This is a genomic window from Chryseobacterium manosquense, from assembly GCF_014623485.1.
Lineage (GTDB): Bacteria > Bacteroidota > Bacteroidia > Flavobacteriales > Weeksellaceae > Kaistella > Kaistella haifensis.
Map to the genome: position 1 here is coordinate 902,487 of NZ_CP060203.1, position 57,671 is coordinate 960,157.

Sequence of the window (57,671 nt, forward strand, 5' to 3'; positions counted from 1 at the left end):
GAAAAAAGTTCAAAAGAAACTACCGAAGAAACTTTAAAATGGGTTCATATTGCCATTAGCAACGCCAAAAGAAATTTGTTGGGCAATTACCACAAAATAAAAAGAAAGTATCTTCAACTCTATCTCAACGAATTCATCTACAAGCTAAATCGAAGATATTTTGGAGATAGACTCTTTGAAAGGCTTATTATTGCTAACATTACAGGATTATGATTAAAAACGGATAATCAATAAATTTTTGATCATTTGTATGTTGTAAATAAAAACATAAAAACCACGCCCAAAAGCGTGGTTAAATTTTTGTCCCTCTTGTTGTATTTTCAAACGAAATTCGGTGAGGTTAAATATTCGGTGAGGTCCTAAAAATTTTGATAAATTAATATTAATCCTCCAATTATCATCATTAAAATAATTCCCCAAAAACCCCTTACTTCTGGAGGAATATAGAAGTCCTCTCTATGTTCATTTTTATAAAAGATTTTGTTTTTAACCTGTAAATAGATTAATAAAATAGCGGTCGATATTAAGACAAAACCAACAATCATAATGTTAATATTGATATTTTGATGTTTGTTCTAGCAAGAGTATCTTTTTAATTCTTTCCCATTAATAAGAAAATGCCTGCTATAACAAGAAGTATCGCCCCAATCCAACCTCTGACTGCTAATGCCGACTCATAAGCATTTTTATTTTCATCGAAAATCCACTTTTTAGTTAATTTAAGTATAATAATAACTAAACCCGTGAAAATCATTAATACTCCATATAAAAAATTATTTTCCACCTTTTTCACTATTTAAATTAACAACTTCTTCAACAATAGAAACCTTTATTCCTAAATTTTGTTTAATAATTTCTTCTCCATAAGGCCCAACATATTTACCTAATGGCCTTGCTATACTTTCAGGAATAATCTCTCCTGCCACAGCCCAAGCGGCTGTTTTTCCGATTTCTGCAAGGGTTTTGATGTTTTCGCTATCGGCAATTGACGGGAAAATCTTGAAATTCGGACTTACCAAAAAACCTGCAATAATGTATCCTAAGACCAGCGGTTGCTTTATTTTCCGAAAAATAAGAACGACAAATGCGGCAACAATTAATATCAATGCTAAATCTTCAATAAGCTTTGGTAAATGTCCCATCCTGCGTATTTCTTAGTTTTCCCTCAAAAATAATGTTTTGGCTCAATTTATCAAAGTCTTTCTTCATTAATTTAATGTCGTTTTTTATTCACAAAACGTAATGGAGCAAAAAATATATCCTTAAAGAATATATATATATGTATAAGACAAAAAAATTTAAATTTAAGAGTGAAAATATTGAGTCTTAAGCTTAAAGATTATAGTCTTAAGCTTAAAATATATAGTCTTAAACTAAAAATTTGTAGTTTTAAACTAATAATTTATAGTCTAAGACTAAATAAGATTATTCTTAAGCATATATTTTGTTATGTGAAACTAAAATTTATTAATTTTAATCCTCATAAAACCAATGAATTATGTTTCCAACACACACTTATTTGAAACCCGGAGCCCATCCTTATCCGCATGTTGGGAAGTTTATTCGCCGAAAACTTATGGAACTGCATGTTTCACCGCCCGAAGCGGCAAGGCGAATTGGGGTAAATACAAGTACTGTTCACGCTTATTTTCGGCAGCCATCGCTGCAGTTTGGGATCATCTGGAAATTGTCGATGGCGTTAAATTATGATTTGCTGTCGGATTTAATCAGCAGTTATCCCCCGAATTTCCCTATAAAACCCAATGAAAAACTGCTTGAACTGGAAAAAGAAGTGGAGATTTTGAGGGGATTGTTGAAGAGGTAAGTTTTTGATAGGATTCCACGGGAAAGGATTCGAGAGGGAGCGGGGTTGAATGATGTTGCAACCTCTCGGTTCGGTTATGTTTTTGGAATTTTTGTACGGAGATTAGGCGATTTCTAACTGCATCAATTCTTTTCCTAAATCTTTGATACCGGTTAGGATTTTTTGGATTTGCTTTTCGGAGGGCTCCTTTTTGCCGTTCACATATTGAGACAGTAGCGTTTCATTCATATTGATGCGTTTGCTCAAAGCTTTAGCATTAATGACCGAATAAAACTCAAAGAAACTCGGCAAGTCTAGTTTTGTGATAATATTTTCGGCAGTTGCAGCTTTTTTTCCGGCATGTTCCAGGTATAAATTAAGCGCTTCGAGGATATTTGTTTTTATTTCTTCAAAGTCTTTGCCTGTGGTAAATACAGGTAAATTTTCATCTTCGGCAAATGCGGAAAAACCAGTTTGAGTTCTTTCTACTACGAATTTATAATTTTTCATTTTTTTAAGATTTAAGTGTGTTACAGCATTTTCTGAATTTAAATTCCTGCTGTTCTTTTAATTTTTATTTCAAGTCCTTTTCCAATTTCTTGTGAACCGTGATTTGGGACAACGAATTCTTTTCCGGTAATCGGGCTGAACCAAATTTCATGGCTGCCTTTTCCTTGTCTTACCATGTAACAGCCAGCTTTTGAGAGTTTTCGTAACAATTCACTCGTTTTCATCTCTTGAATTTGTTATACAAAAGTATATAATTGTTTACTCTATTCCAAATAAAAAGTAATTTATTATTTACTTTTTAGCCATCAAAAAAACGCCCCAGTTTCCCGAGGCGTTTTACTATTATTCAAAATTAAATTTAGTAATGACCTTTCTCTACGAAATGTGCAGCTACTTTTTCGGTAAGTGCAATTACGTTTGGTTGGTTTGCGTATTTGGTGAACCTTCTTAGTCCGGAAAGCATCATTCGTTGCTCGTCGCCTTCCGCGAAAGAAATGATTCCTTCTTTAGCCGCTACGATGATTTTTTCAGTGGCTTTGTAAAGGTTCAGTTGTGCCATTGCAGCTTCTACAGAATCTGCTGCGAAATGTTTTTCAGCTCTTAAAACTGCAGATTCCGCCATATAAATTTGGTTCAAGATTTCGGAAGCGTTCAACAATAAATGCTGTTGCTTCTCGATTTCCATCATGTATTTCTGTAGTGCAGCTCCGGAAACCATTAAGAAAACTTTTTTCAAATTGGCAATTACCGCTTTTTCTTCGCTCATGAATTCAGAATAATCTGGCACGTCGAAAGAAGGAATTCCCATCAATTCTTTTCCAACTGCCATCGCAGGTTTCAAAAGATCGATTTCGCCTTTCATTGTTTTTTTGATGAGCATTCCCACTGCTAATAGTCGGTTGATTTCGTTGGTTCCTTCGTAGATTCTTGCAATTCGGGAATCTCTCCAAGCTGCTTCCATAGGAGCATCTTCGGAGAAGCCCATTCCGCCATAGATTTGGATTCCTTCGTCTGCGGTATTTTGGGTTAAATCGGATACGAAAACTTTTAGGATAGAACATTCTACTGCGAATTCTTCCACACCTTTCAATTCCGCTTCTTGATGATTCATTCCGCCAGCAATTAATTCATCAATTTTATCTTGAATATCTTTGGCAGCTCTGTAAGATCCAGCTTCGGAAACAAAAATTCCGGTCGCCATTTCAGCAAGTTTCTTTCTGATTGCTCCGAAAGTTGAAATTGCAACGCCAAATTGTTTTCTTTCGTTGGCATATTGGGTAGCGTAAGCTAAAATTCTTCTTTGTCCATCGAGGTTTGCGGCAGCTAATTTAATTCTACCAACGTTCAATGCGTTCAAAGCGATTTTGAAACCGTTGTTTCTTTCTCCTAAAAGATTTTCTACAGGAACTTTCATATCGTTGAAGAAAACCTGTCGGGTAGAAGAGGAGCGGATTCCCAGTTTGTGTTCTTCCTCACCGAAAGTCATACTTTCAGGATTTTCCAATTCCGAACGGTTAATGACGAAACCTGTAATGTTTTTATCATCATCAATTTTCGCAAAAAAAGTAAAAGTATCAGCAAAACCGGCATTGGAAATCCACATTTTCTGTCCGTTGATGATGTAATGTTTCCCATCTTCGGAAAGTCTTGCTTTTGTTTTTCCGGAGTTTGCATCGGAACCTGCATCTGGTTCAGTAAGACAGTAAGCGCCAAATTTGGTTCCGGTAGCTAAATCTGGAAGGTATTTTTTCTTTTGTTCTTCGTTACCGTAAAGCAAAATCGGCAAAGTTCCGATTCCGGTATGTGCGCCATAAGCCGTTGCTACCGAACCATTGGCTCCGGAAGCCATATCGCAGGCAAGCATTGTGGTGATGAATCCCATTCCCAAACCGCCATATTCCTCTGGAACAGCAACGCCAAGAACACCCATTTCACCTAATTTGCGCATTACTTCTTCAGTTAATGCATAATCTTTGTGTTCGAAACGTTCGCGGTGAGGAACGACTTCTTTATCGATAAATTCTTTGATGGATTCGCGAAGCATTTTTTGCTCCTCGCTGATTTCTTCCAAAGTGAAGATTTCTTTTGCAGGAATATCTTTGATGATGAATTCGCCGCCTTTAAGTGTATTGGCCATTATTTTTAGAGTTTAAATTATAAATTATAGATTTTAAAGAAGTTCAAATATCGAAGCAGCGCCTTGTCCTGTTCCTACGCACATAGTAACCATTCCATATTTGTTGCCACGTTTTCTCATTTCATCAAGAAGTTGAACGGTTAATTTCGTTCCGGTACAACCCAGTGGATGTCCGAGTGCGATTGCGCCACCGTTTACATTTAAGATATCAGGATTCAATCCTAATTCTTTTTTAATGGCAACAGATTGAGAGGCAAAAGCTTCGTTAAGTTCGATCAAGTCGATGTCTTTCAGTTCTAAACCAGCTTGTTTTAGGGCTTTAGGAATTGCATAAACCGGTCCCATTCCCATAATTCTTGGTTCCAAACCAGCAGCTGCATAAGCAACCAATCTTGCTTCAGGTTCCAAACCTAATTCTTTCACCATATCTTCGCTCATCACGATTACGAAAGCGGCTCCATCACTCATTTGCGAGGAATTTCCGGCGGTAACGCTTCCACCGTTTGCGAAAACCGGACGAAGTTTTGCTAAACCTTCCAAAGAAGTGTCTGCTCTTGGACCTTCATCTACTGAGAAATCGAATTTTTTGGTTTGGATTTTTTGATTCTCATCAAGGAAATTATACTCAACCGGAATGGATACAATTTGGTTTTTGAAAGCGCCGGTTTCATTAGCTTTTAAAGCTTTCAAATGAGATTCTAAAGCAAATTGATCTTGCTCTTCTCTGGAAATATTGTATTGTTTTGCAACTTCTTCCGCTGTATAACCCATTCCCCAATAATAATCGGGATTGGTTTTTGCGACTTCGGTTTCCGGAACCGGTTTGTAGCCACCCATCGGGATGTATGACATGGATTCTGTACCTCCTGCGATGATGCAATCTGCCATTCCTGCTTGGATTTTTGCAGAGGCAATCGCAATCGCTTCACTTCCTGATGCGCAATATCTGTTCACAGTAACACCAGGAACTTTGTCGGTATTTAAACCCATTAATGAAATTAAACGGGCAACATTTAGACCTTGTTCCGCTTCTGGCATAGCGTTTCCTACGATCAAATCGTCGATTCTGTCTTTATCGAGTTGTGGAACTGCAGCCATTAGTTTTTCGATCACGGTTGCCGCCATCACATCTGGACGGGTGAAACGGAGCGATCCTTTCGGGGCTTTTCCCACGGCAGTTCTGAATCCTTTTATAATATATGCTTGTCTTGACATTTGTTGTAAATTTTAATGATTAGTTTCGAAGTGGTTTTCCGTTTTGTAGCATGTACTGAATTCTTTCTAATGTTTTTCTCTCACCACACAATTGAAGGAAAGTTTCTCTTTCGAGGTTCAAAAGATATTGTTCGGTAACTACGGTTGGTTCCGAAAGATTTCCACCTACTAAAACATTTGCAAGTTTATCAGCGATTAATTTATCGTGTTCCGATATGAAATTCCCAGCTACCATTTGGTCCGTTCCTACATAGAACATCCCAAGTGCATCTTTACCCAAAACTTTTACTTTTTGCTGAATTGGTTGCGTGTAACCTTTTTCTGCCATTAGTTTTGCTACTTTTTTTGCTTCAAGAATCTGGGTGTTTTTGTTTACCACAACGATGTCTTTGTGATTTTCCAAAATTCCCATATCATAAGCTTCGTAAGCGGAAGTTGCCACTTTACCCATCGCGATATTCATGAAAGCATCACGAAGACGGTTGTTTTTAACATCATCACTGTGGAATTCTTTTGAAGTTCTGATCGCAAATTCTTTAGTTCCACCACCTCCAGGAATTACACCCACTCCGGTTTCTACTAAACCGATGTAAGTTTCAGCAGCAGCCACTACTTTATCAGCGTGCATGGTCATTTCGCAACCACCACCTAAAGTCATTCCGTGAGGAGCAACAACTACAGGAATAGAGGAGTAGCGAACTCTCATCATCGATTTTTGGAAGTACGCAATTGCCATATTCAAATCGTCCCAATCTTGCTCGATGGCCATCATCAAAATCATTGCTAAATTAGCTCCGACAGAGAAATTAGCGCCTTGATTTCCGATTACTAAACCATCGTATTCTTTTTCTGCCAAGTCGATGGCTCTGTTTAAACCATCCAGAACTTCACCACCTAGAGAATTCATTTTTGAACGAATCTCGAAATTGATGATTCCGTCTCCTAAATCCTGGATTGCAGAACCAGAATTGCTCCACAAGGTTTTATTTTTTCTAATATTATCAAGGATAATGAAGGCTTCTTGACCAGGAATGTTGTTATAATTTCCAGAATTTTGATCGAAGAAAATACTTTGACCTTCATCATTAACTTTATAGAAACTTGTTACCGATTTCACCCAATCAGATACTTCATATCCGGCTTCTTTAGCGAGTTCGATACCTTTTTGAACACCAACAGCGTCCCAAATTTCGAAAGGACCGTTTTCCCAACCGAAACCAGCTTTCATGGCATCATCAACTTTGTACAACTCGTCTGAAATTTCAGGGATTTTATGTGAAACATAAGCGAAAAGAGCACCCAGAGATTTTCTGTACAATTCGCCAGCTTTGTCTTTGCCACCAATTAAAACTTTGAATCTGTCTATCGGCTTATCGATGTTTTTGGTTAGCTCAAGAGTAGGGAAGCTGGATTTACCCTGAAGTTCATATTCCATCGTGTCTAGATTCAGACCATGGATTTCAGATTTTCCATCAGCAGATTTTACTTTTTTGTAGAAGCCACCGTCGGTTTTAGAACCTAGCCATTTGTTTTCCATCATAAAATTGATGTAATCTGGCAAAACAAAAGTTCCTTTAAATTGCTCATCTTCTACGCCAGAACCGTGAACTCCATTAGCAACGTGAACCAAGGTATCCAATCCAACTACATCAGCAGTTCTGAAAGTTGCCGATTTCGGACGTCCAATTACAGGACCAGTTAATTTATCAACTTCCGTAACATTTAGTCCGATAGATTTCACATTGTGAAGCAAATTCATTATGGAGAAAACTCCAATTCTATTGGCAATGAAAGCAGGTGTATCTTTAGCTAAAACCGTGGTTTTTCCTAAGAATTTAGCTCCATATTCCATGTAGAATTTCACGATTTCAGCATCGGTATCACTGGTAGGAATAATTTCTAAAAGCGGTAAATATCTTACCGGGTTAAAGAAGTGTGTTCCAGCAAAATAATGTTTAAAATCATCACTTCTTCCTTCTACCAACATATTAATTGGAATACCAGAAGTATTGGAAGAAACCAAGGTTCCGGGTTTGCGGAATTGTTCGATTTTTTCGTAGACCGATTTTTTAATGTCTAATCTTTCTACCACAACTTCGATGATCCAATCTGTGTTTTTTATTTTTTGCAAATCATCATCAAAGTTTCCTACAGAAATTCTGTCGGCAAATTCTTTTTTGTAAAGCAGCGCAGGGCTTGATTTTACCAATTTGGCCAAACTTTCGGTAGCGATTCTGTTTCTCACTATTTTGTCTTCTTTGGTAAGTCCCTTTTTTTGTTCAGCTTCCGTCAATTCAAAAGGAACGATATCAAGAAGGAGAACTTCAACGCCGATGTTGGCAAAGTGCGCTGCAATTCCACTTCCCATAATTCCTGAACCGAGAACGGTAACGTGTTTTATTCGTCTTTTCATATTGATTATTTTTTATTATTCAGTTCGTTTGCTATTTTTAAAATGTCATACATCACTTCTTTGAAAACTTCCATTTTTTCAGAAGAAATTTTTTCGACTACTTTTTTGTTAAAGTTTACCACAACTTCTTTAGATAAATTCCTACTGGTCAATCCTTTGTCGGTTAGTTTAATGATGACTTCGCGTTTATCATTGGTAGTTTTTTCTTTGTAGATATAACCATTGTCTTCCAGTAATTTGATAATTCTTGTTAAAGACGTTGGTTCAATCGCCATTTTCGGTCCCAAATTCGTACTTCTGGTTCCTTCTTTTGGATCGATTTTTAAAAGCGTAAGTGCTTGAACTGCAGTAGCATCATGATCTTGCGCTAGCTCCGAATACATTTTCGAAACAGCAAGCCAAGTCGACTTCAAAATGAGATCTACATTCTCAACTTTATCATTATTTTTAGAGTTCATAATTTTCTTACGATGTGATTTATACAAATATAAAAAAGAAATACTATGCATGCATAGTATTTTTAGGATTTTATGTAAATAATTGATTATCAGCTAAATAAAATATATGATTTGCATAATACTATGCATGCATAGTAAATAATTAACTGTATAAAAATGTAGAATTAATCATGGTTTGCAATGAATTCGGCAATCTCTTTAAAAGAATTGAATTTTCTTTGAATTTTATCATCTGGAATCTCCCAAAAATGATCCTTAAATTCAAATTTTAATAAAGAGAGGTTTTTTGTAAAGTTTTTTTGAAGAAAAGAATACAGCATTTCCTTTTCCAACTGTGGTGCGAAAATCTGTGGAGCAACAAAATTTTCGTTGAAACGAAAAACTTCTGGATTTAGCAATTCATTGTGTTTTAAGAGGATTTCTTCCGCAATTCCAGCTTCTAATTTTCCATCATCTACCAACCAAATATTGTCCGAAAATTCCTTTGCCAAACGCCAATCGTGAGAAGAAAAGAGAATCAATTTGTTGTGATTTTTAGCTAAATTTCTTAGCAATTTTAAAATGATGATTTTATTTTTTTCATCGAGATGCGTGGTAGGTTCATCAAGAATAATCATTGGAGAATTTTGCGCTAAAGCTCTTCCTATAAATGCCTTTTGAAGGTTTCCATCTGAAAGTTTTTGCAAAGGAAAGTCTTTGTATTGAGTTAAATTTAAACTTTCGATAATTTTTTCAACTTCCTGTAAATCAGAATTATTTAGATTGAAATAATATGGGTAATGAATATATTTTCCGAGAGCGACCAAATCGGTCAAAGTAAAATTCGCCGGAACCTGAGATTTTGAAAAAACCACTGCAATTTGTTCCGCGATTTTTTTCTGGGAAAGTCTTTTTAAAGGTTGATTTTGCAGGACAATTTCTCCGTTCAAAGTTGGAATCTGATTGAGAATCGATTTAATTAAAGTAGTTTTTCCAACGCCGTTGTTACCGATTAGTAAACAAATTTCGCCCAAATCCAACGATGTATCAACACCTTTTATTAAAGGAGTTTTGTAACCGATTGTTGTATTTTTTAATTGTAAAAACATTTTATTTACTAAAAAGCGAAATTTATTTTTTCTTCATAATCATCATCAAAATCACCGGAATTCCGAAAAGGGAGGTGATAACATTCAAAGGAAATTGCGTAAGTTCTGAAATAATACAGAAAAATTCCATGATGAAAATTCCTAAAATCATATTCAAAATCCATTGTTGCCAAAGTTTTGCCGGATTATAAATCATTCTGCAAAAATGAGGAACAACAATTCCAATAAATAAAATCGGTCCTAAAAACGCCGTAACAGAAGCTGAAAACAAGGATGAAGCAATGATGACCAAATATTTCAATTGATTCAAATTTACTCCTAAACTTTGTGCATAAGCGGTTCCCAAAGCATTTCCGATCAATGGTTTTATGGATTTGAAACTTAGGAAAATTCCGAAAATTACAATCACTGATAAAATCAAAATTTGATTGGTAGAAACCTGATTATTCGCTCCAAAACTCCATAAAATATAATTTTTAAGGCTTTGATTTTCCGCATAGAACTGCAAGATAGAAACGATAGCTCCTGCCAATGCAGAAACCAAAAATCCAAAAATAATCAAGAAAGATTTATCCTGAAATTTATTGGAAAAAGCCAGCAAAACCAGCATCAACAAAAAGCTTCCCGCAATTGCAGAAATACTGAGAAAACTATTTTGCAAAAACTCTGGAAGCACCAAATCTTGCGAGAAAAAAATGTAAAAAGCAACACTTAAGCTCGCCACGGAAGAAATTCCTAAAACGGAAGGTCCCGCCAAAGGATTTTGAAAATATTCCTGCAACAAAAACCCAGAAGTTGGAATCGTAATTCCAGCCAAAAGCATTGCTAAAACCCGATTAATACGAAGTTGTGCTATCTGTGAATTCTCTGAATTTGAAATGAAAAAATCGGAAAAATTAAGTTTTATAAAACCAATATTCAAGTTGATAATTACCGAAATAAAAATTCCGATAATAATGAGCAAACAAATAAACCTGAAACCGGTTTTCAATAGAATTTTCTTTATTTTTTACTTGGACACCATGAAAGAAGAAATTTTTTCATCCAGCATTTCTTTGCTCATCATTCCGACAGTTTCGTCGGTTTTATCGCCTTTTCGGAGCAAAGTAAACGGAATTGAACCGCCGTCCCATTGTTTAAAATTGGCGTGGAAATATTCAGGAATCAGTTGTTCACCATCCACCAAAACGATATTTTCTGACAAATGATTTTCTTCTGCAAAAGCTTTTACCTTCGTATCCCAATCTTCTTTTGCATCCAAACTGACAAATGTGAATTTCACGGGTTGACCTTTCAATTCCTTCATTTTCTCTTTGAAATGCGGGATTTCAACCATACAAGGTCCGCACCATGTAGCGAAAAAATTGGTTACATATAAAGTATCATTATTTTTTTTTGCAAGCATCTTTGACGTTTCATCCGGTGTTAATTCTATTTTTTTGAAAGGAATTGCCGTTTCTGAAACTTCATTCGATTCCGGAGTTTTTACCGAATCAGTGATGGAATTATCCGTAAGTTCGTCGGTTTTTGTTTCTTTTTTGCAACTCGAAACCATTGCCAAAATCAGAATGCTTAAAATTAATTTATTCATTTTATTTTTATATTTTTGAATCATAATTGATATGGAAAAACTTTCACCTAAGGTGCGGCAAGCCGAATTTCACAGGCTAAAATTAACGAAAAAGCGTCAGCTGACCAAAAACACTTTCTCATTGGAATTTGAAATTCCAGAGGTTTTGAAATCGAATTACCGCTTCGAAGCCGGGCAATATGTTACCATAAAATATCCGGCAAAAGGTAAGGTTTTTCAGAATGATTTTTCGATGACTTCTGCGCCTTACGAGGAAAAAATTTCTTTAGGTATAAAAATCAATAGTGAGGAAAGTTCTACGCAAGAACTTTTTGAAAATTATGAAATCGGTGACGAATTAGAAATTTCTGAACCAAAAGGCCGGTTTACGTTGATATCGAAACCGCATGAATTCCGCACCATCATTGGATTTGCCAGTGGAATTGGCATTACACCTTTAATTAGCCATTTCAAACAATTATTGCATACGGAACCCAGAACACGGTTGTTTTTGTTCTATGGAAACAGAAAATCGGAAGAAATCGCCTTTAAAGATGAACTCGATGATTTGGCCAAAAAATATGGCGACCGATTGCAGATTTTCTATTTCTTTTCGCAGGAAAAAACCTCGGACAACCTGTTTTATGGAAGATTAGATGAAAAAAAACTCAAGCTAATCATTAATCAAATTCTGCATTTAGACGATACCGACGAGGAAAGTACCATTTGGGATGCAGTTGACGAAGTGCTGATCTGCGGAAAAGGAGAGATGATTAAATCGTTGGCGAACGCGTGCTACAACAACGGAATTCCAAAGAAAAATATTCATTTTGAATTATTTGAAGAGTTTAATGATGATATTTATCCTGTCGAAAAAGAATTTCCTTTGGTAGAAGAAATTTCGGTGGATTTTAAACTTTTCGGGAAAAATTATTCAACAAAGCTGGAAAATAATAAAACCAAACTTTTGCAACAATTATTAATTCAACGTTTTCCGTTGCCATATTCTTGTAAATCAGGAATTTGTGGGAGTTGCGAATGTATTTTGGAAGAAGGTGAGGTAGAACTTTTAGAAAATGAATATTTGACGGAAAAAGAAGAAAAGTCGGGAAAGATTTTGGCGTGCATGTCTTTTGTTTTAAGCAAGAAAATAAAGGTTAATTTTGATCTAACATAAAAGCGAGCAACTTTTGCAAAGAATTTTAGAAATATTAAAATCTTTTTTTATCCTTGTTGAAATCACCGTTTTGCTGATGATTTTAGCGAATGTTTGGGTTGTGGCATTAACTAACGGACGAACTTTTACCAAAATTTCGAAAGTTCCGCCAAGAGAAACTGCGCTGGTTTTAGGAACCTCACCTAGAATGAAATCCGGAGTTTCGAATCCTTATTTTACCAAAAGAATGGATGCAACCGCACTGCTTTACCATCATGGAAAAATAAAAAAAATCATCGTCAGTGGCGAAAAAAGCCAAGGCTACGACGAACCTTTTGCAATGAAAAACTATCTCGTTTATCAGGAAGGTGTTCCGGAAAACATCATTACCGAAGATCCGAAAGGTTTCAAAACGCAAGCAAGCATTAATAATTGCAAAAATATTTACAAGAAAAACGACATTATAATTGTTTCCCAAGGTTTCCACAATTTGCGGGCACTTTTTTATGCAAGAAACAATAATATGAATGCGTTGGGATTCGATGCGCAGGACGTTTTAAGCAATCAAAGTTTTTACAGAAACCAATCCCGCGAATTTTTGGCTCGCGTAAGCGCAGTGGTTTATTATCTCCTTGGAATTGAGAAAAAAGGAGCTTAATTTTCAAATTTCACGTTAAATTCCTGCCACAAAACTCAGATTCATTCGTGCAAAATTCTATCTTTGCATAAACTATTATTTATGCTCGTTATCGGAATTGCAGGCGGCACAGGCTCCGGAAAAACTACTGTGGTAAACAAAATTCTACAGCAACTGAACACTGAAGGAGTTAATGTACTCTCACAAGATAATTATTACCACGATAATCAGCAGTTAACTCTTGCTGAAAGGGAAGTTCTCAACTATGACCACCCAAAATCCATCGATTTTGATCTCTTGCTAAAACATGTAAAAGCGCTGAAACATGGAGAAAACATCGAACAGCCAATCTACTCATTTGTTACCCATTCCCGAACCGGCGATCATGTTCTGGTAGAACCTAAAAACGTACTGATTGTGGAAGGGATTTTGGTACTGACCAATTCTGAATTATTGAAAGAATATGATTTAAAAGTCTTTGTTCATGCGGATTCAGATGAAAGATTAATACGAAGAATCCGAAGAGATACGCAGGAAAGAGGTCGCGATTTGCAGGAAGTTCTGCACCGTTACCAAACCACTTTGAAACCCATGCACCAGGAATTTATTGAGCCATCAAAAAATGAAGCAGATCTGATCGTTCCCAACATGAAGCAAAATACCGTGGCGATTGATTTTCTGTCAACGGTGATCAATAATACCTTGAAAAAATCACATTAATTTCTGTATCTTTATTTTTTAAATTTTAAAGGAAATGAAAGAGCTGATTAAAGAAATAAAACATAAATCACCGGCGTTTAAATTTATTCAAAAATATTTTCTGAATAAGTATTTCATCACGGTATTTTTATTTTTAGTTTGGATGATTTTCTTTGATAATACTTCATTTTTGGTCGTTAATGAACTCAACGGAGAAATCAATAAATACGAAAAACAGCTGGAATATTATAAAAACGAATATCAGAAAAATGACGAGTTTTTCAAGAAACTCATGAATAATAAATCTGAAAAAGAAAAATTTGCCAGAGAAAATTATTTCATGAAAAAACCTAACGAAGAAATCTTCATCCTTGTAGTTGATAGCGCCAATTTGAAAAAAAATCCTTAAGATATGTTCGCAAAAACCTCCATTCAAGATTGGGAAAATTTAGTTAAGAAACAACTGAAAACCGAAGATATCTATGAAATTCTTTCTAAAGAAAATCTGGAAGGAATTGATGTAAAACCATACTACGATTCCGTTTCCAAGCCAATGCGAAATCTTCCGAAAGTGGAGGAATCGACACACTTGGTTGCTCGATATCACGAAAGTTTGGAGGAGAATGTTTTTGCTTTTCTTTTGAATCAAAATGTTGAAAATCTTGAAGAAAAGGCTATTTTCATCAACAATATTGATCTAGCAGAACATATTTCGGTTGATGAAACCAATCGCTATTTCAGTTTGATAGATCTTTTTTCGGACGACGAAAACGGCGAAATCAACGAGCAACTCGGGAAAGAACTTTTAGCTAAAAGTTTCGACCGAAATATCGCAATCGATGTTTCGCTTCATCAAAATTCCGGAGCAACTATTGTACAGCAATTGGCAATTGCATTGGCGAAAGCTAAAGATTTAGCGGAAATTTTCGGTGCGGAAATTCTTAAAAATATCGTTTTTAAATTTGCAGTTGGTTCTACTTATTTCTTTGAAATTGCAAAATTGAGAGCGTTTAAATTGCTTTTCAATCAATTGTCAAAAGAGTTTAACTTAAATGAAATTCCATTTATTTTTGCGGAAACTTCGTTGAGGAACAAATCCCAAAATGATTATGAAAATAATATTATTAGAGCTTCATTAGAACTTTCATCTGCAATGATTGGTGGTGCTGATGCGGTTTTTACGAACGATTTCAAGGTGGGAACCGGAGATGAACTTTCCGAGGAAATTTCATTCAAACAACAAATTGTTTTGGCTTACGAAAGCATTATCAATGTTGTTGATGACGCCGGAAACGGAAGTTATTACATCGAAAACATTACGCAACAATTCGCCGAAAAATCCTGGAAATTATTCCTTGAAATGGAAGAAAATGGTGGTTATTCCGAATTGTTGAAAACCGGTTGGCTACAGCAAAAAATTTATGAAAATGCGGTGAAAGAACAGCAATGGTTGGAAGAGGGAAAAATAAAATTAATCGGCGTGAATTTCTATCCTAAATTGGAGAAAACGAAATCCGTCGAAGAACTTTATAATCCGTCGAAAATTGTACCAGTCCGATTAAGTGAAATGTACGAATAATTGCCTTTTGGAAAATATTTTAAAACCAGAAATACAACAATTCATCAATGCAAATCTAACCACCGATTTGCATTCTTTGTTATTGAAAAAATCGCCTTTTCCAGAGGCGTCAATGCTGGAAATCATCCAACAGATCAAAGGAAAAAAAGTAGCTCAACGAAAATTTCGGTTTCTGTTGAAAGAAGGAATTGTATTTCCTCCGAATCTCAACTTGGAGCAAGCGTCATCACAATCTACAGCTGAATTTAAAGCTAAAAATTTGCAAGGAAAAAACTTCCTCGATCTCACTTGCGGTTTCGGAATTGACGCTTATTTTCTGTCGGAAAATTTTGAAAAAGTTATCCTTATCGAACAGAATTCGCAACTTATTGAAATCGTGAAACATAATTGGATGATTTTGGGCAGAAAAGCGAATTTTATTAATGAAAAATTAGAAATATTTTTAACTGAAAACACCGAAAAATTCGATCTGATTTACCTTGATCCGGCAAGAAGAGACCACGAAAAGAACAAAAAATTTCTTCTTGAAGATTTATCGCCCAATCTTTTGGAAATTCAAGAAAAACTGAGTGAAATTTCAGATGAAATCATCGTGAAACTTTCTCCTTTGATTGATATTTCTTACTTGGTTTCTGTTTTAAAATCTGTTTCGAAAATTCAAATTATTGCCGTGAAAAATGAGGTTAAGGAACTTTTGGTTTTTATCAATTCTTCTTCAAAGTCAGATGAAATTGAAGTTTCTACCATCAATTTAGAAAGTGACGAACCTGAATTTTTTTATAAATTAAATGAAGAAAAAAGCGCAATTTCTGCTTTTTCTGAACCTTTGAAATTTCTTTATATTCCGAACAATGCGGTTTTGAAATCGGGAGCTTTCAATGTGGTTTCCGAAAAATTTAACATAAAAAAACTTCATCCCAATTCGCATTTTTACACTTCAGATAAACGATTGAATTCATTTCCAGGAAGAATTTTGGAGGTTGAAAAAATTGAAGCTAAAGCCATCAAAAAAGGAGAAAAATTTAATATCATTTCAAAAAATCATCCGCTTTCGCCGGAAGAAATCAAGAAAAAATACAAGATTTCGGATGGTGGAAATTCCTATTTGATTTTCACTCAAAGCCAAAAAGGAAAAATTATTTTGAAATCTGTTTAGAAAAGATTTAATTTTTTTGTGACAAATCGTAATATTTCTTACTTTTGAACAATCAAAAAATTATATGAAATCGCCAATGATCAGTGCGAAAAGTGGTGAAAATTCAGCAATTTCATATAACCTATAAAAACAATAGAGATTACTTATGAAAAAAATTATTTTAGGTGTAGCGCTTGCAAGTTTGGTGATTAGCTGTAAAAAAATACAAGCAGGTGGCAATAAAGGAGTTCTGAAATTAGACGAAAACACAGAAAGATACAGCGACGATGAGATTCATGGAGACGGAATGCCGGCTGCGACTCATCATACCGAAGAAGTATCAAAAGATTCTGCAAAAATTACAGATGCTCACGCAACTGCTGTAAAAACCGATTCAGCGAAAGTAGAAACTGCAGAAAATCACAGCAAATAATTCTTAATTTTATTATAAACAGATAAAATGTCTTGCTCCTGCGAGGCATTTTTTTTATTTTTACAAGATTCGATTTTTCATAATTAATAATAAAGATAAAATGCAAGAAACATTAAATTACATTCAGGAAAACAAACAGAGATTTGTAGATGAATTGTTTGAACTACTGAAAATTGCTTCTATTTCAGCCGATCCTGCGTATAAAGATGAAGTTTTGAAATGTGCAGATACCGTTGCCGGATTTTTGAAAGAAGCCGGAGCTGATCAAGTTGAAATTTGCGAAACCAAGGGTTATCCTATCGTTTTTGGGGAGAAAATTCTAGATAAAAATTTGCCGACCGTTTTGGTTTACGGACATTATGATGTGCAACCACCAGATCCGTTGGAACTTTGGAGAAAACCACCTTTCGAACCGTATATCGAGAAAACGGAGCTTCACCCAGATGGCGCCATTTTCGCAAGAGGTTCTGCTGACGATAAAGGACAGTTTTTTATGCATTTAAAGGCATTTGAAGCGATGATGAAAACCAATTCTTTGCCTTGTAATGTGAAATTTATTTTGGAAGGCGAGGAAGAAGTTGGATCGAAAAGTCTAGAAGATTTCGTGAATGACAACAAAGAAAAACTTTCTTGCGATGTTATTTTGATCTCAGATACTCACATCTACTCAAAGGAACAACCAACGGTAACTACCGGTCTTAGAGGTTTGAGCTACGTAGAAGTAGAAGTGGAAGGTCCGAACAGAGATTTGCATTCCGGACTTTACGGCGGCGCAGTTCCAAATCCTATTCACGCTCTTTCGAGAATGATTGCCAAATTGATCGATGAAGACGGCCACATCACAATTGACGGATTTTATGATAATGTCGATAACGTTTCTGATGCTGAAAGAGCAGAAATGAACAAGTTGAAAGATGATCCGGAAGGTTTCAAAAAATCGATCGGTTTAATTGATGTTGAAGGTGAAAAAGGATACACGACATTGGAAAGAACCTCGATTCGACCTACTTTAGATTGCAATGGAATTTGGGGCGGATACACTGGCGAAGGTGCGAAAACAGTGATTCCTTCGAAAGCTTTTGCGAAAATTTCAATGCGTTTGGTTCCTTATCAAACTCCGGAAGAAATTACCGAAAAATTCACGAAGTATTTCGAGAAAATTGCTCCTAAAAATGTAAAAGTAAAAGTAACGCCTCACCACGGTGGAATGCCTTATGTTTTACCAAGCGATACGAAAGAATTTTTAGCAGCCAAAAAAGCAATGGAAACCGCTTTCGGGAAAGAAGTTTTACCATACAGAAGTGGAGGAAGTATCCCAATTACAGCGATGTTTGAGCAAGTTTTGGGAGCGAAATCTGTATTAATGGGATTCGGGTTAGATTCGGATGCAATTCACTCACCCAATGAACATTACGGATTATTTAATTTCTACAAAGGAATCGAAAGTATTCCGCTTTTCTTTGAAAATTACGCTAAAGCATAGCACAACAAATTATTAAAAAATGAAAGATAAAGTAGCATATATCACAGGCGGAACCAAAGGAATTGGTTTTGGAATCGCACAAGTATTACTGCAGAATGGAATTAAAGTAGCAATTTCCGGTAGAAAACAAGAAGATGCGGAAGCAGCAGCAAACCATTTATCAAAAGATCAATCGATGGTTTTCGGAATTGCTTCAGATGTTAAAATTTTTGAAGATGAAAAAAATGCAGTTTCGGAAATTATTAAAAAATTCGGTCGGTTAGATTATGTAATTGCCAATGCTGGTTTAGGGATTTTCAAACCAGTAGATCAACTCGATACTGAAGATTGGAACAATATGATAGATACCAATCTTACCGGTGTATTTCATAGTTTGAAAGCATCTGTAGAAGAATTGAAAAAAACAGAAGGATATTTCATCAGTATTGCAAGTTTGGCCGGAACCAATTTCTTCGAAAACGGAGCAGGTTACAATGCTTCGAAATTCGGAGTTGTAGGTTTCACCCAAGCTGCGATGATTGATTTAAGGAAGTACAATATTAAAGTTTCCACAATTTTGCCGGGTTCGGTTTCTTCTAATTTTAATGATAATGAACCTTCGGAAAAAGACGCGTGGAAAATTCAACCGGAAGATATCGGCGAGTTAATCATCGATCTTTTCAAAATGAATCCACGTACTTTACCTAGTAAAATCGAGATTAGGCCGTCTAAACCAAACAGTTAAAATTATGTATGAAATATTAATTTTCAAAAAATACTATGCATGCATAATATATTATTATTTAACTTAGCAAAACTGAAAAAACAAATTACAGCTCCGTAATCAATAAATTATTGAGGTGTATTTTTTAAAAAATTTTAAATTATTTAACACATGAAAATATTAGTTTGTATCAGTAGTGTTCCGGATACTACTTCCAAAATTAATTTCACAGCAGATAAATCTGCTTTCGACAAAAACGGAATTCAGTGGGTTATCAACCCTTTGGATGAATTTGCATTAACTAAAGCCGTTAAGTTACAAGAAACTCAAGGTGCAACGGCAACGGTAATCAACGTTGGTGATGCAGGTACTGAGGCTGTAATCAGAAAAGCTTTGGCAATTGGTGCTAATGATGCAGTTCGTGTAAATACCGATCCTAAAGATAGTTTTTCTGTTGCAAAAGAAATCGCCAATTTCGCTCAAAACGGTGGTTACGATTTAGTACTTTGTGGAAAAGAATCTATCGATTACAACGGTGGTGCTGTTCCCGGAATGGTAGCTCAATTGCTTAATCAGCCTTTTGTAAATGCTTGTGTAGGACTTGATGTAAACGGTTCCGAAGCTACAGCAGTTCGAGAAATCGAAGGTGGAAAAGAAACAATTTCTGTTAAACTTCCTGCTGTAATTGCTGGTCAAAAAGGAATGGTTGATGAAAAAGATTTAATTATTCCGAATATGAGAGGAATTATGTCTGCCAGAACAAAACCATTACAGGTGCAAGAGCCTACCTCTACTGAAGTTCGCGTTGAAGGAGTTTCCTACGATTCAGTACCTGCAAGAGCTGCAGTGAAAATGGTTGCAGCAGATCAGCTTGATGAGTTGGTAAGATTACTTCATGAGGAAGCAAAAGTAATTTAATTTAAAATTCAACATTTAAAATTTCAAAAAATGGCAGTATTCGTATACGCAGAAAATATAAACGGAATTTACAAGAAGGCAGCTTTCGAAGCGGTTTCTTACGCTAAAGCAATTGCCGATCAATTGGGCGAAACCGTGAGCGCAATTACCATTAATCCTACAGATTCTTCAGATCTTTTGTATAAATATGGTGCAAATAATGTAATCAATGTGAAAGACGAAGGATTGAAAAACTTCAGCGCGAAAGCTTACGCACAAGCAGTAAAAGAAGTTGCAAACGGCAATATCATCGTATTTCCTCACACCACTGATGCGTCTTCTGTAGCTCCAATGTTGGCGGTGATGAAAGATTTTTCATTAATTACCAATGTTTTGGAAGCACCAGAAAGTATTTCCCCGTTCCAAGTGAAAAGAAGAGCTTTTTCCGGAAAAGGGTTTATGCACGCGAAAGCTGATGCACAGGGTGTTATCGTTACCGTTTCTCAAAACGCTTTCGGAGTTAAAGAAAATCCAGTTGCAGGAACTGAAGAAGTAAAAGATCTTTCCGTTGCGAATGAGGATACCAAAGTGATTTCTCATGAACAAAGTTCCGGTAAATTGGATTTAAAAGAAGCAGAAATCGTAGTTTCCGCAGGTCGTGGAATGAAAGCTCCAGAAAACTGGGGAATGGTTGAAGAATTGGCAAACGTATTAGGAGCAGCAACTGCTTGTTCTAAACCAGTTTCCGATATCGGTTGGAGACCTCACTCCGAGCACGTTGGACAAACCGGAAAAGCAATTTCTCCTAATTTGTATATCGCAATTGGGATTTCCGGCGCGATTCAGCATTTGGCGGGAGTAAATTCTTCTAAAACCATTGTGGTAATCAATAGTGATCCTGAAGCTCCTTTCTTCAAATCAGCAGATTATGGAGTTGTGGGCGATGCATTCCAGATTATCCCGGAATTAACTCAGAAAATCAAAGCTTTGAAAGGATAATTTTTTTCCTTAAAAAATACACGAAACGTCGGAATTTTCCGGCGTTTTTTTGTTTAAAGAAAAAATATTTTTATTAAAATTAAATTTAAATAATAAAATATTCTATTTCATCTTAAAAATGATTAATTTTACTAAATAACCGAGCTAATACACCGAAAATGGGATTGTTTGTATGGAATATGGCAATTTCTTTCCAGTTGCTTTTTTTTATTGTTAGTGGAGTAATTTTCATTTACATTAGAGAAGGAAGCTTTAAATATTATGCGCTTTATATTGTTTTTCTATTAACATATCTGTTAAGCAGAAACGATTATTTTTACTATGCTTTTGAGCATTTTATCGCTCGATTTCTTACTCAAAATAACGCGGAAATTTTCACTTACATTGCATGTCTTTTTCTGCAAATAGTTTTTTATAATTACTACTGTAGATTTGCGCTACACTTTCTGGACCTCGATAAACATATTAGAAAATATTTCAACAGAATCATGAGAATCGTGAGGAATCTGGGTGGTTTATTTTTCGGTTGGGCAATCATTGCATATTCTTTCAACACTCCGCATTTGTACATGAAATTGTTAACATTTCTATATTTACCCATAATGCTCAGCATTTTTGTGATCACTTTTTACCACGCAATTTCACATTGCGCGAAATATAAAAATTTCTTTCTGGTTGGTGTATGTGCTTTTGTTTTTTTTTGCTTTGGAATCGTTCACCGGTAGTCAGATTTCTTCCTTTCAGATGGAAAATCCGATCAAATATTTTTTTATCGGAATCATCATTGAAACACTTTTTTTTAGTTTAGGTTTGGCTTACAAGGTGAAATTGATTAATGACGATAAAAACCGAATTTTGCTGCAAGTTACCAGACATCTACACCGACAACAGATCAGCAAATTAAATAGAGTTTTGGAAGGCGAGGAAAAAGAAAGAAAAAGAATCGCCGAAGAGTTGCATGATGGAGTAGCAGGGGATTTAGCAGCTATAAAATATAATCTTTTAGCATTGAATTCCGAAGATTTGAAACCGAAAAACTCGGCGATTATCAAAGAAATTACTGAAATTATCGACAATTCTTGCTTACAAATTCGGGAACTTTCTCACAATCTTTCTCCTTCTTCGATTACCCAGTTTGGATTGGTAAAAACCATTGAAAACCTCTTTTTAAAAGGAGAAAAGTTTTATGGAATCCGGTTCAAATTTCTTTTCACTAGCGAAAAAATTCAATTTAATAAAGTAATTGAAACGCACATTTATCGGATAATCCAGGAGCTCATCAATAATATCATCAAACATTCCGGCGCGAAGGAAGCTTTTATAGAAATCAACTACCATCATCCGGAACTGAAAATTTCTGTTCGAGACAACGGAATTGGCTTTCAACCAAAACAAATCAGTAAAGGAATTGGTTTAAACAACATCGATTCGCGAATTCGTTTTTTGAATGCCGATTTTAAAAAGATTGAAATAGAGAAAGGAAGTTGGTTTATCGTTGATATTTCTTTGGACAAAATAGTTGATTTGTAGATGATCCTTTAATGCTTTTTTTAAGAAATATTTAGAATTATAAATTCTGAATCTAAAAAATCAATTATATTTGTAGCCATGGATTACAAAAGACTAATCATACGTGGAATTTCATACAGCCAATCGCAATCCGGAGCGTACGCACTTCTGCTAGAAGATGAAGAAACCAACGTAAAATTACCAATCGTAATAGGAAATTTCGAAGCACAATCAATTTCTTTAGGTTTAGAGAAAGATTTAAACCCACCGCGGCCTTTAACCCACGATTTATTCGCAAAATTTGTGATTTCTACCAATTATAAAATCGAATCGGTGATTATTTATCAAATCGTCGATGGAGTATTTTTTTCACATATCAATTTTAAAGAAAATTCTACCGGCCAAGATTTAATTTTAGATGCAAGAACTTCCGATGCAGTAGCGATGGCAGTACGTTTTGATGCTCCCATATTTACTACGAAAGAAGTATTGTCGGAAGCCGGAATCCTATTGGAATTGGAACTTCCCGTAACAACTGAAGAAGATTTTGATGATCCTCAAACTGGTAGTTTACATCTGCTTTCTATGGAGGAGTTACTAAAAATTTTGGACGATGCAGTGAGAGATGAAGATTTCGATGCTGCCTTGGAAATACAAGAGGAAATTAAGAGAAGAGATAAAAAAATAGAATAAACTAGGAATTATCAATAATGAATTTAAAATTACGACTTACCATAATCAGTTTTCTGCAGTTTTTTGTTTGGGGCGCGTGGCTTACCACACTCGGAACTTATGGTTTTTCTTATAAGCAATGGAGCGGAGCCGAGTTTGGAGCCGTGTTTTCAACATTGGGGATTGCATCTGTGTTCATGCCTGCTTTGATGGGAATTATCGCTGATAAATGGATCAATGCCGAGAAACTCTACGGAATGCTTCATATTCTCTACGGAATTACGCTCTTCCTATTAGCAAAAACCGACGATCCAACTTCCTTTTTCTGGATTTTATTGGTAGGAATGTGTTTTTACATGCCTACTTTATCGCTATCAAACTCTATTTCGTACAAATTACTGAAGGATAGCCATTACGATGTCGTAAAAGTTTTCCCTCCAATTAGAGTTTGGGGAACCATCGGATTTATCGTAGCCATGTGGTGCACCAATATTTTCAGTGATGAGCAATCATTCTCCCAAACAGGTATTAAAATGGGCGAAATGTTAGCAGGAATTTTCTCGAATTCGCTTAATGCAAATCAATTTTATATTGCCGGTTTCGTTGCAATTTTCTTAGGAATTTTTGCAATGTTCTTGCCGAAATGTCCACCTCCAAAACTCATCGCTCATGATGCTACATGGTCTGAAAAATTAGGATTAGACGCTTTCAAGTTATTTGGACAGAAAAAAATGGCGTTGTTCTTTGTATTTTCGATGTTTTTGGGAGCTGCATTACAGTTAACCAACATGTACGGTGATACATTTCTAAAAGATTTTGGCGCAGTAGAAGCTTACAAAAATTCAGCGGTAGTACAATATTCTACCATGATTATTTCCATTTCTCAAATTTCAGAAACGCTTTTCATTTTGGCAATTCCTTTCTTCCTTAATAAATTTGGAATTAAAAAAGTGATGCTTATCAGTATGGGAGCTTGGGTCTTGCGCTTCGGTTTCTTTTCTTTGGGAGCACCGGAAGGTTTCGGGCTTGTCCTTATTATTCTTTCGAATATAATTTATGGAATGGCTTTCGATTTCTTTAATATTTCAGGATCATTATTCGTAGAAAGTACCACTGATAGCAAAATTCGTTCATCAGCACAAGGTTTATTCATGATGATGACCAATGGTTTCGGAGCCATTTTAGGCAGCTCGGTAAGTGGTTGGCTCATTTCTACCTTCTTCACCAATCCGGATGGTGGAAAGATGTGGCATGAGATATGGCTCGTTTTCGCCATTTACGCACTGATCATTGCAATCGCTTTTGCAATTTTGTTTAAGCACAAGCATAATCCGGCAGTTGTGGCGGAGCTCAAACATTAACCAATCCCTTTAAAATAAAATCAAAACGCACTTTTTCGGAAGTGTGTTTTTTTTTGTATTTTGCCGTATTAATAAACTTATAATTCAAAATATGAAAGAAGTATTCATCGTGTCGGCAGTACGGACTCCAATGGGAAGTTTTTTGGGAAGTCTTTCCACTGTTCCGGCACCGAAATTAGGTTCGGTAGCCATCAAAGGTGCATTAGACAAAATCAATCTTAATCCGAAATTGGTACAAGAAGTTTATATGGGAAATGTTCTACAAGCAGGCGAAGGACAAGCTCCGGCTCGACAGGCTGCTTTGGGCGCAGGTTTGTCAAATGAAACACCATCAACAACTATCAACAAAGTTTGTGCATCTGGAATGAAAGCTGTGATGATGGCTGCACAATCCATTAAAGCGGGTGATCAAAACATCATTGTTGCCGGTGGAATGGAAAATATGTCTTCGGTTCCGCACTATTATAATGCACGAAATGCTACTAAATTAGGCGACGTGAAAATGCTGGACGGAATGCTTGTTGACGGACTTATTGATGTTTACAACAAGGTTCACATGGGAGTTTGCGCCGAAAAATGTGCAGCGAAATACGAAATTTCACGAGAAGATCAGGATAATTTCGCCATCGAATCTTACAAACGCTCCGCAAAAGCATGGAGCGAAGGGAAATTTAAAGAAGAAATCGTTCCTGTAGAAATTCCTCAAAGAAAAGGCGATCCAATAATTTTCGCTGAAGACGAAGAATACAAATCTGTAAATTTTGATAGAATTTCGACTTTACCAACGGTATTCCAGAAAGAAAATGGAACCGTAACTGCTGCAAATGCTTCAACTTTAAATGATGGCGCTTCTGCTTTGGTATTAATGTCGAAAGAAAAAATGGAAGAATTGGGCTTGAAACCTTTAGCAAAAATTGTTTCTTACGCAGATGCTGCTCACGAGCCTGAGTGGTTTACTACCGCACCTTCCAAAGCCTTGCCTATCGCTCTGGAAAAAACGGGATTACAGATTTCTGATATCGATTTTTTCGAATTCAATGAAGCGTTTTCTGTGGTAGGTTTGGCAAATAATAAAATTTTAGGATTAGATGCCAGTAAAGTGAATGTAAATGGTAGTGCAGTAGCATTAGGTCATCCGCTTGGAAGTTCCGGATCAAGAATTATTGTGAGTTTAATCAATATTCTTAAACAAAATGGAGGAAAATACGGAGCTGCTGCAATTTGCAACGGTGGAGGAGGCGCAAGCGCAATCGTCATCGAGAACGTATAAACCGATGTTTCTTTAAATAAAACCATTAAGAATTATTAATGAATTTTTTCATCAGATTCTTAATGGTTTTTTTATTTTTGTTCTATTAATTAATTTACCAATGCCTGAAAACGATCATTCACAGACTCCAAATATCAAGAACAATCCGAAAATCATGAAAGCATGGGCTTACTATGATTGGGCAAATTCGGTGTATTCATTGGTAATTACCTCTACTATTTTTCCTATTTACTATTCGATTCTTACCACAGCTACCGAAAAAAGTGAGTTTGTAGAAGAAACCGGAAAATGGATTAAAGTTCCTGTGCGGCACATGATCACTATTTTTGGAAAACAGTACCAACCGGATGCTATTTATGGATATTCACTTACGATTTCATTTTTGATTGTAGTTTTACTTTCTCCAATTTTATCGTCATTGGCAGATACCATTGGAAATAAAAAATCGTTTTTGCAGTTTTTCTGTTATCTTGGAGCCACTTCTTGTATGGGATTGGCGATGTTCACAGGTATGCAAAATGTTTTTCTAGGGCTTTTATTCAGTATCACTGCAAGTGTAGGATTTTGGGGAAGTTTGGTGTTTTACAACTCATTTCTTCCCGATATTGCAACACGCGACAAGCAAGATGCACTTTCCGCGAGAGGTTATGTTTATGGTTACATTGGTTCGGTAGTTTTAGTAGTGATTTGTTTGGTTTTAATACAGGTTTTCGCAAAAAATCCCGAGGAAGCTAAACTTTATACCCGAATCTCCTTTCTTTTAACCGGAGCTTGGTGGTTTGGTTTTTCACAGTATACTTTTAAACATTTGCCGCAATTTGGTAATGTTAAAGATCAATTACCCAAAGATTTGGTGTTGCTTAATTACAAAAACATTTTCAAAAAACACGAGGAACAGGGTGGTTTTTGGGAAGTTTTGAAAGATAATATCAATTTTTATTGGGATATTGTTATCGAAAGTTTTCATGAACTTTTCAAGGTCGGAAGAACACTTTTCGCAGACCGTAATTTGAAATTTTTCCTTTCGAGTTTTTTCTTTTATAGCGTTGGGATGCAAACTATTTTCTTAATGGCCACTCTTTTCGGAAAAAGCGAGATCAACCTTGCGCAAGATAAATTGATTTTCACGCTCTTGTTGATTCAAATTGAAGCCATTATCGGTGCCATTATCTTTTCCAGATTATCGAGAATTATCGGCAACAAAAATGTGATTTCTGTCGCGATTATCCTGTGGATTGTGGCGTGTTTATCCGCTTATTATTTAAACAAAGAAAATCCGAATGTGGAATATCAATTCTACGGAATCGCAAGCATCATCGGGTTAGTAATGGGTGGTTTGCAAGCGATGTCGCGCTCTACTTACTCAAAACTTTTGCCTGAAGATTCCATGGACAATACTACTTATTTCAGCTTTTATGATGTATTAGAAAAATTAGCGATTATCCTCGGTACTTTTATATTTGCCACAATGATCGAGAAATACAGCAACATGAGATTTGCAGCATTATCCATGTCAATATTTTTCTTTGCTGGATTGGTTTTAATTAGATTTCTGAAAGTAAAAATAGTAACCGAGAAAAATTGATAAATTTTTAAAAATTTGGCTTAAATTTTGTTAAAACTAAAATATAAATATTTGTTAAATATTTAGTAATTTTGCAATTGAAAATCAACGGTTTAAATTAAACTATGAGCAATCCTTTATTTTACGCTAAAATACTTCTCTTCGGAGAATATGGAATTATTGAAGATTCGCAGGGGCTTACCTTGCCATACAGTTATTATAAAGGCACACTGAAATTTTCTGAACTAAAAAATGATTTTGAAAAAAAATCAAATCTTTCCTTAAGAAAATATTCAGATTATTTAATAAATTTAGACTTACCCAATTCTTTCAAACTTAAAGTTGCGGATTTCCAGAAAGATATAGAAAATGGACTTTTCTTCGACTCTAATATTCCGCAAGGATATGGGGTTGGAAGTTCCGGAGCCTTGGTCGCAGCAATTTTTGAAAAATATTCCATCAAAAAATATACACCGGAAAACATCACAAAAGATGAGTTGAAAGATTTGAAAAAAGTCTTTGGGCAATTAGAAAGTTATTTTCACGGCAAAAGCTCAGGAATTGACCCTTTGATTTGCTATATGAATCTGCCGATTCTCATTGAAAATAAAGAGAATGTGGACCGAGTATCAATCCCAGAAAGTGAAGCAGGCAAAGGTGCCATTTTTTTGATAGACTCTGGAATGACGGGCGAAACCGGACCTATGGTACAGATTTTTTTCGAAAAAATGAAAACTGAAGGTTTCCGCAAAACAATGAAGGAAGAGTTTATCCGATACAACAATGCCTGTATTGATGCTTTTTTGAAAAAAGATATGAATCCGCTGTTCAGAAACCTCAAAAATCTTTCAATTTGGGCATACGAACATTTCAAACCAATGATTCCAGAAAGCATCTACAATGCTTGGAAAAAAGGTCTTGATACGAACGCCTACTACCTGAAACTCTGTGGCAGTGGAGGTGGAGGCTATATTTTGGGCTTCACGAAAGATTATTCCAAAGCTGAAAAAATGCTCAAAGGTTTTCAAAAAGAAGTCATTTACAGATTCTAGAAATTTAAGCCGGAAAAAATACATTGTTTGATCTTGTTCCGCTTAATTAATGAAAAATCCAATCCTTTACAGAATTTCACAGTTAATCGGTTTCCTTTTGGGAGCGCGGGTTTTCGTGGCTTTGTTGCTTACATTTGCACTGTATGTTTCCACTTTTTTTCTTTTTAATCAAGAAGAAAGTTTAAGAAATTTCGTTTTTGATTTCAAAGTTCACGGAATTATTTTTTGTACTGTTCTAAGTATTTTTGCAGGTGGAATTATCAACCAATTTTATGATCGGGAAAAAGATCAATTAACGAAACCTTTTCGTACCCGACTTCAGAATTTCCTGAAACAGAAGTACTTTCTCTACGCATATCTTACGCTCAATCTATTTTCGCTGGGAATCGCTTATTTCATCTCAACGCGAGTTTTTGTTTTCTTCTTAATCTATCAATTTTTCATGTGGTTTTATAGTCATAAACTCAGTAAAATATTGATTATTAATAATTTAACTTTTGTAGGCTTAACGCTTTACCCATTTTTCGGAATGATGGTTTATTACCATACTTTTTCGGTAAACGTTTTCCTAATGGCCGTTTTCCTCTTTTTAATTCTTTTAATAATTGATATAACTAAAGATTTCCTCACCAAAAATGCAGACAAGATTTTTGGTTATGTAACCATTCCTAATTATTTTGGAAATTCCCTTGCAAAAAAAATCGTAGTATTTTTTTTTATTATACTGATGCTGGTTTCGATGTTGCTAATCAACAAAACCGGAATACATACGATACTCAATCTTTATTTTGCAATTGGTTTATTTGTTACGATTTTTGGAATCTATTTGCTATTAAATGCTGCGAAAAAAACTCATTTTTATTTACTGAATATTCTAAGAATGTGGGTTTTTGTAGGAATAATAGCAATGTTGCTTGATGGAATTATTAAAAAATTTTAGAATCATACCTTAAAGTTTATTCCTGTTTATCATTAGTAGTTGCACCAAAACTTTCAGGTTTCAAAAGAATTGTCGATATATCAACGAATTAGTTTTATCTTTGCAAAAAATTTTTCAGATAATGAGCCGAGACAGAAACAGCAACGACAAACCAAAAAAACCAAGAATTTCAAAGATTTCCAATTCCGGAAGTTCCAGACCTGCTGCTTCCCGTGCACGCGCTCCAAAATCTGAAAATTCCGAAGAAAAGAAACCTGCGAAAACCAGAGAGCCAAGATTAATGTCGCAGGCGGAAGCGAAATCTTATGAAAAAACTTTCGACAGACCGGTTTCCAGAAAACCAGCAGGAAAAAGAATCGGAAAATCTTTCGATAAAGACGCTAAATTTTCCAAAGGTGACCAAAAAGCTCGTCCTACCAAACTTTTCAAAAATTACGAAAGGCCACTTGGGGAGAACGAAAAAACAAGATCTTTTGTACAGAAACGTCGATTCGATAAACTGGCCAAAGAAACACCAAAAGAAAGTATTCGCTTAAATAAATATATCGCCAATTCCGGAATTTGTTCACGCCGAGAAGCAGATGAATTGATCACTCAAGGTTTGGTTCAGGTAAACGGAAAAGTAGTTACCGAAATGGGATACCAAGTTCAAAAAACCGACAAAGTAATTTTCGATGGACAAGGAATTACTCCTGAAAAACCGGTTTATGTACTTTTAAATAAACCAAAAGGATATATTTCAACAACGAAAGACGAAAAAGCGAGAAAAACGGTGTTGGATTTGGTAGCAAATGCTTCTCCGTATCGCCTTTTCCCAGTAGGAAGGTTGGATCGATCGACTACAGGAGTAATTTTACTTACGAATGATGGTCATATGACCAAAAAATTGACGCATCCATCTTTCAACATGAAAAAAATCTATCATGTTACTTTAGACAGAAAACTCGACAGAGCCGATCTGAACGCAATTGCAGAAGGAATTCGTTTAGAAGAAGGTGTTGCCGAAGTGGACAGCATATCCTACATCGAAGGAAAACCAAGAAACGAAGTTGGAATCGAAATCCATATCGGGTGGAATAGAGTAGTACGCAGGATTTTCCAAAGATTGGGCTATGAAGTAGAAGCTTTGGACAGAGTAATGTTTGCAGGATTGACCAAGAAAAATATCAAACGTGGACATTGGAGAATTCTTACCGACCTCGAAGTGAACAATCTTAAAATGATGTAATCTTCAAATGATTGATTGCTAAATACAAAGCCTTTCTGTTTTTTACAGAGAGGTTTTTTTTGTGTATTTATAATATTTCTGTAACAAATATTTTAAATTACTACTTACTTCAAAGATTACTGCATGATGCCAACATTAGAAAAAAAATTTTTAGAAAAAATTGAAAAGCACAAAGGGGTGATTTTCAAGATTTCTAAGATGTATATGGATGATTTCGACGATCAGAAAGATCTTTTTCAGGAGATTACATACCAAGTCTGGAAAGCGTATCCAACTTTTGAAGGAAGAAGCGAATTTTCAACTTGACTGCACAGGATCGCTTTGAATACGGCAATTCTTTTTTTGAAATCTGAAAAACGGAGAAGTTTTATTCAGAACAATGAAGTGAGTAATTTCAAGATTAATCAGGATGAATATGATGATGAAGACGAGCAAAAACTAAAGAAAATGTATGAGGCGATTAACCAACTGAACGCAATTGACAAAGCTTTGATTTTCTATTATCTTGAGAATTATTCGGGCAAACAAATTGCTGAACAAATGGGAATTTCTGAAGTAAATGCCCGTGTGAAAATGAACCGCGCTAAAGAAAAATTAAAACAACTTATTAATACTCAACCTCATGGAACTCGATAATTTAAAAGAAATCTGGGAGAAAGAAAAAATAACCGACACCCCGGAAATTAGCACAGAACAGCAAAAAAAAATTCATCTTCCGCTGGAAATTTTGAGAAGAAAGATGCGAAACGAATTCTGGAGTACCATGGTTCTGTTCGTTTTTATTATTTTATTTTTCATTTTTAAGGATTTTCATTTTTTCAAATTCAAAGTGTATTGTATCACTTTGGTGGCATCGATGATGTTAGTAACAGGATTTTATTTTGTTAAATTTTTCAAATTCTATAAAAATATTGGAGAAATCAATCTGAATGCTAAAGACAATCTGAAAGATTTGATGTTTCAGTTTAAACTTAATGAGCAATATTACGTGTCCTTTTACGTGGCATTTGTTCCTTTTGTGGTGTGCGAAATGCTTTTAATCTTTGATTATATGCCGAATTTGAAAATGCTGGATGGTGTTAATTTCATTCTTACATTTATTGGATGTTGCCTGTTTATGTTGGTTACACTTTATTTTTTCGGAAAATGGTGGTTCAATCATTTTTACGGTAAAAGCATAAAACAAATTCAGAAAATATATAATGATTTAAAATAAAAAACTCCCCGAAAAAATATCGGGGAGCTTTCTATGTAGTTTATAACTTTTCTAATTTAAATTTAGACTGACTCAATGATTGAATTCAAGATTGAGGAAGGTCTCATCGCTGCATCGGTTTTCCCAAAATCTGGCTTGTAGTATCCACCAATATCTTGTGGTTTACCTTGAGCTCCGATTAGTTCTTCGTTAATTTTAGCTTCGTTGTCAAACATTGCTTTTGCAACAGGTGTGAAAGCTTCTGCAATCTCTTGGTTTTTGGTTTGATTAGCTAAAGCTTCGGCCCAATACATCGCCAAATAGAAGTGAGAACCACGGTTATCAATCGAACCAACTTTTCTAGCAGGTGATTTGTCTTCTGCCAAGAATTTTTCGTTTGCTGCGTCTAAAGCGTCTGCCAAAACTTGTGCTTTTTCATTATTTTGAGTTTGTGCTAAATGTTCTAAACTCGCTTGTAAAGCCAAAAATTCACCTAAAGAATCCCATCTCAGATATCCTTCTTCGATGAATTGCTCGACGTGTTTCGGTGCAGAACCACCTGCTCCGGTTTCGAAAAGTCCGCCGCCATTCATTAGTGGAACGATAGACAGCATTTTCGCAGAAGTTCCCAATTCCAAAATAGGGAAAAGATCGGTTAGATAATCTCTCAGTACGTTTCCGGAAACCGAAATCGTATCCAAACCTTTTCTGATTCTTTCTAAAGTTAAAGTCATGGCGTCTTCGATATTCATAATCTTGATGTCCAGACCGTTGGTATCATGATTTTTCAGGTATTTTTCAACTTTTTTAATCATTTCGCGGTCATGCGCTCTTTGATTATCCAACCAGAAAATTGCTGGAGTATCCGAAAGTCTCGCTCTGTTTACCGCAAGTTTTACCCAATCCTGAATTGGCGCATCTTTCACTTGGCACATTCTGAAAATATCGCCTTTTTCTACTTCTTGCTCCATGAAAACATTCCCATTCGGATCCGAAACTTTAATGGTTCCTTCTGCATCCGCCTGGAAAGTTTTGTCGTGAGAACCGTATTCTTCAGCTTTCTGAGCCATTAAACCAACATTCGGAACAGAACCCATGGTTCGTGGATCAAGTGCTCCGTTTTTCTTCATATCATCAATTGCAGCTTGATAAAAACCTGCGTAGTTTCTATCAGGAATCATCGCGATGGTGTCTTCTTCCTGTCCTGCTTTGTTCCACATTTTCCCTCCACCTCTGATAAGTGCAGCCATAGAAGCATCTACAATTACATCTGAAGGAACATGGAAATTAGTAATCCCTTTATCGGAGTTTACCATTGCAACAGCCGGTCCGTTTTCAAAAGCTTTTTCAATATCAGCTTTAATTTCGGCTTCTTTTTCATTGCCGGAAATTTTATCGAAAAGATCTTGAAGTCCGTTGTTTGGGTTGATATCTAGTTCATCGAACAAGTCCGCATATTTTGTGAATACGTCGCTGAAGTAAGTTTGAACGATCGCTCCAAAAATAATTGGATCGGAAATTTTCATCATCGTTGCTTTCAAATGTGCAGAAATCAATATGTTTTCAGATTTTGCTTCCGCAATTGCATCGGCTGCAAAACTTTTCAATGCCGCTAAATTCATCACCGATGTATCGATAATTTCACCGGCTTGCAATGGAGATAGATCTTTCAAAAGCTTTACAGAACCATCTCTTCCGAAAAATTCTATTTTAAATTGTGATTCATTTTCAACAGTGACTGATTTTTCACTTCCGTAGAAATCTCCAGCGGTCATGTGAGCAACTTTAGTTTTAGAATCTGCAGTCCAAGTTCCCATTTTGTGTGGGTGTGCTTTCGCGTAGTTTTTCACTGCTTTCGGAGCTCTTCTGTCAGAATTTCCTTCTCTTAAAACTGGGTTTACAGCACTTCCTAAAACTTTAGCATATTTTGCTTTTATTGCTTCTTCGTCAGCATTTTTAGGTTCTGCAGGGTAGTTGGGAACAGCAAATCCTTGTTGTTGTAATTCAGCAATTGCAGCGTCCAACTGTGGAACAGACGCGGAAATATTAGGAAGTTTGATGATATTAGCTTCAGGAGTTGTGGCTAGTTTACCTAATTCTGCTAATGCATCTTCTACTTTTTGATCTTCATTCAAAAATTCCGGGAAATTGGCTAAAATTCTTCCGGAAAGGGAAATGTCTTTTGGGGAAATTTCAATATCTGCTGTTTTGGTAAATGCCTTTACAATAGGTAAGAAAGAATGAGTTGCCAACATAGGCGCTTCGTCGGTCCAAGTGTAGACGATTTTGGATTTTTCTGCCATTCTGATATTTTTTATTAAAATTTTGAAGTACAAATTTACGTATTTTTATAAAGCTATGAAAGAGAGCTAAGACGAACTTTATGATTAATTTAACCTTTAATTAAAATATTTTTCAGCAGATAATTGCTATTTTTGAGAAACTAAAAATTATAAAATTATGGCAGATATTACCTTAAAAGGAAATCCGATTCACTCTATTGGCGAATTGCCGGAATTGGGACTTACTGTGAAAGATTTCGCTTTGGTGAATGAAAAATTAGAAGTAAAAACCCTTTCCGATTATGATGGGAAGAAGAAGATTTTTAATATTTTCCCAAGTATCGATACCGGAATCTGTGCTGCTTCGGCAAGAAAGTTTAATGAAGAAGCAGGAGCATTAGAAAATACAGTAGTTATCAATGTTTCCAAAGATTTACCCTTTGCTTTAGGCCGTTTTTGCGCTGCCGAAGGTTTAGATCATGTGGAAACATTATCCGATTTTAGAGGAACTTTCGGAGATGATTATGGAGTAACTTTAATTGATTCTCCTATGAAAGGATTGCTGAGCCGTGCAGTAATTGTAACCGATGAACAAGGTAAAGTGATTTACACCGAACAAGTTCCGGAAATTGTTCAGGAACCGGATTATGACAAAGCTTTAGCTGCTTTGAAGTAATATTTTTTTTTAGAAAATTATCAATCGCTGAAACAGCATTATCAAAAGAACGATTTTTTCACAATCGTTCTTTTTTAGTATATTTAAAGAAAAAAACACAATGGAAAATCCTATTACCATCAAAATTACAATCTTGCAACCGGTGCATAAAGTTTGGGATTATTTTTATAACCCTAGACATATTGTGAAATGGAATTTTCCGACCTCTAATTGGCATTGCCCGAAAGCAGAAAGCGATTTTCGCGAAGGTGGAAGATTCAATTATAGGTTGGAATATAAAGACAAAAGTTTCGGATACGATTTTGCAGGTTATATCGATGAAATCAAAATATTGGAATCAGTAAAAAGTCATCTTGACGATGGTAGAAAAGTGGAAGTGAAGTTCAATAAAATTGATGAAAATACCACCGAAATCATCGAGATTTTTGAACCCGAATTGCAAAATTCCATCGAAATGCAAAGAGTAGGTTGGTATGCCATTCTCGATCGTTTTCATAAATATGTGGAGAATAACTAATTTCATTCTTTAAACTTTCACCAATGAATGAAGTTGAAATTTACATCAAATCTTTTCCGGAAGAAGTTCAGGAAAAATTGCTGGAAATTAGAAAAATAATTTTCTCCATAGCTCCCGATGCAATGGAAAAAATCAGCTACGGAATGCCTGGTTTTTTTCTAAATAGTAAGCCTTTAGTTTATTTTGCTGCCTACAAAAATCACATCGGTTTTTATGCAACACCAAATGGGCATGAGAAATTTGCAAAAGAATTATCGGTTTACAAACAAGGAAAAGGTTCCGTTCAGTTCCCATTAAATAAGGAAATTCCTATTGATTTGATTCGTAGGATTGTTGAATTCCGAAAAGAAAATCAATAAAATTCTCTGCTATTTGCACTATTTTTTACCCTTTAAAATTTTAATTATAAAAAAATAATGAACAATAATATTTTCCCTTGTCTTTGGTTCGACAAAACCGGCAACGAAGCGGCTCATTTTTATACCGAAATCTTCGGTGGAAAGGTTACTGTGGACACTCCTGTGGTTATAAATTTCGAATTATTCGGACAAAAAATGATGATTCTGAATGCCGGTCCGCAGTTTGAAAAAAACGCATCGGTTTCTTTCATGGTTCTTTGCGAAACTGAAGCAGAAGTTGATCAATATTGGAAACAGCTTTCCGAAGGTGGAATTGTTTTAATGGAACTCGGCGAATATCCTTGGAGCAAAAAATACGGCTGGGTTCGCGATCGATACGGCGTTACTTGGTAAATGTATTTAGGCGAAAAACAAGGTGAACAAAAAATTATTCCTACTTTAATGTTTATTCATGAAAACAACGGAAAAGCGAAGGAAGCCATGGAACTTTACACTCGAGTTTTTCCTAATTCGTCTATTGGAAATGTCTTAAAATACGGCGACGGAATAGGCAATGAAACGCATGAAAACCCAGAAAATATTCAACATGCACATTTCGAAATTGATGGTTATTCCTTTTTTTGTATGGATAATTCTTACGATCATCAATTTGATTTCAATGAAGCAATTTCAATCGTGGTGATGACTGAAAATCAAGAGGAAACCGATCATCTTTGGGATTCTTTGATCGAAGATGGAGGAAGAGCAAGTATGTGCGGCTGGCTGAAAGATCAATTTGGCGTGAATTGGCAAATCGTTCCTAAAAAACTCATCGAATTGATCAACGATTCCGATCCGATCAAAGGTCAAAAAGTAATGCAAGCGATGTCGACAATGCAGAAAATCATCATCAAAGATTTGGAAAATGCTTATCACAATTAATAAAAATTTTAAATGAAACTACTCGAATTCACTACGCAAATTTCGGCAAATCCGGAAAAAGTTTGGAACGTACTTTTCACCCAAGATTCTTACGGAAAATGGTCATCAGCAATGAATCCGGGAACGTATTTTGAAGGAAATTGGGAAGAAGGAAGCATCATGAAATTCCTCGATCAAAAGAACAACGGAATGTACAATTTGGTCGAAATCAACAAAGAAAATCAGTTGCTTAGAATGAAACACATCGGTTGGATTATGGACGGAGAACTCAGTCCGCAAGGTTGGGAAGATTCCACCGTAACTTACATCCTCGAACCCAATGATAACGGCACTTTACTGAAAGCGGAAGTGAACTCTTTGGATGAATTTGTTGAGTTTTTTAACATCAAATATCCACAAAATTTAGAGTTGATTAAAAATCTTTCAGAATCGGAATAACCTAAAAAATCAAATTATTATGGAAACATTAAATTTTGAAATCATTATCGATGCGCCTATTCAAAAAGTTTGGGATTTGCTTTGGAACCAAGATTCTTATACCCAATGGACTCAATTTTTCGGCGAAGGTTCGCATTACAAAAGCGATTGGAAAGTAAACGGGAAAACCTATTTTCTGGGAGCTTCCGGAGAAGGAATGGTTGCTACTATTTAAAGTTTAAATGAGCCGAAAGAAGTGGTTTTCAGTCATCTAGGAATGATAAAAGATGGCGTGGAAGATACTAAAAGCAAAGAAGTTGCAGAATGGAGCGGAAGCGAAGAATCTTATTTTCTGAGAGCTATTTCTGAAGATTCAACGGAACTTCGGGTAATTCTTCATACTTCGAAAGACTATTCGGATCATATGAAATCCGGGTTTGACCAAGGTTTGCAATTGTTGAAAGAATTAGCAGAAAAATAAACATCTGGAAAACAAGATTTAATAAAACGGAAATCAATTCCGTTTTTTTTTATTTAAATTACATTTAATCAAAATATCACACATTTAAAGTAAACTGCAATTTCGGTCGTCTACTGAAATATGGAGCTGGAAATTATACCCATGTCACAATCCGAAAAAGACAGCATGATTGCACAAACCGTGAAAAATTACGGTGGAAAACTGTTGTCTTTTATCCGTCCGAAAGTGAATAATACGGAAGATGCTGAAGATATTTTGCAGGAAGTTTGGTTCCAGTTCAGCAATTTGACGAATGTTTCAGAAATCATGAATGTCGGTGCGTGGCTTTATCAAGTAACCCGAAACAAAATTACCGATAGTTACCGCAAGAAAAAAACCGAAAACCTTGAAGATTTCGTGTACGAAGATGAAGATGGAAGCTTCTCCATTAAAGACATTTTGTTACTCGATGATTCAGAAAATCCCGAATTATTGGCATTTCGGGAAGAAGTTTGGCGAGAACTTTTTTCCGCTTTGGAAGAACTGCCCGAAAAGCAACGTTTGGTGTTTGTGGAAAATGCAATTGAAGGAAAAAAACTACAAGAAATTGCCGATGAACAAGGAGAAAACATCAAAACCATCATCAGTAGAAAAAACTATGCGATGAAATATTTAAGGACAAGAATGTCACCATTGTACCGTGATCTTGACAATTAATAATTAAAAATACTCCTTTAAAAAAGGTAAAAGAAAATAGTGATGAGTAATAAAGTAAAAGGTAAAATTGCATTTTTTGTATTGGCTGGAATTGCCATGTTTTTTGCAGTTTCCGGGATTGTAATGTGGCTTTGGAACGCGCTTTTGCCCGAAATCATCGGGGTAAAAAGCATTGGTTTTTGGCAAGCAATGGGAATTTTAGTACTCTGCAAAATTCTCTTCGGTGGATTTGGCGGAAAAGGTGGAAAAAAATGTTTTGGAAAAGAATCCTTCCAAAAAAATAATGAAGAAAAACTCAAAGGAATGACTGATGACGAAAAAGAAAAACTTAAAGAAATCTGGCGAAAACGCTGCGAAGGAAATTTCTTTTGGAAAAACAAACAGTAAAATTGAAACGGGCTTTTGTCCGTTTTTTTTTGAATAGTTTTTCATTAAAATAATAAAACTTTTAAAGTAAAAAGCAAGAAATTCCGTCTTCTATAAAAAGACTTTATATAAATTTTAAAAAGTAAAAAATGAAAAATTCAAATTTAAAAGGCGCTTTAGGAGCTGTCGCAATAGTAGGTTTAGCAATTGCAGTTAAGAAAATTTCTCAGAAAAGAAAATTTTTGAAGGCAATTTTTGAAGAGTATGACATTCAAGAAAAAACACCTTTCGGATTTGCCGACAAAATCCGTGAAATGGATGACGAAAAATATGCTGAATTAAAAAGTAAAATGAAAGAAAAATTTGCATCGAAATGTTGCAAAAGCGCTTGCAGAACCCAAAAATCTGAACCATAAAAGCACGCTAAACTCAATTGTTTTGTGAAACGGAAGGAAATATTTCTTTCCGTTTTTTTTATGGTTTCCTTGAGAAAAAAAGTGGCTTTTCAGGGCGAAATACAAAAAAAAACTTACTTTTGTTCCTCTAAAAAGTTCGAACCCGAATCTTCCAGAATGAAAAACTACTATTATTTTCTCAGCCTTCCGGAGAACGCTTCTGAGGAAGAAATAAAAAAAGCTTACAGGAAATTATCGCTGAAATATCATCCGGATAAAAACGAAAACGATGATTTTTTTGCAGCTCGATTTCGCGAAGCTCAGGAAGCGTATGAAATATTGATGGATAAAGAAAAAAGGAGGATTTATGATGATAATTTAGGGCACCAACAGCGAACCAATCGACCAAATTTACCACCATCTATCAAAACTTTTTCAGCCAATAAAATTCATGCGGTAAAAGGCGAGGAAATTATCATTACTTGGCAAACCAATCATGCAGATATTGTGAAAATTTTGCCTTTTGGGCTCGAAAAAAGTTATGGTGAAAGGGCTTTTAAAATTACAGAATTTAAAGACGGTAAATTTCAGCTTTTGCTTCACGCAACCAATTCTTTGCTAAATAAAACGGTGGTTCGGTCCATTACCATCATCGAGGTTTTTGAAAATGATAAGGAAAAATTCCGAAATGAAGTGGAAGAGCTGTTTAAACCACAAAGACCTACCCGTATAAATCCAAACGGTCAACCAAAGTTTTTGCGAATTTTTCTGGCAATTCTTTTTTTGGTAATCGCAATTTTGCTTTTGGTGAAAAATTTTTCGGAATAAAAGAAGTTTTTTTACGCCATTTTTAGTCTTCCAGGACATTTTTTACAACGTTTTCCCTTCTTGAATTTTTTACAACATTTCTTTTTATCACAGTACATTTCTTCGTTTTTTTCGTAGAAAGGAGTAAGAGGAGCGACTTTAAAAGGGATGATGGTTGAATTCATGCTGCAAATATAATTCTAATTTAGAATTAATCAAAATAATAAATGATTATTTTCGAAACTCGAATTGTATTCACAGCCGTTGTGCCTTTATGCAAAAAATTGTACTTTTACGAACCTTTATTTCTAAATAAATCTAGTAAAATTATATGAACACAACACAGTTTGTAAATCGCCACATTTCCTTAAACGAAGCCGATAAACAGGCAATGTTACAGAAAGTTGGCGTTTCGGGTATTGATGAACTAATTGCCCAAACCATCCCCAATTCAATTCGTTTAGAAAAAGATTTAGACATTGCCGAGGCACTTTCGGAATATGAAATGTTGGCGCATTCCAAGGATCTTGCCTCTAAGAATTTATTGTTTGACAATTATATCGGTTTCGGTTACCACGATACCATTTTGCCAAGCGCAATTCAGCGAAATATTTTAGAAAATCCTTCGTGGTATACGGCTTACACGCCTTATCAAGCGGAAATCGCTCAGGGAAGATTGGAAGCACTTCTGAATTTCCAAACGGTGGTTTGTGATTTAACGGGCTTCAAATTGGCAAATGCTTCTTTGTTGGACGAAGCTACTGCTGCTGCAGAAGCGATGCACATGTTTTTTGAAAGCAGAACCAAAGACCAGAAAAAGTTTAATGCAAACAAGTTTTTCGTTTCAAATCTGGTTTTACCGCAAACTGTTGCTGTAATGAAAACAAAAGCAGAAGGTTTAGGAATCGAAATCATAGAAGGCGATCATCAAACCCAGTCTTTAGATGAAACCTATTTTGGAGTTTTGCTTCAATATCCAGGGAAAAATGGAGTGGTTTTAGAATACACAGAAAACATTAAAACTTACAAAACACTTAACCTTCAAGTAGTTGTAGCATGTGATCCGATGGCCTTAGTAAAATTGAAATCTCCGGCTGATATGGGCGCGGATTGCGCTGTTGGTACCACCCAAAGATTTGGAATTCCGATGGGTTATGGTGGTCCTCACGCTGCTTTTTTTGCTTGTAAAGATGATTATAAAAGAGATATCCCGGGAAGAATTATCGGGGTTTCCCAAGATGCTTACGGAAAACGCGCTTTGAGAATGGCGTTGCAAACCAGAGAGCAACATATTAAAAGAGAAAAAGCGACTTCCAATATTTGTACTGCACAAGTTCTTTTGGCGGTGATGGCAAGTACATACGCTGTATATCACGGTCCGAAAGGGTTGAATTTCATTGCTGATCAAATTCATTTTAAAGCCAATACTCTTCTTAGCGGTTTGAAAACTTTAGGATATGACATCGTTGAAGAACCGATCTTCGATACGGTGAAATTCCGTTTGGGTGAAGAAGACAAAAAAGCATTGAAATATTTAATGTTGGATCGCAAAATTAATCTTAATTATTTTTCAGAAAACGTAGTAAGCATTGCAATCAATGAAACTACAACTGCTGAAAAACTTCAATACCTTTTTGATGCTTTAGCGCAATTCAAGAAAACTCAAGGATTTAAACTTGAAATTAAAGAAGAAATACAAATTCCTGCTCCTTCGTTGAGAACCGACGCGATTTTAGAAGAAGAAGTTTTCAATAAATACCACACCGAAACCGAATTGATGCGTTATATCAAAAGATTGGAACGCAAAGATCTTTCATTAACTCATTCCATGATTTCACTTGGTTCTTGTACCATGAAACTGAATGCTGCAACGCAAATGCTGCCACTTTCTTGGGCAGAATGGGGAAATATCCACCCTTTTGTTCCCGTAGAACAAGCAGGAGGATATCAAACTTTAATTCATCAGTTAGAAAAAGATTTAGCAGAAATCACCGGTTTTGCGGGAACTTCACTTCAGCCGAATTCTGGTGCGCAAGGAGAATATGCAGGATTAATGGTGATCCGCGAATACCACAAATCTCGTGGAGAAAGTCATAGAAATATCGTTCTAATTCCTCAATCTGCACACGGAACCAATCCTGCTTCTGCAGTAATGGCCGGAATGAAAGTGGTAGTAGTAAAAAATCTAGAAAGCGGACAAATCGATTTCGAAGATTTGAAAACTAAAGCCGAAGAACACAGCGCAAATCTTTCTGCTGCGATGATTACTTATCCTTCAACTTACGGATTCTTCGATGATAATATTAAAGAAATTACCCAGTTGATTCACGATCACGGCGGCCAAGTTTATATGGACGGTGCGAATATGAACGCTCAAGTTGGTTTCACTTCTCCGGGAAATATCGGAGCGGATGTTTGTCACCTTAATCTTCACAAAACCTTCGCAATTCCGCATGGTGGAGGTGGACCTGGAGTGGGACCAATCTGCGTTGCCGAACATTTGGTGAAGTTCCTTCCTTCCAATCCGAACATTAAAATCGGTACAAAAGAATCCATCGATGCCATTTCAGCTGCACCTTACGGTTCTTCTTTGGTATTGAATATTTCTTACGCTTACATCAAAATGCTGGGAACTGCAGGTTTGAAAAAATCTACAGAACACGCTATTTTAAATGCTAATTACTTGAAAGAAGTCTTGGCAGAGCATTTCCCTATTCTTTACGCTAATGAAAAAGGAAGAGTTGCCCACGAATGTATCGTAGATTTCCGTCAATTCAAACCGCTAGGAATTGAAGTAGCCGATGTTGCAAAACGATTGATGGATTACGGTTTCCATGCACCAACAGTGAGTTTCCCTGTTGCAGGAACATTGATGATTGAACCTACAGAATCTGAAAGCAAAAGAGAATTGGATCGTTTCGCGGAAGCACTGATTTCCATTAAAAAAGAAATCGACGAAATTGCAGAAGGAAATGCTGATCCTGCGAATAACGTATTGAAAAACGCGCCTCACACCGAGCAAGTGGTGATTTCCGATTCTTGGGACAAACCTTACAGCCGTGAAAAAGCTGCCTATCCTTTGGAATGGGTGAGAGATCACAAATTCTTCGCCACCGTTTCGCGTGTTGATGAAGCATTTGGAGATCGAAATTTAATTTGCACCTGTGCACCAATTGAGGAGTATATGTAAGTATTGTTTGTAGAAGCAGGCCAAAAAGGCGTGTCCAATATATAGAAATCCCGAAAATATTTCGGGATTTTCTTTTTCATGTTATAATTTTGTTATAACTTTGATAAAAATTTTGAGATGACGACAAGAATCAGAAAAATCGGAAATTCTTCAGGAATCATTATTAGCAAACGAATGTTGGAAGAATTAAATATCGAACCAAAAGATGAGTTAGAGTTGACGGTGAAAGATGGAAAAATCCTAATTCAAAAATTTGACGAGCCAAGAAAAGATTGGAAAGAAAAGCTTTTAAAAGCCGGTTCTATGCAAGAAAAAGGAGATTTAATCGAGTTTCCAAACGATTTTGATACCGAAGAATGGACATGGTAAAACGTTTTGAAATTTATTTTATTGAATTCGACCCAACCAAAGGAAGCGAAATCAATAAGACTCGTCCTGCAGTAGTTATTTCTCCTGATGAAATGAACGAAGCACTGAATACGGTAATTGTTGCGCCATTAACTTCTACTTTAAAGGATTATCCTTCTCGAGTAAATTGTGTGGTGAAAAGTAAAAAAGGTCAAATCGCTTTAGACCAAATTCGGACGATTGATAAAATCAGAATTAAGAATAAATTATCTGTTTTAAAGGAGCAAGAACAGGAAGAAGTTTTCGGGATTTTAAATGAAATGTTTAGAAAATAGAATTTTCAGTCCTTTTTTATTAGATTGATTATTTTTAGAAACTTTTTATTAATTATTTTAATAAATAAAAAAGTTAGTGGAATCGATAAAATAATGCTGATCATTGCAGTAAGAGTGAAAACGGAAAACAGTTCAATAAATTTAGGACTAATACCAAAAATTTCAATAAAGTAACCCGTAGTGCATTATTAAATTATTGAAACTTTAATCTTGTTCATTTTTCTGCCGAAGACAAAAACATTCACAAATTGGATAAAGGTCAGTGCGGTTATCTTGCTTAAAATCCTCGTTTTAAATCCACTGAAGGATTTTGCGTAATTGTTTCGGATCCTAAACTGGTCGCAAAGTTGCGAGAACAACGTCTCAATTTTCTTTCTGGATTTCCTAAAGGCATATTTCTGTTTCTGGTAATTTTTCTGATTGGCCCTCATTGGGGTATCGAGCGTTATATTGGCATAGTTGAACAGATCGGTCTGTATCGTCGTCGACAAATATCCTCTGTCTCCGATCAATGTGCAATTCTTCATCTGATGCTTTATGTCCTGCAGAAAATGAATGTCGTGGACGCTCGCCGTGGAGATGTCAAAGCTTTGGAACACCCCCGAGGCGGAACACACCGCGTGCAGCTTGTAGCCGTAATAGTAATTGGACTGGGAGGCGCAATAACCCTTGCTGGGGAATGAAAACTCACTCTCCTTGCATATTTTGGAGCGGTTCGCCCTTGCGTTTTTACAAATTTCTAAGGGCATTGAATCCACTATAAAGATATTTTCCGTTTCATCGAACCTGGCGACCATCAGCTTTCTAATGTCTTCCATGTGCGGGAAAAGTTTTCTTTTTCTACGGTTGTACACGCTTCTCTCAATCATGCCGTTTAGTTTTGAGTTTGATATATGTCTGAACAATTGATATTCAGAATCAATTGACAGATATTCCGCAGAGATATTAATCGCGATGAGTTCTAAATCAGACAGCTTTGGTTTGATGGGTTTGAAATAAAAGTTCTCGTCCAAAGCTAGTTTCCTTAATTCATTCAAAATAAAGTCGTAAATTGCATCTAGGTTATTCATATAGTATTTGATTGGTAGTCAATACAATATACGAAATTTTCGTGTTATGAATAACCTTTTTTATAATGCACTACGAGTTAAAGTAGAAATATTTATGAAATATCCGGTCAATTATGTAAAATAGGAGAGTAGAATTTAAAATGTATATAAATTGAAAATTAAAATCTAAAACTTCAAGTTTTTCATTATCAATGTTTTTTGTGCTCAAATTATTTTCTTTGAGCGCTCCAAGAATGTATTCTCTTGTATTTAAACCAATTAAGAAATAAAATGGTATACTTAATAATATAGCCCAAAAAAGAAAAAGTATAAATTCGAATATTGTTTGTGGTTGATTTGAGAATAGACCTTTTTTAAAAATTATTTCTAATACAACAATTCCGGGTAAAAATGTATTTATGAGCAAAAAAAATTTCTCACTTATAATTTTGTAACTTTCGTTATTCAAGTTTATCATCTAAATATTTTTTACAAAAATAACTTATATCTTAAGACAAATTGTAGTTTATGAATCTTAATACAATTTTCACCAACCAACGCACTGGAAATCATCCCGCAACTTCCGCTTCAAGAACTGATTTCCAAAGGGATTTCGACCGCATTATTTTCTCGGCGGCTTTTCGAAGATTACAAAATAAAACTCAGGTTTTTCCGCTTCCGGGAAGTGTATTTGTGCATAACCGATTGACGCATTCCCTCGAAGTTTCCTCTGTTGGCCGAAGTTTAGGAAGTGCGGTGGGAGAATTTATCGTGAAGAATTATCAACCTGACCTTTCGGAAGATGCGAAGAACTTTTACCACAATAATTTACATAATGTGATTGCGGCTGCCTGCCTTTGTCATGATGTCGGAAATCCTGCATTCGGACATTCCGGCGAAGATGCAATTGCAAGTTATTTCGAGAAAAACGAATCCGATTTAAAGCAAAAATTCTCTGAAAAAGAATGGGCAGATTTGGTAAATTTCGAAGGAAATGCCAATGCAATTCGTGTTTTAACCCATCAGCAAAACGGAAAAGATGAAGGCGGAACACAGTTGACGATGACCACTTTGGCGAGTATTGCGAAATACCCATGCGAAGCGGTTGCCAAGAAAAAAGGAGTGATTCACCGCAAGAAATTTGGTTTTTTCCAGAATGAAAAAGAGACTTTCCTGAATATCGCCAATGCGGTAAATCTCATGCAAGAAAACGAGGAACCTACAATTTTCAAAAGACATCCTTTTGTATGGTTGGTGGAAGCGGCCGACGATATTTGCTACAATATTATCGACATGGAAGATGCGCACCGATTGGGAATTGTATCGACTTCGGATTGCGAGAATCTGTTTCTAGACCTCATCAAATCTGAAAATCAAAATACCAAAAGGGTAGAAGATAAATTGGCGATTTTGACCAATGCTAACGAAAGAATTTCTTATTTGAGAGCGAAAGTCATCAATGCGTTGATTAATAAATCGATTGAATTGTATGAAACCAATTTCGCTTCCATTTTAGATGGAAATCTAGATAAAGCGCTGTTGGATATTTATAAAACTGAAAACAAATCGCTACAGGAAATCGAGAGTTTTTCTATTGAAAAAATCTACGGACATAAAGCCGTTATCGAAATAGAAAACGCTGGTTACAATGTGATGTACGAACTTTTGAATCATTTTATTCCGCCAATTTTAAAGGCTAAATCTGAGAGAAAATCTTATGATAAAATGGCGCTGAAACTTTTGCCAAAACAGTTTCTATATGAGGAAGGTTCCGACTATCAGAAGGTTTTAGGAGTGATCGATTTCGTTTCCGGGATGACGGATAATTTCGCGACCGATCTTTACCGAAAAATAAAAGGAATAGAAATCGGTATGACAATGTAGTTTGGATAGCACAAAAGTTTTTACTATCTTTATAACATCAGCAACGTACGTGCTGTAGGATTATTAACCATTAAAATTCATTTACTATGACCTACTTAGGTGTACTTATTTTTCTAGGACTTATCGTCTTATTTGCTTCGTTTTTTACGGTAAAGCAGGAAACCGCTGCGATTGTGGAACGATTCGGGAAATTTCTTACCGTGAGACAATCCGGTTTGCACTTGAAAATCCCTTTTATTGACCAAGTTGCGAAACGCTTAAACCTCAGAATTCAGCAATTGGATGTGATTATCGACACCAAAACACTCGATAATGTATTTATCAGAATGAAAGTTTCTGTGCAGTATCAGGTGATTAGAAATCAGGTTGGAGATGCATATTATCGTTTAGAAAATCCAGAAAACCAAATTACCTCTTATGTTTTCGATGTGGTGAGAGCAGAAGTTCCGAAGTTAAAATTGGATGATGTATTCGTGAAAAAAGACGATGTCGCAATTGCCGTGAAAGGTGAACTTCAGGAAGCCATGCAAAGTTACGGTTACGACATCATCAAAGCTTTGGTTACCGATATCGATCCCGATGAACAGGTAAAACATGCGATGAACAGAATTAATGCAGCTGAACGTGAAAAAACCGCGGCAGAATACGAATCTGAAGCACAGAAAATTAGAATTATTGCGGTCGCAAAAGCCGAAGCGGAATCTAAAAAACTACAAGGACAGGGTATTGCTGATCAAAGAAGAGAAATCGCCAAAGGTTTGGAAGAATCTGTGAAAATGCTCAACGATGCAGGAATCAATGCTCAAGAAGCATCTGCTTTGATCGTGGTTACGCAACATTACGACACGCTGCATTCGATAGGAGCAAACAACAGAAGCAACTTGGTTTTACTTCCTAATTCGCCAAGTGCAGCGAGTTCAATGCTCAACGATTTAGTCGTTTCAATGGCCGCTACCCAAAAAATGGATGAAGTGAACAAAGGAAATTATCCGCCACCACCGGCTTCACATACGCATTAATTAGATGTTAGATGTTAGAAGTTAGATTTTAGACTTTAGACTTTTAAATGGTGAATTATTTTCGTCGTTCATGAATATAAAAACTCCCGATTTGTTGGACAGATCGGGAGTTTTTTTTATTTTAAATCTTTCGTTTTGTACGGAAATTTCGACGCTGCAGTTTTAATTAATGAATTGGTGAGTTTTTCTGTAGAGGTGAAGGTTCCTCCCGTTTGCCAATTGTAATTCCAAAACATTTATGCAAATTAATCATCCAAATGTTGTTCTCGATTTAGATAAAGGTAAAGGTGATGCTAAGCTTGATGAAGGTGAAATAGAAGCGAAAAATCTCGAACTTATTTTCAATAGTTTAAAAAATAACTCTCGGTCGCAATGATCGAGAGTTTTTTTTATGAAATTTAGATTTTAAATTTTTCTTTGCCAATTAATAGTTCGAAAAAAAGTTTGAAGTCTGAAATCAAGCTCCATAGAGGATATTTGAACGTCGTAGGTTTATTTTTCTCGATAACCGCATGGCTAAACCACGCAAATCCGTATCCGAAAATTGGCATATACCACAGAAAACGCTCTTTCCCGGATTGGATAACATAAATCAAAACAGCAAATACAAGTAGCGTTCCGACAAAATGAAAAATCCTTGTTCCCAATTTGCGGTGTTCGTTTAAATAAAGAGCGTAAAATTCCTTAAATGTTTTTATCCTTTCAGCCATTTCTTTTAGTTTAAATCGCCATTTAACTCATTGTTGAGTTTGCTATTGTTGTAGCCATAAGAGAAATAAATAATCATCCCGATGGCAAACCAAAGCAGAAACCAAAACCAATTGTTGTGGCTCATTCCTGTTAATAAATACAAACAAGAACTTAAACCAATCAGCGGAATTAGGGAAAGGTTTTTAAGGAAAGCCAATACACATAATACCAAATTAATGATGATAAAGATGACTATTGAAATACGGAATTCGCCTTTTTCAGGGTCATTCCAATCGGTTATATGATTGAAAAATGCAGGTTGCCAAAAGTAGAAAAATACCAATCCACCAATAAAAATAACAGGGAAAATAATTTTTCCATTGATATATGGAAGGTGGAAACGGCCTTTTAGCTTCTCTTTTGCCGGCAACATCAATACTCCACCACATACCAACACGAACGCGAAAATGGTTCCGATACTTGTGAAATCGAGGATGAAAGATTTGTCCGTAAATAGGATAGGAACCCCCACTACAATTCCGGTGATTATGGTCGCAAAACTGGGAGTTTTATATTTTGGGTGGATTTCCATGAACTTTTTAGGCATTAATCCGTCTCTACTCATGGCATACCAAATTCTCGGTTGTCCCATTTGAAATACCAAAAGAACTGTAGTAATGGCAATAATTGCCGCCAACGAAACCACAAATTCCATCCAAGCAACATTGGCATTCGATTTCTCGAAGATGAAAGCAAGTGGATCGCCTACGCCGTCGAATTTTCGGTAATCGACCATTCCGGTGAGTACCAACGTTAGAACAATATAGATAACCGTGCATAAAACCAATGAAATAATCATCCCTCGTGGTAGATTCTTCTGAGGATTCTTGGTTTCTTCTGACAAAACACTGAGTGCATCAAACCCTATATAAGCAAAGAACACGCCCGAAACGGCACTCATCACTCCTGCAAAACCATTCGGCATAAATGACGCAACACCCGTTTCTGTGCTTACCGGAAACCAGTTATCGGTATTGATATACGCAATTCCTACTGCGATAACCAAAAGGATGATAAATAGTTTTAAAAGAACAAAAATATTGTTGAAATTCTTCGATTCCTTCACTCCAACATAGCAAAGCCAAGTGATTAAACCATTGATAACCAAAGCCGGAACATCTACAATAAATTTTAAATTTCCAATGATAGGTGCGGTTTTCCAAGCGTTGATCAGTTCTTTGTTTTCCGAACCTCCCAGGAAAGCTTTCTTGGCTTCAGTGTAGCTGCAAGTAAGATAATCAGGGATGTGTACGCCAATTCTTTCCATAAAACTGGTGAAATAATCACTCCAAGAAAAGGCTACATAAATATTCCCGAATGAATATTCCATAATAAGTGCCCAGCCAATAACCCAAGCAATGAGTTCTCCAAAACTTGCGTAAGCATAGGTATAAGCAGAACCAGCAGTCGGAATTCTACTGGCAAATTCCGCATAGCAAAGTGCGGTGAAACCACAAGCAAAACCACAAATGATATAGAGAATAATGACTCCCGGTCCTCCACGGAAAACTGCTTCGCCCAAACTGCTGAAACTACCGGCTCCAATTATGGCAGCGATTCCAAAAAATACAATATCCCACACCCCTAAAACACGCAGCAAGCCCGAAGGAGCTTCCTGATCACTGTATTGTTTTCTTCTGAAAAGCTGATTCATAAAAATAATAATTTACACAAATGTAAAAGAAAATTCTAAAAATCATATTTTTTTTGGTTCTACATAATAAAATTGGCCAAATTTTGGTTCATAATAATGTCGTAATTTTGACTAAACATTTATTTGATGCGGAAGATCTATTTTTTACTGTTTATTTTATCATTTGTCTCAGGTTTTACCCAATCTGTAAATATTATTAATCCTGCGGATAATGCAGCATATCCTGCACAGCAGTATTTCTGTGCCGGGGAAAGTTTTGATCTGAAGGTTGATGCAATAGCTACTTCGACGGGCATTTCGCCAGTTACGGGTTTTAATTTGCCTGCTGCAAGTATTAATGTTCCTTTTTCAAATAAAGTAGGGAATAATCATTTTAGCAACCCAATCTCCATACCTTTTACATTCGATTTCTATGGTAAGCAATATTCGAAATTGGTAGTTGGCTCAAATGGGAGACTGCTTTTTGGATCTGGAACCGATTTTGATAATTTGCATACCTCTCAATATGTAGATAAAATACATAGCGGAAATGATAGTAGTTCTACCAATATTAAACTTCCCAATGTTGCTTATAACCAGATTGATTCCGCCGATCCTTCAAGAATAGTCAATTTTGCCCAGATTTTTTTTGGCTATACGGATATTGGATATTATGATGCCAATTATTACAACAAATTAACTTACGGACCTATAACCTACGAAGGAAAGCAAGGCTTGCTCATTAATTTTAATCAAGTTTTAGAAAGAACAGTTTCTGGGGGTTATAGTTCTACCATTACCAGTCAAATTCTTATTTTAGAAGATCATAAAATCTACATTAAAGTTACAAAAACCAATAGCACAGGTCATGCAATTATTGGTTTACAAAACGAAACAGGAGATCAAGCAAAATGGCCAGTAGATTCAGAAACAACTTCACCTTATAACAATGGCCAATGGAGTAATACAATTCAAACATGGCTTTTCACTCCCAGCCAAAATCTCACTCCAAAATTCAAATGGACTAGAAATGGAGCAGAAATTGTGGGGCAGACCAGCGATACATTAAATAATTTTTCTCCCAATGCAGATGATATTCTGAAAGTTGAAGTCACTTTTTATGATTCTTCAGGAGCTCAGGATGGTGCAGCGGTTTCGGATCAGGTAACTTTTACAAAGGTGAATACACCGGTGATTGAAGCTCCAATTTATTCTACTTGTGGAAATCCTGCGATACTTAGGGTTAATAATCCAGATCCTTCATTACTTTATGAATGGTATAATACTGAAACAGGGAATTTGGAGGGAACAGGAAATAGCATTCAAGTAGGAACAGGAAAATATTATGTTCAAGTAAAAAATACAGCAGGCACTTGTATATTGAAATCAACAGAAGAAACCGTGAATATTAGTTCGAGTTTACCACCATTTATTAGTGCCAATAAGACCATTTATAAGTGTGATGAATCAAATTTAGCTTCGCAAACATTTAATTTAGCAACGGTTACAGGCTATCCAACTGGTTCTGGTTATTCCTTCTATTTTACTGAATCTGGTTCTACAACGCCGATTACTACAATTAATTTAAATTCTGGACAGATTAAAAATTTCACACTCCATGCCACCACTAATTCAGGGGTTACACCAGTTTGTTCACTCACCTCCAATTTTAGTATTTCTTATCTTTCATTTCCGGAAAATAATAAAGTTTTAACTTCAAGTAAATTGTGCGATAATGTTACCACTTATACAACCACAGATTTTAAAAACACCTTTTATCCAGGAAGTGCTTTTAACATATCGTTCTCTACAGATGGAGTCAATTTTAGTAATAATCCTGTAAATCCTAAAGCGAATAACTTAATTTATGTCAAATTAACCGCACCTGATTTTAGCTGCGAAAGCGTTATATCTCTGAAATTTGATATTCAACCTCCGGTTATTGCTAATCAACCGGATCCCAACGATCCCAATTTACAGCAATGTGCGAGCTCCACACAAACGTATGATTTACATGCTCTTTTTGACAATCAAGTAAATACAGGAAACGTTACTATAAGCTATCACACCACATTAGCGGGAGCGAAAAGCGGAGACAACTCTGTTCCAAATGCTTCAGCTTTCAGAAGTGGAATGGGTGATACCTCCCTTTACATAAGAGTGGTAAATAATCTTACAAGTTGTGTTTCAGATAATTTCCCTACCATTACATTGTATGTTTATAACACTCCTAAATTCAAAAATCCTTCAGGGATTAGATTGCAAAAATGCGAGGGAGAGGACTTCAATTTAACTCAAAATATAGCCGATTTGTTAGAGTCCGTTGATCCAAAAATAAATTATGTCATCGACTATTTAGCTGAAAACGGGACCAAACTGACCAAAGAACAGTATGAAAATTATGATCCTGCAGTTTTTGGTTTTAAACCTAAAATCCAGTTAAAATACAACCCAACTTGCTCTGGTACGGCTGCTTTTAATTTGAGTTATTATCAAAAACCTGCGGCTATTCTATCTGAGCTAGTAGTTTGTGAAGAATTAAATTATTTATTAACTAGTTTTCAAAATTCAGTAATTACTAATTCAAGTCAATATACATTTACCGATGAGCTTGGTAATGCGCTTCCTGCAAACTTCGATGTGTCGGTATTGCCTAAAACAGTTAAGTTTTTAATAAAAGATAAGGCTACAGGTTGTTTTTCGGATGTTCAGACTGTGACTTTTGTTAAAGGTGCAAATACTCCTTTACTTGTTTCTGAAACTAATTTTGTAGTTTGTGATACTGATTTCGACGGAAAAACTGCATTTGATCTCAATTCAAAAAAAACGGTTTTCAGTACCGATCCAAACGCTGTTTTTGAATATTTTAAAAACGCTAATTTCACCCAGCCAATTGCTGAAAACTATACCAACGAAACCGCTTTCGCACAAACTGTTTACGTGCGAATCACCGTTCCCGGTTTTTGTCCGTCTCTTGGCAAAATAAATCTGAAGGTGAATACCCCGACAAAATCTTCTACCTTGGAGAGCAAATATTACATCTGTTTCGGGGAAACTGTAACAATTGATGCCGGACCGGAAAATCCTGCCAGAACCTGGAGTACCGGAGAAACTTCACAGACAATTGCGATGACGAACCCTGGAAATTATTCCGTAGAGTTAACCAATTCCAATGAATGTACTTACACGCATAATTTTATAGTTTCAGACGAAAATCAGCCAAAAATCGGACTGATCAACCAAACCAACAATTCCATTGAGGTAATTGCTTCTGGAGGAGCGACGCCGTATCTTTATTATTTCAATGGGGTAAGACAAACTTCTCCAATATTGATGAACCCTACAGCAAGTTCCTATATCGTTCAGGTGGAATCGGCAACGGAATGTTTGGGTGAACCTAAAACTATTTATTTCATTAAAATCCACAATGCATTCTCACCCAACGGCGATGGAATCAACGACACTTGGACCATTGAAAACCTCGACAAAATGGAAAGTTTCACCATCCAGATTGTTGATCGTTACGGGAACAAAGTTTTCGAATCTCAAAACAAAAACAATGTTGTATGGGATGGCAAATCCAACGGCCGCGCCTTACCAACCGGAACCTATTGGTACAATGTGGTTTGGTTTGATGCTCTAACCCAAAAATCAGAACAAAGACAAGGTTGGGTATTGTTGAAGAACAGGAATTGATTTTTTGTAGAGAAAATGATAAAGAGGAAATAAAAAAGATTTTACAAAAACAATAAGAGAATCTGCTAAATCCGTAAAATCTGCGAGAGACTTTTATTATTCTCGCGGATTTGAATACTTTGTACTTATTACATAATACTTCATACTCCATACATCACAAACAACACTTATCCACATATCCACAATATGTAATTTTTCTTGTGTAGGCAATAAGTTTTCTTTAATTTCGTTGACTTAATGTGGAAAGCTTTATTTCATTCTTGAAACAAAAGAACTCCACAAAACCTTTCTGAAAATAAGGAATAAATGAAGTCAAAAAACATCATCATTGCCACCGCGATTTTCTATTACGGACTTTCCGATGCGCAGCAATCTCAATATTTCAGTGACCGCGAAAACTACCGTTATGGTCTTGCTGAAAATCTTTATCAAAATAAAATCTACAACGCCGCTCAGTTCGAATATGCGCGACAGTATTTCTACAACGGAGCACTTTCAAATTCCCGGAAAGAAGCCTCGCAGTTCTTCGACAATGTAATTGGTGTGATTTTAAGAAAAAACCACGCAGAACAGGGGCTGGAAGCTTTTATTAAAGAATATCCTAACTCTGCATATTTTGCCCAGGCAAATTTACCGCTGGCAGATTATTATCTGGCACAAAAAGATTTTGATAAAGCACTGGAAACATTAAATAACGTAAATCAATACCAGCTTTCGAAAGACGAGAATACGCAGTACATTATGAAGCTTGGTTATGCCAAATTCATGACGGGTGATTCGGCTGGTGCGATTGAAGCTTTAGAGGAAGCCTATAAAAATGCAGAAGAAAGCGACAAAAATGACATCGCTTATATGTTGGGGCACCTTTACTACGCCGACAAACAGAATGACAAAGCATTTACCTTTTTTGATCAAATAAAAGATAACGAAAAGTATGCACACTTGGTAAAACCTTACTATGTGCAGATGTATTTTAATGAAAAAGATTACGACAAAGCCATCAGTGAAGGAAATTATCTCCTCGACGAGTCTATTTCTACCGAATACAAAGCTGAAGTTCATAAAATTATCGGGGAAAGTTATTTCATGAAAGGCGATTATTCATCGGCTTATCCACATCTTAAAAGTTATCTCGAAAGCAAGCCAAATCCTTCGGAAAGTGATCTGTACGAAATGGGATTTGTTTCGGCACAGCTTAAAAAATACGACGAGGCAGTTTCTTATTACAACCAGTTGATAAACAGCAACTCTGCGACTTCCCAGAATGCGTATTATCAATTGGGGAATGCTTATCTTTCTGTGGGTAAAAAGCAGGAAGCGCTTTCGGCATTTCGATCCGCTTATCAAATGAATTATGATGCTAAAGTTCAGCAGCTTGCGCATTTGCAGTACGCTAAACTAAGTTATGACATCGGAAACCCGTTCGAATCTGCTCCGGTCGTGATTCAGAATTATATCAATAAATATCCGAAAAGTTCCGAAATACCGGAGCTGAAATCACTTTTGGTAAAATCTTATTTGTACTCAGGAGATTTCAAAGGAACTTTGAGCGCCATCGATAAGATGCCGAATTCCACACCTGAGCTCAACAAAATCGATCAAGAAGTTTCTTTCCTTTTGGGAACCGAAGAATTTAACAAAGGAAAGTTCGACGAGGCAGAACATTATTTTTTGAGAAGTTTAGAATTTAACATTAATAAAGAATACAACACTCGCGCAACCTATTGGCTGGCTCAAACCTATTATCAGAAGGGAAATTACCCTTCCGCGATTGTACGTTATGAGAGATTGCTGAACCAGGATTTCGCAGAAAAACAACAACTTTCCTACGATTTGGGTTATGCTTATTTCAAAGCCAAAAATTTCGATAAAGCCAAGCAATATTTCTTAGAATATTTAAAAAACCCAAAACCTGAGTTTAAAAACGATGCGGAACTTCGATTGGCAGATACTTATTACGCAGACAATCAGCTCAATGAAGCGATTGCCATTTATGATAAAGCAGAAAATGCAGACGATTATACCTTGTTCCAAAAAGCCATGGCACTTGGTTTCAAAGGTGATACCGAAGCTAAAATTTCTTCGCTTAAAAAATTGATTTCTCAGTACAAAAATTCCGAATATGTTGACGATGCACAATATGAAATTGCTACAGCGTATGCTGCAAACGACGATTACAACAGCTCCAACGATTATTTTTCACAGGTGATCCGAAGCAGTTCTGATAAAGATTTGGTTGCTAACGCACAGATTTACCGCGCACAGAATTATATCGATCTCAACCAGAATGACAAAGCGCTTTCTGAATTAAAGTCACTCGGAAATCAGTATAAAAACACTGCTTATGCCAGTAAAATTGTTCAGGCTGCACGTCCGGTTTACGTGAAAAACGGTGATACTGCGGGTTACGAAAGTTTTGCAAGAAGTTTAGGCGTAAAAATCGATGCGTCTGAACTCGATGAAATAAATTTGAACAGTGCCAAAAACTATTACGCAGCCAAAGATTACAAAAAAGCAATTCCGCTTTACGAAAAATATTTAACCCAGAACCCGGCGGGAGACGGACTTTACCAGGCGCAGTATGAACTTGGCGAAAGTTATTACCAGACCGCAAACGCAGCCAAAGCACTTTTGGTTCTGCAGGAAGTGGCCAATGTGCAGAACGATTATCAGGAAGATGCGCAGACCCGACTTGCCCAGATTTATCTGGAACAGAATAATACCAACGAAGCCAAAAAATATCTGGAGCCACTTTCGAATTCCACCAACGTGAATCTGAAAAACTTCGCGAATCTGGAACTGATGAAAATTTTTGCGGCAGAGAAAAACTTCACCAAAGCAGAATCTTTTGCGGATTTGGTGCTTGCCAATTCCAAAAATCCGGCGTCTGTTATCGAACAGGCCAAAGTAATTAAAGCAAGAAGCCTGATGAACAGAAGGAAAGACAGTGAAGCTAAAGCGGCTTACACAGCCCTGGAAAAATCATCGAATACCGAAGTTGCCGCGGAAGCTTTGTATGCGAAAGCATTTTACCAGAACAAGGCAAAAGCGTTTAAATCATCCAACGAAACCATTTTCAAACTTGCTAATAATTATGCATCCGAAGAATATTGGGGCGCCAAAGCTTTGGTCTTGATGGCGAAAAACTATATCGGGCTGAAAGATAATTATCAGGCGAGTTACACGGTGGACCAAATTATAGCCAACTACCAGGATTTCCCGGAAATCGTTGCCGAAGCAAAAGAAGTGAAAAGTCAGATTAAAAAATAACATTAAACCCCAAAAGGTTTTAAAACAGAAAATATGAATTTAAGAATTCAAAATATATTTTTATTAGGAATGTTGGTTTCTTCTACCGCTGTTTTCTCACAGATTAAAGAAGAAAAGCTGATCCTAGACCGAAAACGCGAGCCGGAAGTAAAGAAAATCGAGAAGAAAAAAACATCGGTTGTTGCGGAAAAAAACTATCCACCCAAAGAAAAGAAAACACAAGATTCACTGAATCTAAAATACACGATCACTGATGTTCCGGCAGCTTCAGATTTCAAAACTTCTACTATTCAAGGCGAAGATATTTCACCGAAATTCAATGCCGATTATCAGAACAACTATTTCCAAATCGGAATGGGGAATTTTGGTAAAGTGCTTGCCGACGGAAATATTGCTACCACTTTGGATAACCAAATGGAAGTAGGCGCAGATTTGCACTTCCTTTCTACCAAAGGTCTGAAAAAGGAATACAGCTGGGATTCCAGCCAAAGTTCAGCGAATATTGGCGCTTATTTGAATGGCTTTGGTGAAAAAGGAAAATTCAATATCAACGCTGATTATGGTTTGAACGATTATAATTATTACGGAATTTATGCGTTAACTCCCAATTCTGAGGTGAATTTGCAACATAAAACCAATCGTTTTAGGGTGAATGGATATTATGATTTCTATTCAAATAACATTTTGAATGACGTTCGTGTAAAATCGTCTATTTTAACCGACAAGTTTGATGCGAAGGAAGCTCAGGCAGAAATATTGGTGAATCTTTCTAAACATGGTGTTGAAATTCCGATGGATGAGGTGACGATGAATGCGGATTTGGGAATTAATGTAGAAACGTTGAATTCTGAATTTTCCATTGTAAATGAAAAT

At 36.0% G+C, this 57,671-nt stretch carries 59 protein-coding genes and 1 pseudogene (2 of these 60 cut by a window edge); 45 read left to right on the forward strand and 15 right to left on the reverse strand.

Going from position 1 to position 57,671, the window contains the following annotated elements; all coding sequences use genetic code 11:
* A protein-coding gene (locus H0S70_RS04160) for an IS1595 family transposase (RefSeq protein WP_188321805.1) crosses the window boundary here: on the forward strand, nucleotides 1–213 show its end. Its footprint begins 693 nt before the window's first position; only the last 213 of its 906 coding nucleotides appear in the window; the start codon falls outside the window, past its left edge; its stop codon occupies nucleotides 211–213.
* A 379-nt stretch (nucleotides 214–592) separates the two neighbouring features.
* On the opposite strand, the gene H0S70_RS04165 is transcribed toward H0S70_RS04160, so the two are convergent.
* Both H0S70_RS04165 and H0S70_RS14105 read right to left on the reverse strand, forming a co-directional pair.
* Complete coding sequence (locus H0S70_RS04165) at nucleotides 593–784, reverse strand: hypothetical protein (protein ID WP_148041176.1); 192 nt, start codon at nucleotides 782–784, stop codon at nucleotides 593–595.
* Nucleotides 774–1,142, reverse strand: coding sequence for a cation:proton antiporter (locus H0S70_RS14105; RefSeq protein WP_228453786.1), 369 nt, complete (start codon nucleotides 1,140–1,142; stop codon nucleotides 774–776). The genes H0S70_RS04165 and H0S70_RS14105 overlap by 11 nt, the downstream gene beginning before the upstream one ends.
* A 356-nt stretch (nucleotides 1,143–1,498) precedes the next feature.
* On the opposite strand from H0S70_RS14105, the gene H0S70_RS04175 reads away from it, so the two are divergent.
* A complete protein-coding gene (locus H0S70_RS04175) occupies nucleotides 1,499–1,825 on the forward strand; it encodes a helix-turn-helix domain-containing protein (protein WP_188321806.1) in 327 nt (108 codons plus the stop codon).
* 102 nt (nucleotides 1,826–1,927) lie between these two features.
* On the opposite strand, the gene H0S70_RS04180 is transcribed toward H0S70_RS04175, so the two are convergent.
* The 9 genes from H0S70_RS04180 to H0S70_RS04220 all read right to left on the reverse strand — a co-directional run bounded on the left by H0S70_RS04180 (nucleotide 1,928) and on the right by H0S70_RS04220 (nucleotide 11,216).
* Nucleotides 1,928–2,314 (reverse strand): type II toxin-antitoxin system HicB family antitoxin, encoded by a 387-nt coding sequence (locus tag H0S70_RS04180; RefSeq protein WP_188321807.1) that lies wholly within the window; start codon nucleotides 2,312–2,314, stop codon nucleotides 1,928–1,930.
* A 38-nt stretch (nucleotides 2,315–2,352) separates the two neighbouring features.
* Nucleotides 2,353–2,538 carry a type II toxin-antitoxin system HicA family toxin gene (locus H0S70_RS04185; RefSeq protein ID WP_088263695.1) on the reverse strand — a complete coding sequence of 62 codons (186 nt, stop codon included), beginning with the start codon at nucleotides 2,536–2,538 and terminating at the stop codon, nucleotides 2,353–2,355.
* Nucleotides 2,539–2,672: 134 nt separating this feature from the next.
* On the reverse strand, nucleotides 2,673–4,451 hold the full coding sequence (locus H0S70_RS04190) for an acyl-CoA dehydrogenase family protein (protein ID WP_188321808.1): 1,779 nt from the start codon (nucleotides 4,449–4,451) through the stop codon (nucleotides 2,673–2,675).
* A 33-nt stretch (nucleotides 4,452–4,484) separates the two neighbouring features.
* A complete protein-coding gene (locus H0S70_RS04195; RefSeq protein WP_031504311.1) occupies nucleotides 4,485–5,666 on the reverse strand; it encodes an acetyl-CoA C-acyltransferase in 1,182 nt (393 codons plus the stop codon).
* Between the two features lie 19 nt (nucleotides 5,667–5,685).
* Complete coding sequence (locus H0S70_RS04200) at nucleotides 5,686–8,079, reverse strand: 3-hydroxyacyl-CoA dehydrogenase NAD-binding domain-containing protein (protein WP_123247622.1); 2,394 nt, start codon at nucleotides 8,077–8,079, stop codon at nucleotides 5,686–5,688.
* 5 nt (nucleotides 8,080–8,084) lie between these two features.
* Nucleotides 8,085–8,537, reverse strand: a complete 453-nt coding sequence (locus tag H0S70_RS04205) for a MarR family winged helix-turn-helix transcriptional regulator (RefSeq protein ID WP_123904858.1) — start codon at nucleotides 8,535–8,537, stop codon at nucleotides 8,085–8,087.
* 164 nt (nucleotides 8,538–8,701) lie between these two features.
* Nucleotides 8,702–9,625, reverse strand: a complete 924-nt coding sequence (locus tag H0S70_RS04210; protein ID WP_188321809.1) for an ABC transporter ATP-binding protein — start codon at nucleotides 9,623–9,625, stop codon at nucleotides 8,702–8,704.
* A gap of 22 nt (nucleotides 9,626–9,647) precedes the next feature.
* The gene (locus tag H0S70_RS04215) at nucleotides 9,648–10,616 is read right to left on the reverse strand and encodes an iron ABC transporter permease (RefSeq protein WP_188321810.1); all 969 of its coding nucleotides are present in this window, start codon (nucleotides 10,614–10,616) and stop codon (nucleotides 9,648–9,650) included.
* Nucleotides 10,617–10,634: 18 nt separating this feature from the next.
* The gene (locus H0S70_RS04220) at nucleotides 10,635–11,216 is read right to left on the reverse strand and encodes a TlpA family protein disulfide reductase (RefSeq protein WP_123904861.1); all 582 of its coding nucleotides are present in this window, start codon (nucleotides 11,214–11,216) and stop codon (nucleotides 10,635–10,637) included.
* A gap of 31 nt (nucleotides 11,217–11,247) precedes the next feature.
* Between H0S70_RS04220 and H0S70_RS04225 the strand changes: the two genes are divergently transcribed.
* From H0S70_RS04225 to H0S70_RS04330, 22 genes and pseudogenes are all read left to right on the forward strand, one after another.
* Nucleotides 11,248–12,372, forward strand: a complete 1,125-nt coding sequence (locus H0S70_RS04225; RefSeq protein WP_123247626.1) for a 2Fe-2S iron-sulfur cluster-binding protein — start codon at nucleotides 11,248–11,250, stop codon at nucleotides 12,370–12,372.
* Between the two features lie 76 nt (nucleotides 12,373–12,448).
* Nucleotides 12,449–13,009: a SanA/YdcF family protein gene (locus H0S70_RS04230; protein ID WP_123905292.1), complete on the forward strand. Its 561-nt coding sequence runs from the start codon at nucleotides 12,449–12,451 to the stop codon at nucleotides 13,007–13,009.
* 81 nt (nucleotides 13,010–13,090) lie between these two features.
* The gene (gene udk, locus H0S70_RS04235; protein WP_123247627.1) at nucleotides 13,091–13,708 is read left to right on the forward strand and encodes a uridine kinase; all 618 of its coding nucleotides are present in this window, start codon (nucleotides 13,091–13,093) and stop codon (nucleotides 13,706–13,708) included.
* A gap of 34 nt (nucleotides 13,709–13,742) precedes the next feature.
* Nucleotides 13,743–14,096, forward strand: coding sequence for an FtsB family cell division protein (locus H0S70_RS04240; RefSeq protein WP_188321811.1), 354 nt, complete (start codon nucleotides 13,743–13,745; stop codon nucleotides 14,094–14,096).
* Nucleotides 14,097–14,099: 3 nt separating this feature from the next.
* Nucleotides 14,100–15,266, forward strand: coding sequence for a methylmalonyl-CoA mutase family protein (locus tag H0S70_RS04245; RefSeq protein ID WP_188321812.1), 1,167 nt, complete (start codon nucleotides 14,100–14,102; stop codon nucleotides 15,264–15,266).
* Nucleotides 15,267–15,273: 7 nt separating this feature from the next.
* Entirely contained in the window at nucleotides 15,274–16,422 is a 1,149-nt protein-coding gene (locus H0S70_RS04250; RefSeq protein ID WP_188321813.1) for a class I SAM-dependent methyltransferase, read from the forward strand.
* A 145-nt stretch (nucleotides 16,423–16,567) separates the two neighbouring features.
* Entirely contained in the window at nucleotides 16,568–16,834 is a 267-nt protein-coding gene (locus H0S70_RS04255; protein WP_123247630.1) for a hypothetical protein, read from the forward strand.
* 100 nt (nucleotides 16,835–16,934) lie between these two features.
* Complete coding sequence (locus tag H0S70_RS04260) at nucleotides 16,935–18,317, forward strand: dipeptidase (protein ID WP_188321814.1); 1,383 nt, start codon at nucleotides 16,935–16,937, stop codon at nucleotides 18,315–18,317.
* 19 nt (nucleotides 18,318–18,336) lie between these two features.
* Nucleotides 18,337–19,041, forward strand: coding sequence for an SDR family oxidoreductase (locus H0S70_RS04265; protein WP_188321815.1), 705 nt, complete (start codon nucleotides 18,337–18,339; stop codon nucleotides 19,039–19,041).
* Nucleotides 19,042–19,191: 150 nt separating this feature from the next.
* On the forward strand, nucleotides 19,192–19,938 hold the full coding sequence (locus H0S70_RS04270; RefSeq protein WP_188321816.1) for an electron transfer flavoprotein subunit beta/FixA family protein: 747 nt from the start codon (nucleotides 19,192–19,194) through the stop codon (nucleotides 19,936–19,938).
* Nucleotides 19,939–19,968: 30 nt separating this feature from the next.
* Entirely contained in the window at nucleotides 19,969–20,916 is a 948-nt protein-coding gene (locus H0S70_RS04275) for an electron transfer flavoprotein subunit alpha/FixB family protein (RefSeq protein ID WP_188321817.1), read from the forward strand.
* A gap of 179 nt (nucleotides 20,917–21,095) precedes the next feature.
* On the forward strand, nucleotides 21,096–21,641 hold the full coding sequence (locus H0S70_RS14605; protein WP_394367320.1) for a 7TM diverse intracellular signaling domain-containing protein: 546 nt from the start codon (nucleotides 21,096–21,098) through the stop codon (nucleotides 21,639–21,641).
* Between the two features lie 19 nt (nucleotides 21,642–21,660).
* The gene (locus tag H0S70_RS04285; protein WP_188321819.1) at nucleotides 21,661–22,446 is read left to right on the forward strand and encodes a sensor histidine kinase; all 786 of its coding nucleotides are present in this window, start codon (nucleotides 21,661–21,663) and stop codon (nucleotides 22,444–22,446) included.
* 78 nt (nucleotides 22,447–22,524) lie between these two features.
* The gene (locus tag H0S70_RS04290; protein WP_123247638.1) at nucleotides 22,525–23,118 is read left to right on the forward strand and encodes a bifunctional nuclease family protein; all 594 of its coding nucleotides are present in this window, start codon (nucleotides 22,525–22,527) and stop codon (nucleotides 23,116–23,118) included.
* 17 nt (nucleotides 23,119–23,135) lie between these two features.
* Nucleotides 23,136–24,458 (forward strand): nucleoside permease, encoded by a 1,323-nt coding sequence (locus H0S70_RS04295; RefSeq protein ID WP_188321820.1) that lies wholly within the window; start codon nucleotides 23,136–23,138, stop codon nucleotides 24,456–24,458.
* 91 nt (nucleotides 24,459–24,549) lie between these two features.
* Entirely contained in the window at nucleotides 24,550–25,728 is a 1,179-nt protein-coding gene (locus H0S70_RS04300; RefSeq protein ID WP_188321821.1) for an acetyl-CoA C-acyltransferase, read from the forward strand.
* Nucleotides 25,729–25,828: 100 nt separating this feature from the next.
* Nucleotides 25,829–27,313 carry an MFS transporter gene (locus tag H0S70_RS04305; protein WP_088263705.1) on the forward strand — a complete coding sequence of 495 codons (1,485 nt, stop codon included), beginning with the start codon at nucleotides 25,829–25,831 and terminating at the stop codon, nucleotides 27,311–27,313.
* 104 nt (nucleotides 27,314–27,417) lie between these two features.
* Complete coding sequence (locus H0S70_RS04310) at nucleotides 27,418–28,344, forward strand: mevalonate kinase family protein (protein ID WP_188321822.1); 927 nt, start codon at nucleotides 27,418–27,420, stop codon at nucleotides 28,342–28,344.
* Between the two features lie 49 nt (nucleotides 28,345–28,393).
* Entirely contained in the window at nucleotides 28,394–29,284 is an 891-nt protein-coding gene (locus H0S70_RS04315) for a UbiA family prenyltransferase (RefSeq protein WP_188321823.1), read from the forward strand.
* A 121-nt stretch (nucleotides 29,285–29,405) separates the two neighbouring features.
* Nucleotides 29,406–30,512: a pseudouridine synthase gene (locus tag H0S70_RS04320; protein WP_188321824.1), complete on the forward strand. Its 1,107-nt coding sequence runs from the start codon at nucleotides 29,406–29,408 to the stop codon at nucleotides 30,510–30,512.
* 126 nt (nucleotides 30,513–30,638) lie between these two features.
* Nucleotides 30,639–31,148: pseudogene (locus H0S70_RS04325) on the forward strand (RNA polymerase sigma factor).
* On the forward strand, nucleotides 31,135–31,728 hold the full coding sequence (locus H0S70_RS04330) for a hypothetical protein (RefSeq protein ID WP_188321825.1): 594 nt from the start codon (nucleotides 31,135–31,137) through the stop codon (nucleotides 31,726–31,728). The pseudogene H0S70_RS04325 and the gene H0S70_RS04330 overlap by 14 nt, the downstream one beginning before the upstream one ends.
* Nucleotides 31,729–31,790: 62 nt before the next feature.
* On the opposite strand, the gene H0S70_RS04335 is transcribed toward H0S70_RS04330, so the two are convergent.
* On the reverse strand, nucleotides 31,791–34,010 hold the full coding sequence (locus H0S70_RS04335; RefSeq protein WP_188321826.1) for an NADP-dependent isocitrate dehydrogenase: 2,220 nt from the start codon (nucleotides 34,008–34,010) through the stop codon (nucleotides 31,791–31,793).
* A gap of 157 nt (nucleotides 34,011–34,167) precedes the next feature.
* On the opposite strand from H0S70_RS04335, the gene tpx reads away from it, so the two are divergent.
* From tpx to H0S70_RS04400, 15 genes are all read left to right on the forward strand, one after another.
* Nucleotides 34,168–34,665 (forward strand): thiol peroxidase, encoded by a 498-nt coding sequence (tpx, locus tag H0S70_RS04340; RefSeq protein ID WP_188321827.1) that lies wholly within the window; start codon nucleotides 34,168–34,170, stop codon nucleotides 34,663–34,665.
* Between the two features lie 100 nt (nucleotides 34,666–34,765).
* A complete protein-coding gene (locus H0S70_RS04345) occupies nucleotides 34,766–35,182 on the forward strand; it encodes an SRPBCC domain-containing protein (protein ID WP_188321828.1) in 417 nt (138 codons plus the stop codon).
* A gap of 23 nt (nucleotides 35,183–35,205) precedes the next feature.
* Nucleotides 35,206–35,541 (forward strand): iron chaperone, encoded by a 336-nt coding sequence (locus H0S70_RS04350; protein ID WP_123247647.1) that lies wholly within the window; start codon nucleotides 35,206–35,208, stop codon nucleotides 35,539–35,541.
* A gap of 57 nt (nucleotides 35,542–35,598) precedes the next feature.
* Nucleotides 35,599–35,934: a VOC family protein gene (locus H0S70_RS14110; RefSeq protein WP_228453787.1), complete on the forward strand. Its 336-nt coding sequence runs from the start codon at nucleotides 35,599–35,601 to the stop codon at nucleotides 35,932–35,934.
* On the forward strand, nucleotides 35,935–36,462 hold the full coding sequence (locus tag H0S70_RS14115) for a VOC family protein (protein WP_228453788.1): 528 nt from the start codon (nucleotides 35,935–35,937) through the stop codon (nucleotides 36,460–36,462).
* Between the two features lie 12 nt (nucleotides 36,463–36,474).
* Nucleotides 36,475–36,900, forward strand: a complete 426-nt coding sequence (locus H0S70_RS04360) for an SRPBCC domain-containing protein (RefSeq protein WP_188321829.1) — start codon at nucleotides 36,475–36,477, stop codon at nucleotides 36,898–36,900.
* A 19-nt stretch (nucleotides 36,901–36,919) separates the two neighbouring features.
* Nucleotides 36,920–37,114: an SRPBCC family protein gene (locus H0S70_RS14120; RefSeq protein ID WP_228453789.1), complete on the forward strand. Its 195-nt coding sequence runs from the start codon at nucleotides 36,920–36,922 to the stop codon at nucleotides 37,112–37,114.
* Between the two features lie 42 nt (nucleotides 37,115–37,156).
* Nucleotides 37,157–37,360, forward strand: coding sequence for a hypothetical protein (locus tag H0S70_RS14125; protein ID WP_228453790.1), 204 nt, complete (start codon nucleotides 37,157–37,159; stop codon nucleotides 37,358–37,360).
* A gap of 141 nt (nucleotides 37,361–37,501) precedes the next feature.
* Complete coding sequence (locus H0S70_RS04370; RefSeq protein WP_188321830.1) at nucleotides 37,502–38,056, forward strand: RNA polymerase sigma factor; 555 nt, start codon at nucleotides 37,502–37,504, stop codon at nucleotides 38,054–38,056.
* 42 nt (nucleotides 38,057–38,098) lie between these two features.
* Nucleotides 38,099–38,443 (forward strand): hypothetical protein, encoded by a 345-nt coding sequence (locus tag H0S70_RS04375; protein WP_188321831.1) that lies wholly within the window; start codon nucleotides 38,099–38,101, stop codon nucleotides 38,441–38,443.
* Between the two features lie 128 nt (nucleotides 38,444–38,571).
* Nucleotides 38,572–38,838 carry a hypothetical protein gene (locus H0S70_RS04380; protein ID WP_188321832.1) on the forward strand — a complete coding sequence of 89 codons (267 nt, stop codon included), beginning with the start codon at nucleotides 38,572–38,574 and terminating at the stop codon, nucleotides 38,836–38,838.
* Nucleotides 38,839–38,994: 156 nt separating this feature from the next.
* Nucleotides 38,995–39,645, forward strand: a complete 651-nt coding sequence (locus H0S70_RS04385; protein WP_123247672.1) for a J domain-containing protein — start codon at nucleotides 38,995–38,997, stop codon at nucleotides 39,643–39,645.
* 310 nt (nucleotides 39,646–39,955) lie between these two features.
* Nucleotides 39,956–42,814 (forward strand): aminomethyl-transferring glycine dehydrogenase, encoded by a 2,859-nt coding sequence (gene gcvP / locus H0S70_RS04390; RefSeq protein WP_188321833.1) that lies wholly within the window; start codon nucleotides 39,956–39,958, stop codon nucleotides 42,812–42,814.
* A 117-nt stretch (nucleotides 42,815–42,931) separates the two neighbouring features.
* Nucleotides 42,932–43,183, forward strand: coding sequence for an AbrB/MazE/SpoVT family DNA-binding domain-containing protein (locus H0S70_RS04395; protein ID WP_188321834.1), 252 nt, complete (start codon nucleotides 42,932–42,934; stop codon nucleotides 43,181–43,183).
* On the forward strand, nucleotides 43,171–43,497 hold the full coding sequence (locus H0S70_RS04400; protein WP_031502015.1) for a type II toxin-antitoxin system PemK/MazF family toxin: 327 nt from the start codon (nucleotides 43,171–43,173) through the stop codon (nucleotides 43,495–43,497). The genes H0S70_RS04395 and H0S70_RS04400 overlap by 13 nt, the downstream gene beginning before the upstream one ends.
* Before the next feature lie 188 nt (nucleotides 43,498–43,685).
* Here H0S70_RS04400 and H0S70_RS04405 read toward each other — a convergent pair whose 3' ends face one another.
* Nucleotides 43,686–44,567: an IS982 family transposase gene (locus H0S70_RS04405; protein ID WP_188321835.1), complete on the reverse strand. Its 882-nt coding sequence runs from the start codon at nucleotides 44,565–44,567 to the stop codon at nucleotides 43,686–43,688.
* Nucleotides 44,568–45,074: 507 nt separating this feature from the next.
* Here H0S70_RS04405 and dgt point away from each other — a divergent pair.
* From dgt to H0S70_RS04420, 3 genes are all read left to right on the forward strand, one after another.
* The gene (gene dgt / locus H0S70_RS04410) at nucleotides 45,075–46,430 is read left to right on the forward strand and encodes a dGTP triphosphohydrolase (protein WP_123247654.1); all 1,356 of its coding nucleotides are present in this window, start codon (nucleotides 45,075–45,077) and stop codon (nucleotides 46,428–46,430) included.
* An 86-nt stretch (nucleotides 46,431–46,516) separates the two neighbouring features.
* Nucleotides 46,517–47,449, forward strand: a complete 933-nt coding sequence (locus tag H0S70_RS04415; RefSeq protein WP_031502646.1) for an SPFH domain-containing protein — start codon at nucleotides 46,517–46,519, stop codon at nucleotides 47,447–47,449.
* 238 nt (nucleotides 47,450–47,687) lie between these two features.
* The gene (locus tag H0S70_RS04420; RefSeq protein ID WP_188321836.1) at nucleotides 47,688–47,825 is read left to right on the forward strand and encodes a hypothetical protein; all 138 of its coding nucleotides are present in this window, start codon (nucleotides 47,688–47,690) and stop codon (nucleotides 47,823–47,825) included.
* Between the two features lie 22 nt (nucleotides 47,826–47,847).
* On the opposite strand, the gene H0S70_RS04425 is transcribed toward H0S70_RS04420, so the two are convergent.
* Nucleotides 47,848–48,159, reverse strand: a complete 312-nt coding sequence (locus H0S70_RS04425) for a DUF962 domain-containing protein (RefSeq protein WP_188321837.1) — start codon at nucleotides 48,157–48,159, stop codon at nucleotides 47,848–47,850.
* A gap of 5 nt (nucleotides 48,160–48,164) precedes the next feature.
* Nucleotides 48,165–49,853 (reverse strand): APC family permease, encoded by a 1,689-nt coding sequence (locus H0S70_RS04430; protein WP_188321838.1) that lies wholly within the window; start codon nucleotides 49,851–49,853, stop codon nucleotides 48,165–48,167.
* Nucleotides 49,854–49,979: 126 nt separating this feature from the next.
* Between H0S70_RS04430 and H0S70_RS04435 the strand changes: the two genes are divergently transcribed.
* The 3 genes from H0S70_RS04435 to H0S70_RS04445 all read left to right on the forward strand — a co-directional run.
* Nucleotides 49,980–53,528: a gliding motility-associated C-terminal domain-containing protein gene (locus tag H0S70_RS04435; protein ID WP_188321839.1), complete on the forward strand. Its 3,549-nt coding sequence runs from the start codon at nucleotides 49,980–49,982 to the stop codon at nucleotides 53,526–53,528.
* Nucleotides 53,529–53,834: 306 nt separating this feature from the next.
* Entirely contained in the window at nucleotides 53,835–56,798 is a 2,964-nt protein-coding gene (locus H0S70_RS04440) for a tetratricopeptide repeat protein (protein WP_188321840.1), read from the forward strand.
* A gap of 33 nt (nucleotides 56,799–56,831) precedes the next feature.
* Nucleotides 56,832–57,671, forward strand: partial view of a porin family protein gene (locus H0S70_RS04445; protein ID WP_188321841.1) — the start only. The gene runs 942 nt beyond the window's last position; only the first 840 of its 1,782 coding nucleotides appear in the window; the start codon lies at nucleotides 56,832–56,834; the stop codon falls past the right edge of the window.

Bases quoted from the DNA above. Each gene is read 5' to 3' on its own strand.
- H0S70_RS14105 (WP_228453786.1), bottom strand. From the start codon at position 1,142: ATGGGACATTTACCAAAGCTTATTGAAGATTTAGCATTGATATTAATT.
- H0S70_RS04175 (WP_188321806.1), top strand. From the start codon at position 1,499: ATGTTTCCAACACACACTTATTTGAAACCCGGAGCCCATCCTTATCCG.
- H0S70_RS04180 (WP_188321807.1), bottom strand. From the start codon at position 2,314: ATGAAAAATTATAAATTCGTAGTAGAAAGAACTCAAACTGGTTTTTCC.
- H0S70_RS04185 (WP_088263695.1), bottom strand. From the start codon at position 2,538: ATGAAAACGAGTGAATTGTTACGAAAACTCTCAAAAGCTGGCTGTTAC.
- H0S70_RS04190 (WP_188321808.1), bottom strand. From the start codon at position 4,451: ATGGCCAATACACTTAAAGGCGGCGAATTCATCATCAAAGATATTCCT.
- H0S70_RS04195 (WP_031504311.1), bottom strand. From the start codon at position 5,666: ATGTCAAGACAAGCATATATTATAAAAGGATTCAGAACTGCCGTGGGA.
- H0S70_RS04200 (WP_123247622.1), bottom strand. From the start codon at position 8,079: ATGAAAAGACGAATAAAACACGTTACCGTTCTCGGTTCAGGAATTATG.
- H0S70_RS04205 (WP_123904858.1), bottom strand. From the start codon at position 8,537: ATGAACTCTAAAAATAATGATAAAGTTGAGAATGTAGATCTCATTTTG.
- H0S70_RS04210 (WP_188321809.1), bottom strand. From the start codon at position 9,625: ATGTTTTTACAATTAAAAAATACAACAATCGGTTACAAAACTCCTTTA.
- H0S70_RS04220 (WP_123904861.1), bottom strand. From the start codon at position 11,216: ATGAATAAATTAATTTTAAGCATTCTGATTTTGGCAATGGTTTCGAGT.
- H0S70_RS04225 (WP_123247626.1), top strand. From the start codon at position 11,248: ATGGAAAAACTTTCACCTAAGGTGCGGCAAGCCGAATTTCACAGGCTA.
- H0S70_RS04230 (WP_123905292.1), top strand. From the start codon at position 12,449: ATGATTTTAGCGAATGTTTGGGTTGTGGCATTAACTAACGGACGAACT.
- udk (WP_123247627.1), top strand. From the start codon at position 13,091: ATGCTCGTTATCGGAATTGCAGGCGGCACAGGCTCCGGAAAAACTACT.
- H0S70_RS04240 (WP_188321811.1), top strand. From the start codon at position 13,743: ATGAAAGAGCTGATTAAAGAAATAAAACATAAATCACCGGCGTTTAAA.
- H0S70_RS04245 (WP_188321812.1), top strand. From the start codon at position 14,100: ATGTTCGCAAAAACCTCCATTCAAGATTGGGAAAATTTAGTTAAGAAA.
- H0S70_RS04255 (WP_123247630.1), top strand. From the start codon at position 16,568: ATGAAAAAAATTATTTTAGGTGTAGCGCTTGCAAGTTTGGTGATTAGC.
- H0S70_RS04260 (WP_188321814.1), top strand. From the start codon at position 16,935: ATGCAAGAAACATTAAATTACATTCAGGAAAACAAACAGAGATTTGTA.
- H0S70_RS04265 (WP_188321815.1), top strand. From the start codon at position 18,337: ATGAAAGATAAAGTAGCATATATCACAGGCGGAACCAAAGGAATTGGT.
- H0S70_RS04270 (WP_188321816.1), top strand. From the start codon at position 19,192: ATGAAAATATTAGTTTGTATCAGTAGTGTTCCGGATACTACTTCCAAA.
- H0S70_RS04275 (WP_188321817.1), top strand. From the start codon at position 19,969: ATGGCAGTATTCGTATACGCAGAAAATATAAACGGAATTTACAAGAAG.
- H0S70_RS14605 (WP_394367320.1), top strand. From the start codon at position 21,096: ATGGCAATTTCTTTCCAGTTGCTTTTTTTTATTGTTAGTGGAGTAATT.
- H0S70_RS04285 (WP_188321819.1), top strand. From the start codon at position 21,661: ATGGAAAATCCGATCAAATATTTTTTTATCGGAATCATCATTGAAACA.
- H0S70_RS04290 (WP_123247638.1), top strand. From the start codon at position 22,525: ATGGATTACAAAAGACTAATCATACGTGGAATTTCATACAGCCAATCG.
- H0S70_RS04295 (WP_188321820.1), top strand. From the start codon at position 23,136: ATGAATTTAAAATTACGACTTACCATAATCAGTTTTCTGCAGTTTTTT.
- H0S70_RS04300 (WP_188321821.1), top strand. From the start codon at position 24,550: ATGAAAGAAGTATTCATCGTGTCGGCAGTACGGACTCCAATGGGAAGT.
- H0S70_RS04305 (WP_088263705.1), top strand. From the start codon at position 25,829: ATGCCTGAAAACGATCATTCACAGACTCCAAATATCAAGAACAATCCG.
- H0S70_RS04310 (WP_188321822.1), top strand. From the start codon at position 27,418: ATGAGCAATCCTTTATTTTACGCTAAAATACTTCTCTTCGGAGAATAT.
- H0S70_RS04315 (WP_188321823.1), top strand. From the start codon at position 28,394: ATGAAAAATCCAATCCTTTACAGAATTTCACAGTTAATCGGTTTCCTT.
- H0S70_RS04320 (WP_188321824.1), top strand. From the start codon at position 29,406: ATGAGCCGAGACAGAAACAGCAACGACAAACCAAAAAAACCAAGAATT.
- H0S70_RS04330 (WP_188321825.1), top strand. From the start codon at position 31,135: ATGGAACTCGATAATTTAAAAGAAATCTGGGAGAAAGAAAAAATAACC.
- H0S70_RS04335 (WP_188321826.1), bottom strand. From the start codon at position 34,010: ATGGCAGAAAAATCCAAAATCGTCTACACTTGGACCGACGAAGCGCCT.
- tpx (WP_188321827.1), top strand. From the start codon at position 34,168: ATGGCAGATATTACCTTAAAAGGAAATCCGATTCACTCTATTGGCGAA.
- H0S70_RS04345 (WP_188321828.1), top strand. From the start codon at position 34,766: ATGGAAAATCCTATTACCATCAAAATTACAATCTTGCAACCGGTGCAT.
- H0S70_RS04350 (WP_123247647.1), top strand. From the start codon at position 35,206: ATGAATGAAGTTGAAATTTACATCAAATCTTTTCCGGAAGAAGTTCAG.
- H0S70_RS14110 (WP_228453787.1), top strand. From the start codon at position 35,599: ATGAACAATAATATTTTCCCTTGTCTTTGGTTCGACAAAACCGGCAAC.
- H0S70_RS14115 (WP_228453788.1), top strand. From the start codon at position 35,935: ATGTATTTAGGCGAAAAACAAGGTGAACAAAAAATTATTCCTACTTTA.
- H0S70_RS04360 (WP_188321829.1), top strand. From the start codon at position 36,475: ATGAAACTACTCGAATTCACTACGCAAATTTCGGCAAATCCGGAAAAA.
- H0S70_RS14120 (WP_228453789.1), top strand. From the start codon at position 36,920: ATGGAAACATTAAATTTTGAAATCATTATCGATGCGCCTATTCAAAAA.
- H0S70_RS14125 (WP_228453790.1), top strand. From the start codon at position 37,157: ATGATAAAAGATGGCGTGGAAGATACTAAAAGCAAAGAAGTTGCAGAA.
- H0S70_RS04370 (WP_188321830.1), top strand. From the start codon at position 37,502: ATGTCACAATCCGAAAAAGACAGCATGATTGCACAAACCGTGAAAAAT.
- H0S70_RS04375 (WP_188321831.1), top strand. From the start codon at position 38,099: ATGAGTAATAAAGTAAAAGGTAAAATTGCATTTTTTGTATTGGCTGGA.
- H0S70_RS04380 (WP_188321832.1), top strand. From the start codon at position 38,572: ATGAAAAATTCAAATTTAAAAGGCGCTTTAGGAGCTGTCGCAATAGTA.
- H0S70_RS04385 (WP_123247672.1), top strand. From the start codon at position 38,995: ATGAAAAACTACTATTATTTTCTCAGCCTTCCGGAGAACGCTTCTGAG.
- gcvP (WP_188321833.1), top strand. From the start codon at position 39,956: ATGAACACAACACAGTTTGTAAATCGCCACATTTCCTTAAACGAAGCC.
- H0S70_RS04395 (WP_188321834.1), top strand. From the start codon at position 42,932: ATGACGACAAGAATCAGAAAAATCGGAAATTCTTCAGGAATCATTATT.
- H0S70_RS04400 (WP_031502015.1), top strand. From the start codon at position 43,171: ATGGACATGGTAAAACGTTTTGAAATTTATTTTATTGAATTCGACCCA.
- H0S70_RS04405 (WP_188321835.1), bottom strand. From the start codon at position 44,567: ATGAATAACCTAGATGCAATTTACGACTTTATTTTGAATGAATTAAGG.
- dgt (WP_123247654.1), top strand. From the start codon at position 45,075: ATGAATCTTAATACAATTTTCACCAACCAACGCACTGGAAATCATCCC.
- H0S70_RS04415 (WP_031502646.1), top strand. From the start codon at position 46,517: ATGACCTACTTAGGTGTACTTATTTTTCTAGGACTTATCGTCTTATTT.
- H0S70_RS04420 (WP_188321836.1), top strand. From the start codon at position 47,688: ATGCAAATTAATCATCCAAATGTTGTTCTCGATTTAGATAAAGGTAAA.
- H0S70_RS04425 (WP_188321837.1), bottom strand. From the start codon at position 48,159: ATGGCTGAAAGGATAAAAACATTTAAGGAATTTTACGCTCTTTATTTA.
- H0S70_RS04430 (WP_188321838.1), bottom strand. From the start codon at position 49,853: ATGAATCAGCTTTTCAGAAGAAAACAATACAGTGATCAGGAAGCTCCT.
- H0S70_RS04435 (WP_188321839.1), top strand. From the start codon at position 49,980: ATGCGGAAGATCTATTTTTTACTGTTTATTTTATCATTTGTCTCAGGT.
- H0S70_RS04440 (WP_188321840.1), top strand. From the start codon at position 53,835: ATGAAGTCAAAAAACATCATCATTGCCACCGCGATTTTCTATTACGGA.